This is a genomic window from Tychonema sp. LEGE 06208, from assembly GCF_015207505.1.
In the GTDB taxonomy this organism is placed as follows: domain Bacteria; phylum Cyanobacteriota; class Cyanobacteriia; order Cyanobacteriales; family Microcoleaceae; genus Microcoleus.
The window spans coordinates 1-40,565 of record NZ_JADEWT010000054.1; the positions used below are offsets into that span (position 1 = coordinate 1).

Here is a 40,565-nt window from a genome sequence, read left to right on the forward strand (position 1 = left end):
TTATAAGAGACAGGGGAAAATATTCCCTTGGACTTCTCCGTTACATCCGCTACATCCGCTACAGAATCCGTTGCCGAACTTCCTTCTGTCTTCGATAGAGTATAGAATCCGAGACAAGTAAGGGCGATCGCGCACAAAGCCGACGGCAGACGTACAGCCCACTCGTTAACTCCCAAAGTGCGGTAAGCCACCGCCATCAGCCAGTAAATCAGCGGCGGCTTGTCAAACCTGGTTTCGCCGTTGAAATAAGGAGTGATCCAATCCCCTGTCACCGTCATTTGACGGGCGGCTTCGGCAAACAGCGGTTCGGTTTCGTCAACTAAGCCAATGTTGCCAAGATTCCACAAAAAAGCTACGAAGCCGATCGCCCCCAGCCACAACAGCGACAGTAACAAAGGTGCTAACGGGCGGTGCTTGCGATATTCTGACAAATTTTTAATAACTTCCTTCACCCAAACTTCCTGCGATTTTAGATTTAAAATTTTAACTCGCATTAGAGAGTCTACCGAAAGATTTGCTTTCTCGAAACTCGAAACTCGATCGAATCCGGTTCAAATCAAATCTTGCACCACGCTCAGCAATACCGAAAAAACCGGCTTTCTCAACCAAAATATCGGGCCGCAGCTAAGTAAATCCACCTAATGAAATATCAAATATGGCTCGCCACAAAGCTGGCTGTGTATGTCTTCCTCCGATTTCCTTCCTCCTTCTGCCTTCTGCCTGATGACGTTGTACGGAAAGCTCGGAGGCGACAGCACTAATGACTAATGACTAATGACTGATGACTAATGACTAATGACTAATGACTAATGACTACTGACGTTGTACCGAAAGCTCGGAGGCGACAGCACTAATGACTAATGACTAATGACTGATGACTAATGACTAATGACTAATGACTACTGACGTTGTACCGAAAGCTCGGAGGCGACCGCACTACTGACTACTGACTACTGACTACTGACTACTGACTAATGACTACTGACTAGCCTTCAAGGCTGCAAAATTAATTGCCATTCCTCCGCTGTGCTGTTCCAAGCGGGCGAGGCTGTCTCCCCGGCAACGTAAGGCCCCCAGTAGCGGCGGGAACCATCTTGAGCAAAAACCACCACAATGTCTCCCCGTTTGACTTGTAACTTGCCATCCGGCAGCGATAGCATTAGTCCCTTGTCGCCTCCTTCCCCCGGCGCAAAATCCCAGTGTGCCGGTTTCCCGTAGGATTTCTCGGCTTTGCCTTTCGACAGCAGGGCTACTCGCACTGGGTGTTCGCTGCGGTTGCTGACGCGCAGAATGCCGGCGGCTTTAATATTTGCAGGGATTGAGGCAAGCAATTCCTCCTCTGACTCGCGGGGCGCTGCTATTGAGTCGGGTTTTGGCTCGTTTGCGGTATCTGCCGAGGCTGTGGTAACTGGAGAAACGGGGGGTATTGGGGGGAGTGCGGTGGCTGCGTTCGGTAGATCGCTGGGCTGATTTGCACCGTTGGAGATCGTGATTTCAAAGCGTCCCAGAAACATTCCTATCATTAGGACGATCGACAATCCAATAAAAATCTGGTAAATTTTAAGCTTCATAAGTTTTATTCTTAAACATATAGTTCGCACAGGTGCAATTAGTCATAACTACTTGGAATATAGAGCCTGGGGCTGCTTTGCCACAAGATACAGATACACTTAATTAGTTGACCGATCGCAAGCGAGCGTCTTTGCTAGCAAAGAGGAGGGCTTGACCTTCGATCGCCAAAGCTAATGCAGTCGTGGCGATCGCTCAATACCATCTTAAATGTTAAATTTTAAATTTTAGATGGGGGCCGACACACCCGGTAAACATTTGGAGTCGCTCTCGACCCGCATTTTTTAACTCATCAGTATAATTTTTAACGACTATGCAGAATACCCGAATTAACAGATTGCTTGACATTCTGGGCGAGCAATTCGCACGCTGGGCGAGCAATCCTTGGCGGCGGATTTCGCTTTTGCTCATTAGCTTGCTGTTCGGCACTTTTTTGGGAACTGCTCTTTCGACGATCGCCGGACAATCCTCTGATTGGGATATTATCGCCGCGGCGCTGTTGGTATTGTGGACGGAATTGGTGAGCCTGCTGCTTTATCGTTGGCAGCGGCAAGGAACTCGTTATTTATGGCTGGAAATGCTCCAAGCTCTGAAAATTGGTGTTACTTATAATTTATTTGTGGAAGCTTTCAAGCTTGGTTCTTAACAAGTATTGAGTTTTAGAGGCCTTGCTTTCGAGTGTCCGCCCCATATTTTTAAGCAGATGGATCGAAACTTAAATCCTGTAGAAATTTTAGAAGCATGGATAACTGGCGATCGCCCACTCAAAAAAATCGGCGCCCGCGAGTTAGAATTGCTGGCAGTTTGGGAACTTGCGGATGAGGCGCGATTGCGCGCTTTTAACATTACTCCCGACTCAGCAGCCGATGTTGTCCGTCACAAAAGCGATTTATTCTTTGCTCTGCTTGACGAATTGCATACTTTCCCGCTCAAGTCAACTATTTTTCTCGAAACTTTGTGGAATCTTTGGCTGCCGCTAGCAATCCAATTATCTACTGAAAAACAAAGTTTCAACCGTCCTCTAATTCAAGGCATTTTAGGCAGTCAAGGAACCGGGAAAACGACTTTATGTCAAGTTTTGAAGGTGATTCTGGGAAAAATGGGATATTCTACGGTCAGCATTTCTTTAGATGACCTTTACAAGACTTATGCCGATCGCCAACAACTCCAAAAAGCAGACCCCCGTTTAATTTGGCGCGGCCCCCCCGGAACTCACGATATTGACTTGGGAATCGCAGTTTTAGACAAGTTGCGCGGTTCACAAACTAGCGAATTAGCAGCAGTTGATAATCTAAAATCCGATTTCCCGAAAACAGATATAATTAAAAATATAGAAATTCCCCGGTTTGACAAATCTGCCTGGGGTGGTGCGGGAGACAGAACTCAACCCGAAATTATTTGCGGTGCGGATATTGTACTGTTTGAAGGTTGGTTTGTCGGCGTAAATCCAGTCGCTGATGCCACATTGAACGAGTTTTTAGCAACTGCGCCGTTTCCGATTTCTACAGAGGCTGACTGTCAGTTTGCGCGCGATATGAATGCGAAGCTCCACGACTATTTGCCGCTGTGGAACCGATTAGATCGGTTGATGCTTTTGTATCCCCGAGATTACCGCCTTTCTCAAGTGTGGCGCAATCAGGCGGAACGGGAAATGATGGCGCAGGGTAAGTCGGGAATGTCGGAAGCCGAAATTAATCGGTTTGTTGAATATTTCTGGAAAGCGCTGCATCCTGAGTTATTTATGCAGTCGATGCTGGAGGGCGATCGGGTAGACTTAGTAATTGAAATTTTGGACGATCGCACTGCGAGCAAGATTTGTCGGGCGATCGACTTAAAATCAATCAATTAGCGACACTTAAAACTTCATAGGTATAGCCTTTCAAGCGAAAAATGAGGTACTATCCGGCATGGGGCATAGGCCAAACCGGGCATAGGGCATACCTCAATTTTGTGAGAACCGCTATATAACATTTTTCTAAAGATGTGCTGATGAAGTCTTAGCCCCCCCAAAGTATGGGGGAGCTAATATCTAGCGCTACTTTATGAAATTGGTATTAGATGAAATCCTCTCTTCATCGGAAGAGTAAATTAACAGCTAACAGTTAACAGTTAACAGCTAACAGTTAACAGCTAACAGTTAACAGCTAACAGCTAACAGCTAACAGTTAACAGCTAACAGCTAACAGCTAACAGTTAACATCATGTCTGAGTGCAACCGGAATTGATATTATGTGTCGAGGATTGAGCATTTCTCAATTAACTGCCAGGAGTACCGAGATCGATCGCCTTCTCTACCAAATCGTCGGTAACATTTCCCGCTGCACCTGCCGGCTTAATTTCCTTAGCCATCGCCCGAAAATCATCGGGCTTGCTGCTTGAATTTGCCGATGTTGGGATATCTTTAGGAGCGGGAACATCAAATTTAGGCTTAGTTGCAGCCGCGGCAGCTTTGGCACCTGCACTTGTGCGATCGACTTCACTAACGCTGAATTCTTTGGAAGCTTCGTAGTCTGCCGATACATCAACATTCTGCAACTTTTGTTCTCCAGCTTCCACATTTTCAGTTATTTGCTGAGCGTCAAATGTTTGAGAGTTATTTGCTTCTTTACTGACTTCAGACATATCGGACTCCTTGCTAGTTTTATTTAAGAATTCAATATTTAAATAATAATTTAATTTCGCAGCCTTTTCATCTATCTGCAGATGTATCGGTGGCTTCTATCTTAAGGATGACTTTTGACTACTGGTGGCTAAACATTACGCCCGTATAAAAAACTCATCTAACCGCCAGCCCGTACCCCAAACCCTTATAAAATCAGTCATTTGCTAATCAAAAATCTCAAATCAAAAATCTCAAATCTTAAATCACATTACCTCTAGAGGATGGTGACTTGTACTTACAAATCTTGATATTTATATATTCTGGAAGCATTTTTAAGGAACTTATTTATGAACTCACCCGCCGAAACCAATTCTCACTCTCTCTCCAACGACACTCAAAAGATAGTTCAGAAAATCAACGGGTTGGGTACAGATGAAAAACTGGCGCTGCTCTATTTTATTTATGAAGAAATGGGAGATTCAATTACACCAGCAGCTCCCCAAGCCGCAGAGCCAGAATTAGCTCCCGTGCTGTTAGGTGATTTTTACAACCTTTCTGATGATGAACAACTGAATATAATGCGAGCTATTGTCAACCGCGATGACACCCCTTATTCTCGCGATTACGGAGCTTTAACTGCTAATAATCAGTTGGTGGTTTGGTATGCTTGGGCTATTGGTATGGGTGCTAAAATTGTCGATATCCCCGAAGGATATGAGGCAACTGAGGCTGTCAATGGCCTGTTGGGTGAAATTGAAGGTCTTGATTTTGAACAGCAAATTTCGGTGCTGCGCGATGTAGCTAATAATATGGGCCACACCGATGTTAAACCAATTGCTACTCAGGCTGAAGTTGGGAAAACTTCTAGTCTTTAGTCGGTTGTTAAAACCGCTTCGAGCTAAACGCAGAATCCTGTCCGAGCGATTAACCGCACAGATAGGTTAGTTTGCAGTGCGGAATGCGAGTACGCTCCTAGATTGCGGAATGCGAGTCCGCAATCTAGGAATGTTTTTGTTTTGGTAATCGATCGCACATAATACGATCGCCAATATCAAATTCGGTAGCATCAGAATTGTAGATTTGCATCCTTGAGAGTGCTGTCCCCGAAGAGCGACATCGATTTCGCTCTTCGGGGACAGCACTATATAATTTTGATGCTATCAAAAAGGATCTGACCCGACTTCCTTCTTCCTTTTGTTTCCTGCATTTTTTTAGAGTTGAGCATTAATTTTGCGCGGAATTTCGATCGTAAATGTCGAACCTTGTTCTAGTTGACTTTCTGCGGCAATTGTGCCGTCCATCATCTGAACTAAAGAAGTACAAATCGCTAATCCTAAACCGGTACCTGGATAAGCGCGGGCTGCGGTTTGGTCGGCTTGGCGGAATTTGTCAAAAATTTTGGGCAGATCGGTTTCACAGATGCCGATTCCTGTATCCCGAACTGTGATACTTAGCCGATCGCCATTTAATTCCCGCACCTCAATCGAAATGCAGCCCTGATGCGTGAATTTAATCGCGTTGGAAATCAGATTAACCAAAACTTGCCGCAGCCGCCACTTGTCATTAACTATCAACCGCTCCTGCAAGCAGACGCTGACAGACATTGCTACATTCTTTGCAGTGGCTTGAGTTCCAAATTCCCGGGCGGCATCCATTACTAAGTGCGCTAAATTAAATTCTTCTATTTCTAATTCTGTGCGGCAACTCTCAATTTTGGAGAGTTCGAGGATATCGTTAATCAGGGTTAGCAGGTTTTTGCCATTATTTAAAATCCGCGATACCATCTTTGTTTGCGCCTCTGTCAGCAGTTGTTTGTGCTGGCGCAGCAGCAATTGAGAAAAGCCGATAATCGCATTCATGGGAGTTAGCAATTCGTGGGACATGGTGCCCAAAAATTGGGATTTTAACTTCGCTGCTTCTAGCAGTTGCAATTTTTGCTGTTGAATGCGCCGGCCCTGATTTTCCAGTTCTTCCTGCTGGCGAATTAACAGCTCGTTTTGCAACTCTAAAAGCTGTTCTTGCTTTTTTAATTTTTCGATCGCCCGCGCGTTGTTAATCGCGATCGCAGCTTGTTTTCCCATTACCGCCAGCAGTTGCACAGATCCCTCAATTGCCGCGCACTCTTTGCCGGTGCCGATGGCCAACACGCCCAAACGCCCACTTTCTCCCGACTCGATCGCCGCAGCGATTGTCGCCGCCGGGAATCCCGAGTCGCAGTCAGAGTAGCACAGTTGCGACTCTCCCGTCGCAAACGCTTTCAACAGCAGGTTGTTTTGCACCTGCGGGGTTTTGCCTTTCTCAAAGCTTTGGGAGCCTCCGACAGCGGTGAGCTTGAGGCCGCTGCAATCGCAGTCGGGGAGCGCTACCAGGCAAAATTCAGCTCCGGCGATCGCCTCTAAAGTCGCGTCTGCGATTGCTTGTAACAATTCCGACAAGTTACCCGCGCGCTGGCTTAACAAATTTGTAAACCGATCGATCGCCTGCAAATCTTGCCCAGCCTGCGTTAGCGTCTTGTTTTCGCACAAATTTTCGGCTCGGAAGTTAGCTTGCGAGCACGCTTGGGGCCCCAAAAATTCTGGTTCTGCTTCTGTCCCGGCTTGAGTTTGTTCGATCGCGTCCATATCTGTGTAGGTTCCCACCCACTCTAAAATATCGTGACTTTGTGGGTTCGCGGGCGCTCCTCTGGCTAGGTTCCAGCGGTAAGTGCCGCAGCGCGCCAACAAACGAAATTTTATTTCGTAACTTGGCGGAGGGGTTTGAGGAGTGTGCGTTAGCGAAGCCCGCCCCTGCGGGGGCTGCGCCAACGAAGAGGATCGGGCCAACAGACGAGGACGGTCTTCTGGGTGAACGCGCGCTAAATAGCCGAAACCCAAGGCTGCTGCTGCTGGTACCCCCGTATACTCCTCCCAGCCATGACCTAAATAAGTCGCCCAGCCCTTCGCATTTACTTTCCAAACTATGTGAGGAATTGCCGATCGCAGGCGATCGTCCTGAGTTTTGCAGTCCCAAACTTGCCGTTGGGGGGAAGTTATTTCTGATACTTTGTGTAATACTTCCGTGTCGGAAAACTCGGAGCGAAAAGAGTTATTGCTGTGATAGTGAGTCATAACTGGTTTTTATAAATAAGCACTCAACTTGAACCCTAACATCGACTCAAGACTCGCGCTACTAGCTTTATTTATTTTGATTGCCCGAATGCATCAAAAGTTTTTATAGTTTAAATGTATCTGAGTAGTGTTATCTTTACCTCTATCAAGGGGCGGACAATGGCATAATTCAGTTAAACTGTTAAAAACATTGAGAGCTTACCAGCAAAAAAATGGGTTTAAAGCGTCCCTTTGGAGGGAGAAAGGAAAAATTAATTTCCCTCGCTGACAATCTCTTCGCGATCGAGTACGAGGTGACAGTCCCCGGTCAACTGTTGAACCGTCCCGCGATCGGGCGCAAGCTGGCGATCGCAGCAAAATAACTTAAAAATTAACTTGCATTCTTGGCGACTGCATGAGTATGCTTAAACAAGATGTGCGGCTTGTCAAACTCTAAATCAGCACACATTCTCAAATTTACTCAGTTTGGCTGAGTCAGTGGACGATATTTTAAAAGTTTAGGGGACTATTGGAAGAAACATGAGTAAAATTCGCGTTGCATTGATAGAAGACCACGACCTGACAAGAGTCGGCATCCGCACAGCTTTACAACAGCGTGACACGATAGAAGTTGTCGGCGATGCAGCTAACGCTACAGACGGATTGAAACTGCTTCAATCTTCAAAGCCTGATGTGGCAATTGTAGACATTGGTTTGCCAGATTTTGACGGTATTGAACTTACACAAAAGTTCAAGAAATCGGTAGCGGAGTCCGATCCCGATACCAAAATTTTGATTCTGACTTTTCAGGACAATGAAGAAGAAGTGCTGGCAGCTTTTGCCGCCGGAGCTGACTCTTACTGCATGAAAGATATCAGCTTCGATCAGTTGTTAGACGTGGTAAAAGTAACTCACGAAGGTAACTCTTGGATCGATCCGGCGATCGCCCGCATTGTTCTGAAACAAGCTCGCACGAAGGAGTCGGCCCCGGAAGAACCGAAGGTTGAGGGCAAAAGAGTCACAATTAAGGCGGCCGAACCCGAGTTCAGTCACATCATTGAAACTTACCCTTTAACCGAGCGGGAATTGGAAGTTTTGGAACTGATCGTGCAGGGTTACAGCAATGCTGCGATCGCCGAAAAGCTGTACATTACTGTCGGTACGGTCAAGACTCACGTCCGCAATATTTTAAACAAGTTGTGCGCTGACGATCGCACTCAGGCGGCCGTTCTCGCCCTCCGTTCTGGCTTGGTTGGATGAAGCGTTATCAAAAGGCTAAAAAGTAGTTAACATAGGGTGCGCGTTGCGCGCCTTACTCCGATCCAGTAGGGTGTGCAACGCGCACCTTACTGCCAGAAATATAGGCGGCAATCTCACCATCGCCACCGCGATATTTTTAAGTATTAAAAAGCTATATGCTGTTGTGCAAATAAACATTGTATATTTTGATGACAATCAAAAATCGTCAAATTCTCTCCCCCTCTCCCCTGATCCCCATCGGACCCTCAATCGCCATACACAATCTATATGAGCAACAGCTTATTTACCTCCGCATCTATCCCAGTGCAGATATTTTAAGTTATTATTTATCAGTAAATACACCTTAAGATAGATGTCAAACAATCATACCATTACTAATAGTTAAGATTGAACGATCGCAAATAAAACAAATGGCGATCGCACTTACGAATACTGGCGCGATTTCACTTCACAAAATGCAGAAGCCAGGGCAAAATACCCTGCTTTGAGGAATAGTTGAGCAGTTAAAAAAGTTATATCCGCAGACTGATGCCTGAGTTCGCTTACATTTGCGAAATTAAAAGTATCAACTCTTACTGAAATATTCTAAAAGAGGTACTATGGCGGCTCCAATTGAATTCAAATTATTTGCTCCTTACAACAAAGGAGCTGCCTTGATGGGGTGTTTTTCTAATTGGGAAGAAATCCCGATGGAAAAGGATGAAGAAGGTAATTTCAGCACCAAAGTAGATTTGGAGGATGGCGTTTATCAATACAAATTCCGCGTGCAGTCGAAAAGCTGGTTTCTGGAAGCAGATCAGTGGATAGATTTAGTAGATCCCTACGCGACTGACATTGACGATCCGAGTCAAAACGCCGTTGTTAGGATCAAAAATGGCGATCGCATCGTCGATAGCTACGTCTGGAAACACGACGACAAACCCCTCCCTGCCGATCGAGAATTAATTATTTACGAAATGCACGTTGCCGACTTTTCCGGCGGCGAAGCAGATCCCCTCGCCCGCGGCAAGTACAAGCACGTAGTCGAAAAACTCGATTACCTAGCAGATATCGGCATCAACGCGATCGAACTAATGCCCCTCAAAGAATACCCCGGCGACTACAGTTGGGGCTACAACCCCCGCTACTTCTTCGCAGCAGAGTCCAGCTACGGCACCACAGAAGAACTCAAAAACCTCATAGACGAGTGTCACGCCCGCGGCATTCGCGTCATCAGCGACGGGATTTACAACCACTCCGAATCATCCAGCCCCCTCACCCAAATCGATCACGATTATTGGTACCACCACGCCCCCCGCGATCCAGACAACAATTGGGGCCCGGAATTCAACTACGAATTTTACGACGAAAAGTTAGGAACTTACCCAGCGCGCAAATTTGCCGGCGATGCAGTCCGCTATTGGGTTCAAGAATACCATCTCGACGGCATTCGTTTCGACGCAGCGCGACAAATTGCCAACTACGATTTCATGCACTGGATCGTTCAAGAAGCCAAAAATGTCGCCGGCCCAAAACCGTTTTACACTATTGCCGAATACATTCCCGAAGATCCTAGCATCACCAATATAGACGGGCCGATGGACGGCTGCTGGCACGACAGTTTCTATCACTCGCTGATTCCACAACTGTGCGGCGATAATTTTGATTTAGAGCGGCTCAAAGAGATAATCGACTGCAAGCGCCAAGGTTTCTTGGGCGCTACAAATGTAGTCAATTATTTGAGCAATCACGACCACGATCGCCTATTCTCAGAATTGGGCGATCGCGGAATTTTGGATGAAGCAGCATTCAAGCGGGCGAAGTTGGGAGTTGCGCTGTTAATGACTGCAGTTGGCGTGCCGCTGATTTGGATGGGCGAAGAATTTGGCGAATACAAACCCAAAACAATCGAGCAATCTAAAATCGACTGGACTCTGCTAGGAAATGACATGAACAAAGGTTTGTGGGAATACTACAAAGGATTGATTCACCTACGCAAAAATAACCAAGCACTTTACACAGAAAACATTGAATTTTTCCACGAAGATTCAGACGCAAAAGTGTTTGCTTACACTCGCTGGAACGATGAAGGTTCGAGAGTTGTGGTAGTGGCGAATATGTCGGAAAATTATCTGGCAGATTACAGCGTTCCCCACTTCCCGGCCAACGGAACTTGGCACGAATGGACGGGAAATTATGATGTTGAATCCGGCGATGACCATATTATGATTGACTTGCCGGAATACGAAGCAAAAGTGTTTGTTTGGCAGTAATATCAATTCCGCTTGCACTCATACCGGAATTGTTGACTGTTGACTGTTGACTGTTAAGTTAAGAGGGCGGGCACTCTTGGCACCGCCCCTACTGACTGTTGATTGTTTTGCTCGTTACCAGGCTCTGCCTGGTAATGCAGATCCGGAGGCTCTGCCTCCTTCTTTCTTGCAACTTACAGGAGAGAGGAGTGTAGGAGGTGTTTAAGTTATTAAGTTTTCGATCCTAACCTATCTTAAGGACAATCAAATTTGTTTGTAGTGAGGACTAAAGTCCTCACTACAAACCGATGCCCTGAACCCAAGAAATACAGCATATTCCTGGTTTATGAAGTACAGCAGGAGGCAGGAGGTAATAATAGCAATGATTTGGGCACTCGAAAATGCCCGATCGCGCTGTGGCCGTTGCTGTACACCCTGCGAGTGCCTGCCTCTGGTAGTACGTGCTTTGAAAATACACGCCTTCGGGCCCGACTCCCATCCTACACAACAATCAAAATCATCCCGCAATTAGGCAGCGCCCTTTTTTGTTTTGATTCCGGGTTGTTAATTGAAACCACGTATTTTGCCCTGTTGATTTTCTAGGTACAATTGGGTGGCGGCGGCCACCGGTAATGGTTTGCTAAAGAAGTAACCTTGACCCATCTCGCATTGCAGCGACTGCAAAAATGCCAACTGTTCTCCTGTTTCCACTCCCTCTGCAATCACCTTTAAATTCAAACCCTGTCCCAGGGCGATCGCCAATTTGACGATCGTAGCACCGCTGCTGTCGTTCAGCAAATCTGCCACGAAGGATTTGTCTATTTTTAAATTATTGAGCGGAAAGTTTTTCAGAGACCACAGAGAAGAATAACCGGTACCAAAATCGTCCAGAGAAATGTGAATTCCCATTTGCTGCAACTGCAGCAATACCGACACCGTAAAATTCACATCGGTCATCGCAATGCTCTCGGTAATTTCTATTTCCAAATATTCGGGATTTAACTCGGTTTCTGACAAAATTTTAGCGATGATTTGTACCGTGTTAGGCTGCATAAACTGGCGTCCTGATAAATTCACAGCTATCCGCACCGGCGGCAATCCCATTAACTGCCACGCTCGATTTTGCAAGCAAGCAGTCCGCATCACCCATTCGTCTATTTGACAGATAAATCCTGTTTCCTCAGCTAAGGGAATAAATCGAGCGGGAGCAATCAAGCCGCGTTCGGGATGTTGCCAGCGGATCAGAGCTTCCAGTCCGACTATTTTGCCGGTATTTAAGTTGATTTGCGGTTGGTAGTGCAGCACAAATTCTGAGTTTTTCAGAGCTTTGTAAAGCTGATTTTCTAAGTTCAGTTCTTCGGAGACTTGATTGCCGATCGCCCGCGTGTAAAACTGATAATTATTCCGACCTTTCTGCTTAGCTCTGTACATCGCAGCATCAGCATTTTTTAGCAAAGTTTCTGCATCTTCTCCGTCGTAAGGAGCCAAAGCAATTCCCAAGCTAGCCTTAGTATAAAGCTCCAGCCCGTCAAAATCAAAAGGACTGCTCAAACTGTGGATAATTTCCTGGCAAACCTTAATTGCTTCTTCAGGGCTGTTGATATTGTGCAGCAGCACGGTAAATTCATCGCCGCCCCAACGAGCGAGCGAATCTCCTACGCGCAAACAGGTAGTCAAACGCCGAGATACACCTTGCAGCAACAAATCGCCCACGGGGTGTCCGAGAGTATCGTTAACATTTTTAAATCTGTCCAAATCTAGAAAGATTACCGCCAGCATTTCGGCGTTTTGGTGAGCGTTAGCTAAAGCTAAAGACAGCCTTTCATTAAACAGCAACCTGTTCGCTAAACCTGTTAGTTGGTCGTGAGAAGCTTGATGTCGGATCATCGCCTCGACGCGCCTCTGCATTGCAGCCATGTACAGGTGCGTCCCCAAAGATTTTGCTAGCTTCAGTTCTTCGGCGCTCCATTTTTGAGTTTCCCCGGTTTTGATTTCTTTCCAAGCTGCAAAGGACTGTCGGGGACGATCGTTCCGCGCGTCGGAAATGCAATTTCCAGCCCACCAAATTTCGGTTTCTACGGCGCTGCGAAAAACGGTGAGACAGCCGATGCACTGTTGGTGGTATTGCAGCGGTACTGCCAAAACTGACCGAATGTCAGCTTCGATAAAATTTGCAGATAAAGATTTGAGTTGAGGTTCTTGAGAAATATCGGAAATCGCGTACAAGTGAGGTACAATTAAATTGGAAATATTTGTGTCAGTTGAACTGTAATGCTCGGAATATAGGTTTTGAAAAACACCTAATTGGCTGGTATTACCTGCAGTTTTTTCTCCCTCGTCTTGGTTGGCAAACCCCATGATCTGCTGCCAAAACTCGCTGAGTTCAAGATCGGCATCCTGTGGCTGCTGGCCCCAGGTATAAAGTTTAGCTGGCCGATCGCCAAACTCGGCTGCAATGTACAGCCGCCCTCCCGAACCTTGCAAATGCTTGACAGTTTGTTCGAGAACTGCTTGCCGAATTTCGTGGAGTTCCAGAGGAGAGTGCAGCAGACTGCTAATTTGGTTGACAACGGCTTCGTCGCGCGCTTGCTGTCGGGCTTGACTCAGTAGAAAAGATTGGGCGATCGCAATTGAAAGCTGATCCACCAGCAACTGCACCATTTTCAATTCTCGCTCGTTAAACCGTTTCGGTTGGCTGTGGTGACAAGCCAACAGCCCCCAAAGCTGATTTTGATGCAAAATCGGCACAGTCAGAGAAGAAAGCGCCCCCATAGCCTTGAGATATTCAGCGTGACAGGAGTCTACAGGAGAATAGCGAATATCTTCAACTGCTAAAGTTTTGCCGGTTTCGGGACAGTCTAACCGATTAATTGTTTGATGCTGCAATTGGACATCTACAATCACTCGCTGCCGCGCTTTGACAAACATTTCGCGGGCGCTTTTGGGAATGTCGCCAGCAGGAAAGCGCAAACCAAGCAGGGATGGCAAGTTGTCGCCGTCGATCGACTCAGCAATCACCTCGCCGCTACCGTCTTCCTCAAAGCGATAAAGTTTTACCCGATCGCTCCCTAAAAAGCTGCGGATTTCTCGCGCCGTTGTCGTCAAAATCTCTTGCAATTCTAAAGAGTTGCGAATCCGATTAGTAATGCGATTGAGTAAAATTTCTTGTTCGAGAGTCGATCTTGACATTGCTCTAACTTTTGCGCGGGCCATCCCTTTTGATCTCCGGCTGTTGACAGCATTTTTGCGAGCCGCTGTGTTAACTCGCCCTGTATTACAGAATACAACACTTTCGCTGCGTCTGGGGGATTTATTCAACGCGGGAGCGAGAAACTCGGTTTCTGGGGCTCGTTTTGATTTCCCGACAAATTTCGGTGAGAAACCAGGTTTCTCAAAAGACTTTTATGAGGACTAAAGTCCTCACTGCCAACCTATTGGAGGGACTAAAGTCCTCACTGCAAACCTATTGGTGGGCATGGAGAAACCGGGTTTACGAGACCTGCTTCTGACTTATAGCACAGAATGCTGGTTCCTCAACCCGGTTTGTAAGTATTTATACTCGGAAATATCCTGTTAAGCCGACTGCCAAATTTCCCGAATTCTGTCCGGCAAAAAGCCCGCTATTTCCTGAATTCGTTCCTCGGACAACTCATCCTTCGTTGCCGAAAATACGGCGGCGATCGCAGTTTCCGGTTTTACCCCAGAAGGAAGTCCACCTTCTTGTTCCACCCGAAAAATAAACAAGTTGGAATCGATCACAAAAGGTGCAGGCCCTTGCCAAGGCGGACGCACCCGGCTCAGCAATCCCACCAGCGGATTCGTATCTTTCCAGAGCTCTGCTATTTCTTTTTGCAGGGTTTTGTCGTCCGTCGCCGGCAAAACTTCTGTGTGCAGTTCGGCTTCCACGCGATCGCTTGCTTCTGTTGTCATCAAGTCTCGCATTGTCCGGTACACCAATTCGGTAATGTCGCGGGCATCAAAAATATCCTCCATGTTACCGTTTAGCATCACTTTTTCCAAAAAGGGCATATCCTTAGTGGCGATCGGAACTGCTGACCCTTCTTGATGCAGGGACTTAGGAGGATTCGTCTCCATTTTTTGCAACATTTTGCGACCTTTTTCGGTTAAATCGGCTTTTTGAAATGCCACTAAAGGCGGCAATAACTCAGTCCCTCCGTAAGGCTCTCCGCTAAACTCTGCTTTGATAAATTCTTTTTGGTTGAGGTAGTCTAAGTGACCGAGCAATTCCGCTTCTGCTATTTCTCGACCGACATACTTTTCTGCTGCATTCCTAATTGCCGACTCTCCCTGGGCGTTGCCGCTGCCAATCTGTTTGAGCAAAAGGTAAGTCAGGTCATCTCTGATTGCAATTGTCATTAATATCTCCTAGATTAATATCCGGTAAACAACAAGTAAAAATTGATATCTTTATTTGCTAAATTTGCGATAATTACTACTTACAAACATTAAAATATAAATCTGCTCAACAAGTATCTCTCAACAGGGGGAAATTGTTAAACATTTGTATCTGTTATAATCTTGCTTTAGGTATATTTACTGATTTTAACCTCAGTCTGCTGTTGGTAGTCCTGCGCGGGGGCGAGGTCGAAAACCCGGTTTCTGCGTCAAGCATCTATCGGAATAGATCGACGATTTTTCCGAGAAATCTGGTTTTTTGCCTCCGGGACTGTGCAGGTAGTATTCAGCAAAGCCTCTGCCGCTGTTGAGAACAATGAAAGTAATTAAAATAAAAGGCTTTTCTGGCAATACTTTTGGTGGCGATCGCCTCTGCTTGCCAAGGCTGACGCACGGGCAAGGGCAGGTAGATAATTTGCGCTCTCGATCGGTAAAATTATGGAGATGCTATGGTATCGATAGACTGATACAGTCTTTGCCCCAACTAGCAGCGATATTGTACAATCGAGCTAGACCAAAGACCGATCGTCTGAGAGCTACAAATACGAGCCAATCTGTTTCGAGTGCCAGAGCGCCACTTGAGGAATGCCTCGCTGATAACTTTGACGATCGTTTTTCGATCTGCATTTATGAACTACCCTAATTGGAATCAGACTTTGGAATCCTCGTCATTAAATAACGGTCAATCGGCGATTGACAGCCGTCCTCTAGTTTTGGCGGTAGACGACAATCACGACAACTTAGAGCTGCTGACGCAAATACTGGATTTGTTCGGCTGCGAGTTCGTCGGAGCCGTTGACGGGTACAGCGCTCTGGCGACAGCGGCCGATCGACTTCCCGACCTCATCGTACTAGACATTTGCCTGCCGGATCTAGACGGTATAGAATTAATCAAGCGCATCAAACAAAACCCCGACCTGATCGATGTTCCGATTGTGGCTGTCACAGCACTGGCAAAAGCAGAAGACCGCGATCGGATTCTCGAAGCCGGCTGCACTGCATACCTTTCTAAACCTTTTAACATCAAGGACTTAGAAACTATTATCCGCGACCACCTCAACTATCATCCTTTTCAGATTTAGTTTTAGACTTAGAACTAGAATCGCGAACTTTAGGTGCAGACTCCAAAATTGCTATGGTTCCCGTGCGGCCAGTCTCCAAAGTCGCATCGCTGAGCAAATCAGTCACTCCCACACCTAAAATTTCTTTGATTAAGTCTTTCAGTTGCAATTCCAGAACCGACTCTAATTGCGATCGTACCTGCGAAGCCAAATCTTCCTGACCGTTCTGAGCCAGCAACTTTTCAGGCTGAGTAATCGCATTTTCGATCACAATTATTAATTTATTATCCAAAAGATTGCACAGCGCCTGACTCGTTTGGTTCCCGAGTAGAGAGCGGTACAAAGCTTGAATTCCCTGTGCAAGACTGCGTTCTAATTTGCCGCGAGTAGGCACTAAAATTTCCCCGGTCATATTTTTTAGCTACAGCGATATAATTCAAAAAAACTGTTATATAAGAAGTCAGTAGTCAGTAGTCAGTAGTCAGTAGTCAGTAGTCAGTAGTCATTAGTCATTAGTCAGTAGTCAGTAGTCAGTAGTCAGTAGTCATTAGTCATTCTAGCCGAAGAGCGAAGTCGAAGGCTAGTCATTAGGAAGAAGGCTGGAGGCTGGAGGCTGGAGGCATAACAATGAACTCTTGCCTCCGTTGCAGTCGGGAGCATCTGGTGTTTTGCATTTGAGCGTGCGAGCGTCGCCGAAGAGCGTATTGTACAACTGGCGAGCGGGGACGATCGCACTATAATAAAAATGCTTTTTGCAAAACTCCAGAGGCCTCCGTTGCAATCGACTGCATGGGGAAAGTGCAATTAAGAACACCTAACTATGATGGGCGATTGCTATAACTGTTAACTGTTAACTGTTAACTGTTATAAACAACCTTCGTGCTAGCCGACAGTAACTTGATTGGTTTCCACGCCAGTTGCACCCTTAACACCTTTAGCAATTGTCACTAACTTGTTGACAATTTCCTGACTGGGAACTGTACCTTTGAGAACCACCGTAGTGCCGAGTTGCGCCACATAAACAGTCTCAATATCCGCAACATCAGGATTTGCATCAAAGGCCTGAGCTACCCGTTTAGCTAAACCGCTTTGATCGTATTCTCCATTCAATCCCATGCGTTCCGGCGGGATTGTCTGAGGGCTCGCAGCAGCAGGTTGAGCAGGTGCTTGAGCTTGAGCTACAGGTGCTTGGTAAGCTGGAGCTTGCACATTTTCTTGATTTTCAAGTTTTTCTAAACCAAACAATCTTTTTAGCCAGCCCATAGAGTTTGTCCTCCGACAAAGTTTGTGTTAATTTTTGTGTTAATTGACAGTTGACCGATCGCAGTACATTTGTTATGCTCAATACCAGGAATTGCGATCGCACTCGCCAGACGCAGAAACCGAATTTTTATACAAAAAAACATAGTTTCCACCATCGCCCCGCTAGGAAAGCCCGGTTTTTTGAGCTGTTTGCGCCAGTCATAAATACCATTTAATGTTGCATGAGTTCGCAGATCATCTGTCTGGAGACATAAATTCTCCCACTCTCAAACAAATACCAGCGCTCACCGTGGCCGCCAATCAAACTTAAAGTCTTATGCCCCAACTTGTACAATTTTGTTGTACGCCCAATGTGCCAAGTCCCCGCAGCAGGAAATTTAGGAATGCTGTAACCCGATAGATAATTATCATAAAAATTGGTTAGTACAACTCGCTTTTTGTAAGCGTTTTAGCGGTAGCAAGCTAACAGTTTAGCTCCTTAATATCCTGGATAAAATATATATTTTTAGTTTAAAGTGCAGGCAAACTTAGCCGCACCAAAATCAGGTTTTTGTAACATTCCAGAAACTCATGATTAGGTCTATATTTTAATAAAAACCATTGCAGTTTGTTGGGCCGGTTGGGAGTTCGCCCTGTCGATCGTCCAAACTGTTCACCCATCCAGAGCCAATGTAGCTAAAGTTACTAAAAATTATTAATCGCTGTTTATGAAAAGTAATTGAACTTTTGATAACAATATAAATCGTGACAAAAATTTAATAATTGTAACTAAAGGAACATTTTTTAGCTTACAAAACTAATACTGTAGAAAGATGTAATTTTAGGCGGAAAGGGGGAGCATGAGCTTGTAATTACCAAGCAAGGGAAACCAGAAAAATTAATGCTTTATGCAACTGGATTTTCGCGCGATCGCCTTTAAGTCAAGTTTGAGCAGATAATAGCAATGATTATTTTTGCTTATGCCTTGACAGTATTAGTTCTCTAGTCTTGGAATGAGAAATTTTCGAGAACCCAAATCAACTTTGACGACTGCTGCTACCTCAGTAATTGGTAATCGGTGAAAATCTCATCCGTCCCTGTTACCTGTTAGATATTCCGAGCAGTATCTCTAGGGTTCTAAAAGTTTAATTTGGGATGTTGGCGAATTACCGTTACTGTAAAACTCTGGAGTGTTAAAAATGCTAAAACAAATGTGTTGGTTGCCCCGATTGGGAGGCAATGGAGAAAAGATATTGCACTTGCGTACCGAAGTACGTCAAGCATGGCGGCCTTATACAGCTTTTCCGCAGTTCGCGGCGTCCGACTACCTGGAAAAGGACGGTTCTAAGGGATGGGCAACTTTTCAGAAGCTGACAACTCAAGGGTGGAATTTAATATCGACTGAAGAAGGGCAGAATTCGTTTTTTGACCAACAGAAAAGTGCTTAAACAAGCAGAAACCGCAGCAATAAAAGAAGAGGTCAAATCCTCTTCTTTTTATTAGTGCCTTGGACGCAGAAACTTTTTTAAACCATGATATTTTCGCGATATTATGTCTGGCAAATTACCTGTAATATCAATTTCGGTTGCACTCCTCGGAATTGTTAACTGATAATTTTGGTCAGAGAAAGCACTGATGACGATACTGTTGTGGTGAGGTAAGGAAGTAATATTTATATTCGGTGCTAGGGATTGATGGAACAGTATAGTCTGGGGGATGAGGAACCGTTGGCGCGGGTTTATCTGAAGGAAATTGTGACTGTTTTGTGAGTGGCGGATTGCTACTTGGATCGGGTCGCAGTGCAGCCTAAAGTTAACAGTTAGTCAAGTGCGGATTGACTTAGGTAAGGTGTGCTGCGGCGCAGCCGGAGCGTTAAAAATTTGGTTTTACTCGCCACGACAATTTATAATTGTAGTAATGCCAGATTACCAATTACTAACACTATCATGTCTTTACAATTTATTAGCATTCCGCCAACAACCGATCGCCAACCTGTCGCTTTGATTGTCGCTTTACACGGGTGGGGTGCTAATGCTCGGGATTTGGCGGCCTTAGCACCGGCTTTCAATTTGCCGGATTATCAGTTTGTGTTTCCCGATGCCCCGTTTCCCCATCCCCAAGTAACGGGGGGCAAAGCGTGGTATGACCTTCAAAGCAAAGATGCTGGGGGATTGGTAGAAAGCCGGCAATTGCTGAGGGAATTTTTGCTTTCTTTGGAAAGCAGCACGGGCGTGCCTTTGTCTCGCACGATTTTAGGGGGCTTTTCTCAAGGCGGAGCGATGACTCTGGATGTGGGATTGACTTTGCCGGTAGGGGGTTTAATTTGTTTGAGCGGTTATTTGCATTCGTCGATTTCGCCCGCTGCGGGGAGTGCTTTGCCGCCTGTTTTAATCGCGCACGGTACTCAAGATACTATTGTGCCGATTAGTGCTGCGGTGCGATCGCGCGACAGTTTGACTGCTTGGGGATCTCAGGTGCAGTATCGAGAATTTAACATGGGACACGAGATTCTACCGGAAGTTGTAGATGTAATGCGAAGTTTTGTTGTAGAAACTGTGTCGAAATGTGATTAAAGGCTTAGTATATAGTATGGCGGAAGTCTAGGGCAGGGGTAAAAAACATGAAAACTTTAACCAAAGCATCGCGCGATATTGCTGTACTTACTTCTCAAGACGTGGCAGAATTGGCTGTCCGTTTGGAGGTTGACGATTATACTGATCCTTTTGAGGGATTGAATGATTGGCATTTGTTGCGATCGCTTGCCTTTCAGCGGCCGGAGCTGGTTGAACCTTATCTCCACCTTCTGGATATGGAAGCCTACGACGAAGCATAGGCTTAAAAATCTAGCTTAAAATTTTCGACGGAATTGAGGAAGAAGTTAGCAGCATTTTTTGTTGTGGATTGAACAGATGAGTTATGGATTGTTGTCTGTTTTAATCTCAACTTCTTTCTTGATTTTTTTTTATGATAGGTGAAGGAAGAAGTCATTAGTCATTAGTTATTAGTTATTAGTTATTAGTTATTAGTTATTAGTTATTAGTCATTAGTGCTGTCCCCGCCGAGCTTTCCGTCCAACGTCATCAGGAAGAAGGAAGAGGGAAGAGGGAAGAGGGAAGAAGGAATTAAGAGATGCGAGGGGCAATTATCGGGAATGGTTTCAGAAATTCATCAAGTTTTCATAACCTAGAAGGTTGCTATATTACAAAAAATCATGAAGGGCAGACGAATTTTAATCGGCGTTAGTGGCGGGATTGCGGCTTACAAAGTTTGCGAAGTCGTTTCAACTTTAGCAAAAGCTGGAGCTGAAGTTAAGGCGATTCTTACTGAGGCTGCGGGGGAGTTTGTAACGCCTTTAACTTTTGCTACTCTTTGCCGCCATCCTGCTTTTACGGACAAAGATTTTTGGCAAGCAAATCACGGTCGCCCGCTGCACATTCAACTGGGAGAATGGGCGGAAGTTTTTGTGATTGCTCCTTTGACAGCTAATACCTTGGCTAAGTTGGCTGGGGGTTTTGCTGATAATTTGCTGACTAATACTGTTTTGGCTTCTACTTGCCCGATTTTGCTGGCACCGGCGATGAATACGGATATGTGGGAACAGCCTGCGGTGCAGCGGAATTGGCGGGAGGTGCTGACTTATCGGCGCTATCACGCGGCGAATCCGGGGGCGGGAATGCTGGCGTGCGATCGCGCGGGTGTCGGCCGCATGGCAGAACCTTGTGAGATTTTGCCTCACATAGAGTCGCTGTTGTATGCGAAGGGCGATCGAGATTTAGCGGGTAAGCGGGTGTTAATTTCTGCGGGAGGAACGCGGGAACACCTCGATCCGGTGCGGTTTATCGGCAATCCTTCCACGGGCAAAATGGGCATAGCTTTGGCGCAAGCCGCACTGCACCGTGGCGCGACAGTGACGCTGGTACACAGTATAACTGGGGAATTGCGGCTGTCAGGTGTGCGGGCGAGATCAGTTACGAGTGCAGAAGAAATGCGGCAGGCGATGCTGCAATGCTTTCACGATGCGGATTTGACGGTGATGGCGGCGGCGGTAGCGGATGTGAGGCCGGCTGAGTACAGCAGTGAAAAATTGCCGAAGCGATCGCTCCCGAATTGTTTGCCTTTGGCACCGGTAGCGGATCTTGTGGCAGAGTTGGGAAAATTGAAACAGCCGCATCAAAAACTCGTCGGGTTTGCAGCACAAACTGGGGATATTGTCAAACCGGCTTTGGAGAAATTGCGATCGAAGAAACTGGATGTAATTGCCGCCAACCCGATCGACAAAATAGGTGCAGGTTTCGGCAGCAATACCAATCAAGCAATATTAATTAATGCCGCCGGCAAGCAAGTAGAAATTGCACCTTGCAGCAAACTAGAAATGGCTCATCGGTTGTTTGATTTTGTGCTGGAAAGGTGAGAGCGCGATTTACTTCTTAACTTGCATTAGCTGGTTCGGGCAATAATTCTGATTCCCCCATTTCCGTTGATATCGAATCAGCGGGCAACTCAATACCTGCGACAGTAATTTCTAGTTTAAATCCTAACGCTTCGAGCAATTCTACCAAACTGTAAATTTCCAAACCGCCGCTTTCAGTCAGCATTTTGTCAAGTTTTTCGTGATGTTCTTTTGCTGACTCCGAAAGAGCATTCATCCTGATTTTAGCCTCAACCACCTTTCTGATGGCATTTCTCAAAAGTGCGGGTTCAGGGTCTTTTTCTTCCAAGATAGCCCCGATAAAACCACCAGCGTGTTCGGCATCTTTGAGAGATTCAATTAGAGACTCGTAATAGCTATCGCTGGTAGGCATTTTCATTTCTTTCATAGTCGGCCGAATACTCCTTCGCTTTGAGAATATCTTGTTCTTGGGTACTTTTATCCCCACTACAGAGCAGAAGCACAATTGTCCCTCCTATTTGTCTAAAATAAATCCGGTAGCCAGGGCCGTAGTTAATCCTAAGTTCACAGACACCATCTCCAACTGACTTATAATCCCCCAGATTGCCGAGACTAACTCGCTCAAGCCTTGCATCAACCTTAACTTGGGCTTTGCCATCTCGTAGGGCGTAGTACCACTCTAAGAAAGGAATCCTGCCATCAGGTCGGATGTAACGTCGAATTTCACGCTTGTTGTACTTCCATAATTTTATCGTAATTGATTGACAATTCCTATCGTAAGTGCGATGACAGTGCATTAAGTGGGCAAATCATACTTAAGACAGAGGCATTCTACCGACAAAATAGTAAACCTTGTTTGAGGAAACAAAGTTTAAATCAAACAGGGGATTGTGAATGAATTTTAAATCGATCGCAAAAACCAATCTACTATTCGGCAGCCTGATAATTAGCCTCGGATTGCAAGCACTTCCAGCAGCAGCGCAATCAGTCACCGACGCGCAAGTTTCCGCCCTCGTAGAAGCGCTGCGACAAGCCGCCCCGCCACAAGCCGCAAATGACGGAATGTACAGTCAGTGGCAAGTTTTACCAAACAATATTTCCCGCTGGGCCAAATTCTGTACCAAACAAGATTTAACACCCCAACAATTTGAAGCCGACGCGACAAAAGCCAAATCAATTGTTACCTGTATCGTGGGCGATTTGCTGCGCGACGAATACAAAGCTAGCGGCAACAATGAATTAACCGCTGTACGCCGCGCCGCTTGCTGGTGGATGACTGGGGAATCCGCAGCTTGCAAAAGCGGCGCAACTGCTACTTTTGCGGAGAAAGTTGTCAAGGTTTACCAGCAGCAGCGCGCTAAAAAGTAAAGTTTGTGCTGGCGGAATTTAGATTTTTGAGGTTCGATCGTTCGGACTTCAGTCCTTCTTCCGAGTCAATCGGGACTAAAGTCCTGACTACAAACAAACCTGCCTCATTTTTTTGAAAAAGGCTATACAATTTATACCCAATCCTGGTTTTGGATATTCTTTATGAACCAGTCGGTTTTGGGGCCGACATCGTTTGTGCAGACGCGGTTTCAACCGCCGAATCATCTAAATTACCCCTTTTCTGCCTGATTTCTCATCAACTTTTGCACGCTACCCAAAGCCCGATTTAATTCGTAACTCTTTCTTTCTGAATTATGCAAAAAAGCCTGCTGTTCTTCTTCAATCATCAACACATCCTGCCGCACCAAACCATCTAATAACTTTTGAGCCGCACCGAAACAACTATCTTTAATAAACCTGCGAAACCAAACAGGCAATTTGTGCAGCCGCCAAAACGCATTTAATGAGGTAAAATGAATTAAATAAGCGCGAGTTTCTGTCTCGCTTACCGGGCCAACTAAGCAGTAAATTTTAAAGTCGCTTCCCAAGGTTGAAACCCAGTGCGGGTAAACGTAACTAACCTCTAGCGGTTCCGGGTGCAGCTTCCGCAGAGATTTAAAAAATAACTGGGAGATTGACCAGATTTTATCTATTTTGTAATAACTTTGCGCCTGATAGCGGGCGGTTACTTGATGCGCGTCTTCTGTTAAAGTATCTAATACTGGATTGGCCCAAGCTTGCAAGTCTTCATGCAAGTGTCCGTGGTACATATCCATCAAGTTTTCAATTAAAAATGAATAGTGGGCCTGACAGTCGATGACTGAAACTGTGGCAATATAATTGAGATGTTCCCACTCTGGTAAGTCTAATAAATCTATTTTTTGGGCTTGGGTTGCATCGCCGGGAAACAGCCAGATAAAACCGTTTTGTTCTTGGACTGGATAGGAGCGAATTTTGCAGTTAGGTAGCTTTTGATTTTCTGCTAAATAATCGACTTCGGCGCATTCTCCGCTTGTATTTAACCGCCATCCGTGGTAAGCGCATTCGATTAAATCGCCTTTGATTTTACCGTGGCTGAGTTTGACTTGTCGGTGCGGGCACCTGTCTTCTAAAGCGTTGATTTTGCCTGCACTGTCGCGGAAAAGCACGATCGCCCGATGCCACAATATCACGGGTAGTGGCTGACTCTGTACCTCTGTGCTGCGGGCGACTGCATACCATTGCTCCAAATTAATGCTCAACTCGCGGATGTGACTATTTTTTTCCCGCGCAGATACTGATTTTATCCCGTTGTTTTGCATTACAGATTTTCCCAAATCACGCCCATAAAACAATCCAATCTTACAAAATAACAGCCGGGAAAGCAACGACCGTACATTTTTTTAAATCTCCCTTCTGACAAATACCTGTCACTGGCTAAATGCTTCAACCAGCTTGGCGACAATCTAAATTTTAATAATCTTGAAGCATTGCGAAATCCGTATTTGGAACAGTCGGGCATAAAATCTCTCGCTGCACCTACTATGTAGCTGATTGTAGCAGGTGTTTCGACTTCCGAGACATTATCTAAAAAAACAATCTTTCCCTGCTCATTCAACAGTTTTTTAATTAATGATAGAGTGGCGGGGAGATTGGGGAAATGGTGAAAGGTGGAGTCACTAACTATTAAATCAAATTGGCTATCGACCTTTAAATGACTGGCATCCATTTGGATGTATTCGATATTGGGGGACGAGCGTTTCTGACGGGCGATATCCAGCATTTTTGCTGACAAATCTACCGCCACTACCCGATCGTAATACTTAGCTAATTCCCAAGCCAAAATTCCCGAACCGCAGCCAATATCTAATGCGGTACCTTTAGAGGACGATAGGTTTTTAATAAAGAAATCGTTCTGGCTTTGCAAGGTTGCAGCAAAATCGTATTCTGTTGCAAAAGCATCAAATATTACAGATTTAGTGCGATTTTTCCAGTTAGTTTTCAGCATCTATTATTGCTTTATACTCGTTCAATAGTTTAACCGCAGATGCACCCAGATAAATGCTGATGATTTTTTTTCAAGCTGTGTCTTTTGGGTGCAGCGAAACCGCGGCCACAAACCGTAACTCATCTGAATTCCTGCTAATATTACCAACTATCCTCAGCAAGGCGATCGCTCTTAATCCTCTAATCAAGGTGTTTGTAGTGAAAAATTTAATGCTCGCCTTAAAAATCAGAAGACTTGCATTCCTCACTACAAACCATTTTTAGCGGACATAATATAAAATCCGCCCCGCTGCACACCTTAGATTTTCAGTACGCCTTCGGGATTCACCGTCAACAGCGATCGCCTCTGCAAACCTTCCTCATATAATATCGCATTAGCTGCTAACAAACCGCTGCTCACAGCCCTTTCCATTAAACCGCAAGGAAACGGCATTTTCACCCAATCTCCGGCAAACAAAAGATTAGGTACAGCGCAGCTAGTGTCTGGCCGTTCCGCATAACTACCGGGTGGATAACCGGAGAAATTCTTTTGATTTACCAATTCCCGGTGCAGCAGAGTCGCCGCTTTTAATTCCGGTACAATTTCATACAATTCTTCCTCGAAAGTAGCGAGCAAAACTTCCTGGTTGGGAAATTCTTTCTCCTTGTAACAGTAAGCGTGCAGTTCCACTACGCTACCGCCAGTTTTCTGATGCCACTCGATGAATTGATCTTGAATTTTGTGGTAAAGTGTGATGCTGTCAGTCAGTTTGTAGCCGGAAAGCGAACTAAAATTGCTGTGTTCCCAGGGAAAATCGCGATCGAACCAAAAACGGCCCACCGCAAACGGATCGGCTATTTTCAAGCCCTCGATTCGGCTCTGCACCTGTTGATTTACTTCACCGCTAGCTAAACTAAACAAATGCTGCATCCCAGGAACATCGGCAGCAAAAACATAGTAATCAGCCTGCAATATTTCTCCCAATTTTTGCGGTTGTGATTTGTTTACTGCTGCTGCCAACTGTACCTCATCTGCTTTTTTATCGACTACCTTAAATCTGGGTAAATCCCGCTGAGCAGGCCCGCTCACAACTCGTCCCTCAGCATCAAAAACTGCTCCGTGACAGGGACAGTGAAATTGACCGTCGTTTTGTTTCTGAACTGTGCAGCCTTGGTGAGTGCAACTTAGAGAAATTGCTTCTTTTCCTCCAGGGGCGCTGGCAAATACGCTGTCTCCCGCGCCGAAATATTCTGTAGAGTTGCTGTCAGTTAACAGCGCGTTTCGTTTGACCCAAAAAGGCACTTTACTTTGCACGTCTCCCGACTGATAACTCAGAGAATCAATCCTGCCGTTTTCCCAGTGAATATTGCTAACTGCGACATCTGTTAATACTTTGCCACCTTTGCTTTCAATGGCTCTGGCAATAGGCTGCACCAAACTTGTACCCATATCTTGCCGCGTGCCGTTGAAGGCCAAACCTTCGGGATTTCCGAAAAAGTAAAAGTGGAAAAATTGCATTAATTCTCCGACGCTCAATTTGTCGGGAGCGTTAAGGCTGGATTTGGCAAAAGGCAAAAAATACAAGTCGTAAAGTCCGCGCGGAAATTCACCTTTTACCCAGTCAGCAACTGATATATTGTCGAGACGAGCGAAAGTTTTTTGCGTTTGAAAGCCGCCAATTTCTCGAAACACTTCCCAATGAGCGGGTTTTGTCAGGTTGATTCCCCACTTGAGACGGTTGGGAGAAGATATCGCCAGGTCAACTATATTCCAGGGGAAGGCTGAATGGTTGGGACGGAAAACTTCGGGTTTGTATTTGCCGTCTCTAAACAGGACGGCGTAGGATTCCAAAGATACAAAATTATCGGTAATTTCTAATTCTTCAACTACACTTTTGAGGTTGTAATATTGCGGAAAAAAACCGTGGAAACCGTGTTCCATCATAAAAGTTTCGTTCCCGACTTGTATCGGCCAACTAGCTATTTTGCCTCCGAGTTGGGGCGATTTTTCTAGTAGCGTCACCGCGAAACCTCGCTGACACAGTTCGTAAGCGCAGGCGAGCCCGGCTAAGCCGCCTCCGACAACTGCTACGGTTTTGCGGTTATTCAGCATTCGCGGTAAGTCAAGAGAATCTTGACCAAAAACGGCGGGTTCTGGCTTGGAAAATCGAGAGTAGCCCAGCAGCCCGCCGGCGGTACCGACTCCGAGGATTTTGAGGGCGGTTCTTCGAGAAATTGGTTGGGATTGTGGTGGATTGGTTGATTGACTCATCAGCGATACGCGATAACGGGCTTTAAACACAAGGACGCCATAAGGCATAATCATAGACCGAAATCAGGCTATGTGAAGAAATACTAAGATATATCCCCCGGATCGCCTTTGACACGCCCAAAAACCCATACCCTGCCACGTACTCCTGCTGTGGTTCCAAATTTTAGACGGAAGTTCAAGCTTCCAGATTTAATGCTGCAAGTAAATCTCTGATGCTTCAATTGACTGTTATTTGTTATTTGTTATTTGTTATTTGTTGTTTGTTGTTTGTTGTTTGTTATTTCTTATTTGTTGATTGCGATCTGTTATCTGTTGAGTTAGAAGGGTTAAAAATTCCAAATTTCGCCCTAATTATTTCGTTGATTCGAGAGTCCGACAGGGGTTGTTCACCTTGGTTTCATAGCGAAATCCCTCTTTTATAGGACTAAAATTACTCGCAGTTTCTGTCAGATTTTACAGTCGGTTTCAACTGAAATGTTGCACCATTCTCAATTACTTGTTTGGGAACAGGCTCTCCGGCCTGTTCCGCAAGAAAATTCATCTTTTGTGGAACGGGCCGGAGAACCCGTTATTAACTCTTGTGCAAAATGTGATTTTTAACCGATTATTGCTATAATACGGTGGTTGCAAACCCTGTCGGACTGTCGGTATAACGCGCGATCTAGTTGACAGCAATATCCTATAAAACAAGCCTTGTCCGCATAAAAATTTCTCAAAAACCAGAATCAATGAATATACAAAAGTATAAAAATTGGTTGATATTAGCAGAAATAACAGCATTTTTATGCTGCTTGCAAGTGCCTGTTTCTGCTAGGATAGCAGGTGCGATCGCCCCTAAAACCAACAGCCAACTAATCGCCGCCCAAAATCTCCAATCAGCCGGACTTTACCGCCAAGCTTGCAATAGTTTGCTCCCTGTTTTAGAAATTGGTAATTTCAACTGCCAAAGCTTAATCGACAATCAACTATCTCCGACAGAAAAGGCGACAGTTGAAAACTTGGCAGACACGGAACTCAGCGCATCGGGATTGAGAACTTTAGGCGATGTACTGCGCGTCACGGGTGCTTTGAAAACTTCCGCAATCATGTTAAACCGCAGTTTAGAAATTGCCCAAAATTTGCAGTTAAATGAAGCTATCAGCGCCGCTTATCTCAGTTTGGGAAATCTCCAGCGATCGATCGCCAAACGGCAAGAAGATATCCGCAAGGATGCTAAGGTTCATTATGCCCAAGCTTTGGAATTTTACGAAAGGGCGATCGCCCTTGCTGCCCAAACCGAACAATTGCAAGCTAAATTAAGTAAACTGAGCCTGCTTGTGGAAACTCAACCATACTCAGATATCAGCAATTTGTGGCAAGAAATCCAGTCAAAAGTTGACAATTTGCCCGTCACCACTGAATCCATCTATGCCCGCATCGACTTTGCCGAAAGCCTGACTTGTTTGAAAGTGCAAACAATGGAGCGATCGCACATCGAGAAAATCTTACTACCTTTGTCGCCTGCAGTCCAACACTGTGCTGTCGCAGCCAAAAGTCAAACCCTAGGAAACCCAGAATTAATTTATGTTGCGAAACTATTGGCATCCGCAGCCAAAGATGCTACAAAATTAGGCGATTTGCGAGCAGAATCCTACGCCAAAGGCAGTCTCGGCGAATTGTACGAAATCACCGGACAATTATCCGATGCCAAACAATTAACCGCAGAAGCTTTAGGTATTGCACAGTCAATTCAGGCGGCGGATATTGCCTATCGGTGGCAGTGGCAATTAGGCAGATTGACGGTGAAAAGTAAGGGAGACAAAAAAAATGCGATCGCAGCTTATCAAGCATCAGTTCAAACCCTCCAATCTTTACGCAAAGATTTAATTGCCGTCAATCCCGACGTGCAGTTTTCCTTCCGAGACAATGCCGAACCAGTTTACCGCCAACTCGTAGATTTACTCGTGACAACTGAGGGAAACACTCAACCAAATCAAGCAAATTTAGAACAAGCAATCCAACAGATTGACGCACTTCAACTAGCCGAAATCGAAAACTTTTTGCGGTGCAGTTTATCTCCTACCGTTGCCATCAATCAAATACCCGATCCTGAAGCTACACTAATTTATCCAATTATCTTAGAAGACAAAATAGCACTGATTTTTCAAGTAGCAGGAAAACCCCTAACATATCGCGAAACTCCCGTACCTCGAAAAACAGTAGAAACTACCCTGCAACAACTCCGAAAAAATTTGCAAACACCGGGAAATAATCCTGAAGTAATAGCGGATGCCAAAAAAGTGTACCAATGGTTGCTCGCACCGCTGAAACCCGAACTCGACAAAAATCCTCAAATTGAAACATTAGTATTTGTCCTCGATGGCGATTTGCGGAACATCCCGATGGCGGTGCTTTACGATGAAAAAACCGAGCAATATTTAGTACAAGATAAATATGCGATCGCCATTTCCCCGCAACTCACACTTTTTGCACCTCAACCGCTACAACAAAAACTAAAAGTCTTCGTCGGCGGCATCGGTCAATCGCAAAACATTGACGGTAAACAGTTTGAAACCATCCAAAAATTAAAGGAAGAATTAGAAGGAATTAGCCAAAAAGTTCCCGCCAGTCAACCCCTGCTTGAGGCCAATTTCACCAAAGCCAATATTCAAAATAAGCTTCAAACAGGCAACTTTTCAGCAATACACCTAAAAACTCATGGCGAATTCAGTTCAGACCCAGATGAAACCTATATTGTGGCTTACCAAAAACTCCTGAAAGGTCAAGATATCGCTAATTTAATTGAAACCGAAACTCCGCAGCAGCAAACTAATATTGAATTGCTTGTTTTGAGTGCTTGTCAAACTGCATCGGGAGATAACAGAGCAGTTTTAGGACTTGCGGGAATAGCGGTGCGTGCGGGGGCGCGCAGCACTTTATCAACTTTGTGGGAAGCGCAGGATGCACCAAATACGGAACTGATGTTACGGTTTTATGAGGAACTGTCGAAACCCGGAATGACTAGGGCAAAAGCGCTGCATTTTGCACAAAAGTCTCTGTTGGAAAGATATGAGCCGGCGAATATTTGGGCGACATATATTTTAGTTGGCAATTGGTTGTAAATTAACAGGTTTGTAGTGCGGACGGTCGTCCGCACTACAAACCGTTTTTGTTACAGTAATCGACTAGACATCATATTAGTCGATCGCGCGTTAGCCTAAGCCTCGCGCAATTTGCGATCGTCCCGCGCTCCATTGCGAAGTTTTGGAGTTGCCATCCGCAACACAAAATCCAGCAACCAAGGAGCAATTCGGTGACACAAAACTGCTAGATGACTTTGGTATCCCACCAAGATTTCCGGCGCATCTTTGTGCAATCCCGCCACAAGCGCTAGGGCAACTTTTTCGGGAGTTGTGGGCACTACCCACCGGAATTGTTCCAAGTCTCGCACCATATCGGTATCTGTTAGAGATGGCAATAAAGCTGTGACTCGAACATTGTACTGAGTTAACTCGCTACGCAAGGCTTGGGTGAATCCCAAAATTGCAAATTTTGTAGCAGAATACGTCGCCATTGTCGGAGCCGCAATTTTGCCCATCAAGCTCGAAACATTGACAATTGTTCCCTCTTTTTGCGCCGCCATTCGCTTCGCTATTAAGCGGGTAATTGTGTAGGTTCCGAGCAAATTTAAGGCGATTTCTTCCTCGATTAACGGTAGCGGGGCACGCAAGAATGATGCTTGGTGTGCTACACCCGCACAGTTGACTAGCAGGTGAATTGGGCCGCAATCGCGCCAAGCTTGGGCGATCGCAATATTCACCGCTACTGACTGAGTTAAATCCAAAGCTAAGGGTACTATTTCTGTACCAAAAACATCGATTTCCTCTGCCAGTTCAATTAATTGCCGGCGGTTGCGCGCTACTATCACCAAGCGTTTGATTCCTTGTCGCGCTAATTCCAGGGCGATCGATCGCCCAATTCCGCGCGAAGCTCCTGTCACTAGAGCTGTTTTTCCTTGAAGTTGCATACATTAAACCCTCTGGATTTGAAGTGATCGCCGCGCGCGGAGTTATAAGTTGCGAGTTATGAATTTTGTGGAGTTAATTCAAAACTTTTGAATCGCCAACGCGCGCGGGATTTAAACTCAACTAAACCGTGACTTATGCAAAAAATCCTTCGATGTGGTATTGCTGTAAGGTGCTTGTGGGCGAACCGTACAAACAGAGTTTGTGCATAAGTCCTCTAAACTTTTGGTTTGGCAGAAATTTGCTAGAAATTTGCCAGAAATTTGCCAGAAATTTGCCAGAAATTTGCCAGAAATCTGGCTGCTATACCTTACTCAAGCAGACAAACTTGAGATTGTAAAACAAGGTAAGAAATCTTACCGAATTTGGTTGGCTTAATTCCCCTGTTTGGTTAGTCAGCGCAGGCGGACTTTGTTTGTGCAGCCGCGAATTATATTCGCCGGGGATTTTTGAGCAATATAGAGCATCAATCACATACCTCCTAGATATGAGTTTTTCGCTTCTACACACACCTTAACAACTTGACAGAAAAGTGGCAACAATTTTTAATAAATCTTCCGCAACACTTCTTGACAATTTTCTCATCAGGCGGATTTCCAAGTACCGTGAAAGCTCAAAGGTATGACACCGGGCAATTCTAGCTGACAAATAGGAGCGCTGTTTAGTCTGTCGCTGTCAAATATCCAGACTTCGCTGCTATCAGAATTCCCATCATAAACAACTGTCAAAATCCAACCTTTCTCCGAGGAAATATCTGGAACGTAGACGGGTTCTGTGGGATAGCGATTTTCGCCGCAATCGGCAATTGTGAGATTTCGGGTTTGTGTGTCCAAACGGGCGATCGCCCCGTAACGTTCCGCTACAATATCAACATCAGACCGATACATTGCCAGATAAATATACCGCGAGTCTTGACCAATCTCGGAAGCAGGTACAACCGGAAACTCGCAAGCTTTATCCAACAATTGTTCGGCTGCTATCACCTCGGCAGTTTCAGGATTTAAACATACCCGCCACAGAGAACCTTCCGCGTCAGTGCGAGTTTCACCTGTCGGTACTTCTTTCAGTCGCTGATTAGTTTGAAAGTCAGCGAAACGCACAAAATCTACCGCCACCGAACCATCTTCTTTGACAAAACCGTTAGCAAAGTGCCACTGAAACCAAGCATCAGTTTCGCCACAACTAACTAAAGACAGAGTTTCCGAATCAATAACTAATATCTGCGTTTTTAACTCCGGTTTCCAGTCAAACGAGTCGCCATAACTGCTAATTCCAGCTAACACTGGCAAAACATTGAGTCGCACCGGCGGCACAAAAAATATTAGATAGTTTCCCGCCAAAACAAAATCGTGTACGAGAGAAATTCCCTTTAAAGGAATAGTTGCTTTTTGCACGATTTTGCCCGTACAATCGCTTTTATACAAATTCAACTTAGGACTCGCACTGCTGGTAATTCCAAAGTTAAAAATATTGCCAGTAATCGGGTCGCGCTTGCAGTGAGCTGAATAAGAAAATTTACTATCTAAATTGCCTAAATTGTCGATTCCTTTAGTTTGCAGAGTTTGCAAATCTAGGCTGTGAGGTGGCCCGCCTTCCCATAATGCCAAAAGGCGATCGGGCAAAGCAAAAACTGAAGTATTGGCAGCATTTTTAACAGATTTAGTCCACCGCAACCACGCAGGCCCCGGTGCTGTCATGCCATAATTAGTGTAGATAAATCTATTAGCTTTTTCTTCAGCTAAATATCCCGCTGTTTGCACGTAGCGATAAACAGCAGCAGCACCGACATCGGTAAAATGAACTGCCAAAATTGCACCGTCGCCATCAAACCAGTGTCCCGCAGTCATGCCGCCGCGTTCCAAACGTCCGGGCCCGTTGCGATAGAGACTGCCGCGCAATCCGTCGGGAATTTTACCGCTTTTAACCGATAGCTGAGTCAACGGAAACTCCGCAGCCGGAGTGGCTAAAGCTTTAGCCCAGGATTTTTTAGCTGAGATGTTAGTGTCTGTTTTCATGTTAAACTGGCAATTTTTAACTGGGCTGGCAGCAATTTCAATATACAATTATATAGCCTTTCTGTGCTCTCATAGGAGGTACTATGCGACCTAGGGCATAGGTGTCCGTGGGCACAGGGCATAGGGCATAGGGCGATCGAACCGCTATAGCAGAAGTTATCTATAGCCGTTCTCAAGCGAGTCAAGTATTCACCAATTAATTAATAATTCCTCAAATATAAAATTTAAAACTCGTACGCTCGCGAAACCGAAGTATCTAAAATTTCACTTAATAGAAAAATGGTATAACATTTATGACTCTCCCCCGCCGCTATGTGCTCAGAACTTTTGGGTTGACTGCTATGGGCACGATATTTTTGCCGTTGGCGAAGCCCTTGAAGAGGATCGCCCAAAACAACATTTTCCCCCAAACAATTATTAAGCCTCCCCGCCTGCAAGTCGGTGATACAGTTGCTTTAATCAATCCTGCCGCTTTCAGTTACGAAAAAGAAATCCAAGATTTTTTTAAAGTATTGGATAACTTGGGTTTAAAAGTTAAACTGGGAAAGCATTTTTACGATCGCTACGGCTATTTAGCAGGGAAGGATGCCGATCGCGCCGCCGATGTCAACAGCGCCTTTGCCGATAACTCAGTGCAAGCTATTTTTACCGGGATGGGCGGCTGGGGCTGCAACCGAATTTTGCCGCTCCTAGATTACAACATTATCCGCAACAATCCCAAAATAATTATGGGATTCAGCGATATTACAGCACTTTTATTAGCGATTCATGCTAAAACTAATATAGTTACTTTTCACGGCCCTTTAGGTGTCTCAAGTTGGAGTCCCTTTACAGTAAATTACGTCAAAAAAGTTTTGTTTGACGGAGGTGCTGTCACCATGCAAAACTCCCAAAGCGTGCAAGTTCAAGTTATCCGGCGCGGCACAGCTAGGGGAAAACTAATCGGCGGCAATTTATCAGTAATTGCAGCAATGGTAGGCTCTACTTATTTGCCGGAATGGGAAAATAGTATTTTGTTTGTCGAGGAAGTGGGCGAAGAAGTTTATCGAATCGATCGAATGTTAACGCAGCTTAAATTAGCGGGCATTCTAGATAAAATATCCGGTTTTATTTTCGGACAGTGTACCAAGTGCGAAGCTGAAAAACCGCAAGAGTCCTTAACCTTAGATCAAGTGTTGACGGATCTGATTCGCCCCTTGAATATTCCCGCGTGGTACGGTTCCATGACAGGACACATTCGGGATAAGTTCACTTTGCCGATCGGCAAAGAAGTCGAAATCGATGCAAATTCTGGTACAATCAAATTATTAGAATCCGCTGTCAATTAAATAGTGAAATATTTTCGCTCTTGCCGAGGCAGAGCCTCTGGATCTGCGTTCCCAGGCAGAGCCAGGGAACGAGAAACAACGAGCCAATATTCAAACACAAAATCCGAAATATCGTCGTGAAAAAAGCCGCACAGTTGATTAAACCATTAACAGTAATAATCCTGACAATTATTTGCCTGTTCTCCCAGACTGCTTGCACCGCAGCACAAGCAAATAAAATTGTCGGCAGCGACACCATTTATCAGCAGCGAACCGTCCACAATCCCGACGGTATAGGCAAATTTTACATGGGTCGAGAAATTGCCCAAGTCATGGGATATGAAGGCGCTGGTTGGCTGGAAAGACCATCTCGCGGCATGGAAGAAAAATCCGCTCGATTAGTCAACAATCTCGATTTAAAACCAACTGATATTGTAGCAGACATTGGAGCCGGAACCGGGTATTTTAGCTTTCGCATCGCTGCCCTAGTTCCCGAAGGAAAGGTTTTCGCCGTTGACGTGCAGCCGGAAATGATTAATTTTCTTGAGTTGAACAAAAAAGAAAAAAATATTACTAATGTTGAGCCAGTTTTGGGCAGTCTTGACAATCCGAATTTGCCGGAAAATAGCGTGGATTTAGTTGTGATGGTGGATGCTTATCACGAGTTTGCATATCCCAGAGAAATGATGGAAGGAATTGTCAAAGCACTCAAGCCGGGAGGGCGCGCGGTATCGATCGAGTATCGGGGCGAAAATCCAATGATTCCCATTAAAGGCTTGCACAAAATGACCCAAAAACAGGTAAAAAAAGAAATGGCCGCCGTCGGTTTAGTATGGAAAGAGACAAAAGATATGTTACCCCAGCAGCATTTAATGGTGTTTGAGAAACAATCTCAAGTTTAGTAACAAAAAATACCAATTGTTTACCATATTTTCTAAGTTTTGTCAAGGGACATAAACCGTATTAATTTGAACGAGCGATCGCCAAAAAAAACTCATCTCAGTTTCACAAAAAAATGTTACCGCTCCTCTTAGCTCCAAACCCTTAGAGCATAAGTCATTCCCCATCAAAAATATCAAATCAGCAATCAAAAATGGTATAAGCCTTAAGTAAGCATTAAGATAGGGATTGCACTCAAAATGTCAATTTACAATTAAAAATTGACAACCCAGAGTTGCTTCCCTAATTGTTCAAGCGAAGAAGTGTCGCTACTACTAAGGTATCAGCGTGAACATTCCAAGTTCCATCATCACCATGCTCGCCGGTATCGGAGTGACTCTGATCAGTCTCTGGTACGGGCAGAATCATGGTTTAATGCCGATCGCCGCTTCTGAGGAGGCCTCCCAGGTAGACGGACTCTTCAACACAATGATGACCATTTCCACCGGACTATTTATCATGGTTCAGGGACTGCTGATCGTTGCTGCAATTAAATACCGCCGCCGTAAAGGAGACAACACAGACGGCCCGCCTTGGCATGATAACTTTCCTTTAGAAATTCTATGGACAGCCTTGCCAGCGGTGATAATTTTAGGAATCGGAGTCTACAGTTTTGAGATTTACAACTCAATGGGAGGCCTCGATCCGATGGGCAATCATGACCACGGCACCATGCAATCGCAATCTCAAATGCGCGGAAGTGCGATCGCGGCCACACTGTCAGATACACCCCAAAACGCCCCTAAAATTCCCTCTCAAAAGCTCGTTGCTCTTGGCGTTGGCGCATCCCCAAAAAATGAAAATAAAGCACCAGACTTAATTGTAAACGTCATGGGTTTGCAGTATGCCTGGATTTTTAGCTATCCAGAAAGCGGTGTCAGTTCCGGCGAACTGCATATGCCAGCCAACCGCGACGTGCAGCTAAATATTGCAGCTCAAGACGTGCTGCACGCATTTTGGATGCCGGAATTTCGCCTCAAACAAGATGCAATTCCCGGCAGGCCGAGCGAACTGAGATTTACAGCAAATAAAGTCGGCGAATACCGGATTGTTTGTGCAGAATTGTGCGGCGCTTATCACGGAGCGATGAAAGCTTTAGCATTCGTTCACACCCCCGAAGACTTCGATAATTGGGTCAAGGAACAGCAAATTGCTAGCACTCAAAACTTAGAGGAAGCAATAGCAATTAATCCTGGGGAAATGTCAGACGGAGAATTTTTAGCTCCCTACGTCAGGGAAATAAAAATTAATCCAGAAACCCTAGAAAAACTTCACCCAAACCATCACTAAAAATAGTCATTAGTTCCTGGCAATTGGTCTTCGATCCAAAGCTAATAACTAATGACAAATAACTAATGACGAATAACTATGACACAAGCACAGTTCCAAGAAACTGCCAACCTTGAGGCTCGCGGCACAGCGCCGGCCGACAGACATTGGCGAGATTACTTCGGTTTTAGTACCGACCACAAAGTAATCGGTATTCAATACCTAGTTACAACATTTTGTTTCTATCTAATCGGCGGCGTGATGGCGACAATAGTGCGAACCGAACTCGCCACCCCCGATAGCGATTTTGTCACCCCCGAACTCTACAACAGTTTATTTACCGTTCACGCCACGGTGATGATCTTCCTGTGGATCGTACCAGCCGGAGCTGGATTTGCTAACTTTTTGATCCCCTTAATGATTGGGGCAAAAGACATGGCATTTCCTAGGCTGAATGCGGTTGCCTTTTGGTTAATTCCAGTAGGCGGCGTATTGCTGCTGAGCAGTTTTTTGGTGGGAGCTCCGCAGGCTGGTTGGACTTCCTATCCGCCTTTGAGCTTAGTTACTGCTCAAGCCGGAGAAGAAATTTGGATTCTCAGCGTCTTGATTCTCGGAACTTCTTCGATTTTGGGAGCGGTGAATTTTGCCGTTACCATCTTCACGATGCGGGTTCCGAGCATGAGTCTCAATGAAATGCCTTTGTTTTGCTGGGCAATGATTGCGACGGCAGCGCTGACTTTAATTGCTACTCCAGTGTTAGCTTCAGCTTTGATTTTGCTGTCGTTTGACTTGTTAGCGGGGACGGCATTTTTTAACCCGACAGGTAACGGCGATCCCATCGTCTACCAGCATTTATTCTGGTTTTATTCGCACCCGGCAGTTTACATTATGATTATGCCCTTTTTTGGGGTGATTTCAGAAGTTTTGCCGGTGCATTCGCGCAAGCCAATTTTTGGTTATTTGGCGATCGCCTATTCCAGTCTCGCGATCAGCTTTTTGGGCTTAATCGTGTGGGCGCACCATATGTTCACCAGCGGCACTCCTGGCTGGCTGCGGATGTTTTTCATGATCACAACTATGATCATCGCCGTGCCCACTGGGATTAAAATATTTAGCTGGTTGGCCACTATTTGGGGAGGAAAACTCCGCCTAGTTAGCGCCATGCTATTTGGGATGGGTTTTATCTCAACATTCGTCCTCGGCGGCATCACCGGGATCATGGTAGCTTCCGTACCTTTTGACATTCACGTTCACGATACTTATTTTATCGTCGCTCACTTACACTACGTGCTGTTTGGCGGCTCAGTGTTTGGAATTTACGCTGCTTTTTACCACTGGTTCCCCAAAATGACTGGGCGGATGCTTAACGAATTTTGGGGTAGAGTTCACTTTGTTTTAACCTATGTGGGCTTTACTGTAACTTTCTTGCCAATGCACGCTTTGGGGATGCAAGGAATGCCCCGGCGGGTGGCAATGTACGACCCGAAATTTACCACGATTAATGTCATTTGTACGATCGGCGCTTATATGCTGGCAGTCTCGACAATCCCGTTTATTGTTAACGTGATTTGGAGCTGGAGATACGGCCCGAAAGCAGGCGATAATCCTTGGGAAGCTTTGAGTTTGGAATGGATGACGACTTCGCCACCGCCGATCGAAAATTTTGAAGGAGTGCCGGTATTAGCAACCGGGCCTTACGATTACGGCATGGAAAAAATTCAGCATACTGGGGAACGTCTCAGGCTGAAGTTGAGGGAAAATGCCACCCGCAACGCCAAGAAAGAAGGTATTCCGATTGCAGAGGCTCAAGCTTCAACTTTCTTTGGCGGTACTGCAACTTTAGTCGCTCCTGAATCGGAAATAAAAGCTGATTCTCCTGCAGATGAAAGTCAAGATGACAATTAGTCATCACTTATGAGTCATCAGTCATTAGTCATTAGTCATTAGTTATTGCTCGTTGCAATAGTAGAACTTTGAACTAATGACTTTTGACCGCACAGCAGCGATGTACAGATAATTTTTTTCTGTCTCTTCCCTCTTCCTTCTTTCTTCTTGCTGATGACGTTGTACGGAAAGCTCGGAAGCAACAGCAAAACATGACTAATGACTAATGACTAATGACTTCTTCCTTCTTCCTGATGACGTTGTACGGAAAGCTCGGAAGCAACAGCACTGATGACTGATGACTAATGACTGATGACTGATGACTAATGACTAATGACTAATGACTAATGACTTCTTCCTTCAAAATCCCATTACCAACTAGCAATTTATCATGCAACAAATTCCAACGATAGATCCAGAAAAAACAGCTCTCAATTACCACCACAGCGCCGAAATAGAAGGGCACGAAGAGCATCCCGACCACCGAATTTTAGGGGTGATTGTGTTCTTGGGCGCTGAAGGCATGATATTTTTCGGTATGTTTGCGGCCTATTTGATTTATCGAGCGATGGCCCCGGCGTGGCCGCCTGAAGGTACGCCCGATCGCGAGTTATTGCTGCCGGGAATTAATACCATAATTTTGATTGCTAGCAGTTTTGTGATTCATAATGCGGATACTGCAATCAAAAAGAATGATGTGGCGGGTATGAGGAATTGGTTGCTTGCAACTATCCTCATGGGCGTAGTGTTTTTGTGCGGTCAGGTTTACGAATATACTCATTTAGAGTTTGGCCTGACAACTAATTTGTACGCTAGTTGCTTTTACGTTTTGACTGCTTTTCACGGCTTGCACGTTACGTTTGGAGTGCTGCTGATGGCCGGGGTAGTTTGGCGATCGCGCGTGGAAGGTCATTATTCTAGCGAACACCACTTTGGCATCGAAGCGACCGAGATTTACTGGCACTTTGTCGATGTGATTTGGATTGTTTTGTTTGTACTGCTGTACGTGATTTGAACCTGTAGGTTTTTCTACTTAGGGAGCAGGCAAGAAGGCTGCCCCACCAGAAATTAATATGACCCCCCGTTGGGGGTTTTTTATTGTTTGCAAAGTGCGATCGACCTTTATATCGTTTCCGGTTGCATCGGAATGATTTAACCTTACTAGAACACAGAGAACACAGAGAGATTAGAGAGAAATGAATACAGGACGATGAAGAGAGGAATTGATATTACTCACTTTCTGAAAGCCGATCGCCCTAAACTACGCTAAATTAAAAGAAGCAATTGCCTATCAAACAGCATTGAAAAAATTATGCAGTGCGAATTGTGCGATCGACAAATGGCAGCATTAACCGCCCATCACCTCATCCCCAAACAAAACACCAAGCGGAAAAACGAAGATCCCAGCCCGACGATCGACATTTGCTCAGCTTGTCACCGCCAGATTCACTCTCTATTTGAGAACAAACACCTCGCCCAAGAGCTCAACACCCCAGAAAAGCTCAAAAATGACCCCCAATTCCAGAAATTTCTCTCTTGGGTGAAGAAACAAAAAACCGACAAACGCATTCAAGTACACGGCAAAAAAGCTTGACAATGCAAAACTAGCACTCAGATATAGCCTTTTTCAGAAAGATGAGGTACTATGCGGCATGGGGCATGGGGCATGGGGCATAGGGCATGGG

37 protein-coding genes are annotated in these 40,565 nt (G+C 45.3%); 21 read left to right on the top strand and 16 right to left on the bottom strand.

All coding sequences use genetic code 11. From position 1 onward, the window contains the following. The coding region (locus IQ263_RS15450) for an ArnT family glycosyltransferase (protein WP_228050085.1) at positions 1-494 on the bottom strand (494 nt) is incomplete at its 3' end. 498 nt (positions 495-992) lie between these two features. Next, positions 993-1,571 carry a hypothetical protein gene (locus IQ263_RS15455; protein WP_194068199.1) on the bottom strand — a complete coding sequence of 193 codons (579 nt, stop codon included), beginning with the start codon at positions 1,569-1,571 and terminating at the stop codon, positions 993-995. A gap of 311 nt (positions 1,572-1,882) precedes the next feature. On the opposite strand from IQ263_RS15455, the gene IQ263_RS15460 reads away from it, so the two are divergent. Next, a complete protein-coding gene (locus IQ263_RS15460) occupies positions 1,883-2,215 on the top strand; it encodes a DUF565 domain-containing protein (RefSeq protein ID WP_194068200.1) in 333 nt (110 codons plus the stop codon). A 57-nt stretch (positions 2,216-2,272) separates the two neighbouring features. Continuing rightward, the gene (locus IQ263_RS15465) at positions 2,273-3,418 is read left to right on the top strand and encodes a glycerate kinase (protein ID WP_194068201.1); all 1,146 of its coding nucleotides are present in this window, start codon (positions 2,273-2,275) and stop codon (positions 3,416-3,418) included. 407 nt (positions 3,419-3,825) lie between these two features. On the opposite strand, the gene IQ263_RS15470 is transcribed toward IQ263_RS15465, so the two are convergent. Beyond that, positions 3,826-4,191 carry a hypothetical protein gene (locus tag IQ263_RS15470; protein ID WP_194068202.1) on the bottom strand — a complete coding sequence of 122 codons (366 nt, stop codon included), beginning with the start codon at positions 4,189-4,191 and terminating at the stop codon, positions 3,826-3,828. A gap of 327 nt (positions 4,192-4,518) precedes the next feature. Here IQ263_RS15470 and IQ263_RS15475 point away from each other — a divergent pair, with 327 nt between their 5' ends. Beyond that, positions 4,519-5,046 carry an orange carotenoid protein N-terminal domain-containing protein gene (locus IQ263_RS15475; protein WP_194068203.1) on the top strand — a complete coding sequence of 176 codons (528 nt, stop codon included), beginning with the start codon at positions 4,519-4,521 and terminating at the stop codon, positions 5,044-5,046. 336 nt (positions 5,047-5,382) lie between these two features. On the opposite strand, the gene IQ263_RS15480 is transcribed toward IQ263_RS15475, so the two are convergent. After that, entirely contained in the window at positions 5,383-7,278 is a 1,896-nt protein-coding gene (locus tag IQ263_RS15480) for a sensor histidine kinase (RefSeq protein WP_194068204.1), read from the bottom strand. A gap of 212 nt (positions 7,279-7,490) precedes the next feature. On the opposite strand from IQ263_RS15480, the gene IQ263_RS15485 reads away from it, so the two are divergent. The 3 genes from IQ263_RS15485 to IQ263_RS15495 all read left to right on the top strand — a co-directional run bounded on the left by IQ263_RS15485 (position 7,491) and on the right by IQ263_RS15495 (position 10,769). Beyond that, positions 7,491-7,640: a hypothetical protein gene (locus IQ263_RS15485; protein WP_194068205.1), complete on the top strand. Its 150-nt coding sequence runs from the start codon at positions 7,491-7,493 to the stop codon at positions 7,638-7,640. A gap of 157 nt (positions 7,641-7,797) precedes the next feature. Continuing rightward, on the top strand, positions 7,798-8,517 hold the full coding sequence (locus IQ263_RS15490; RefSeq protein WP_194068206.1) for a response regulator: 720 nt from the start codon (positions 7,798-7,800) through the stop codon (positions 8,515-8,517). Between the two features lie 599 nt (positions 8,518-9,116). Next, entirely contained in the window at positions 9,117-10,769 is a 1,653-nt protein-coding gene (locus IQ263_RS15495; protein ID WP_194068207.1) for an alpha-amylase family glycosyl hydrolase, read from the top strand. 543 nt (positions 10,770-11,312) lie between these two features. On the opposite strand, the gene IQ263_RS15500 is transcribed toward IQ263_RS15495, so the two are convergent. Next, positions 11,313-13,961 (bottom strand): EAL domain-containing protein, encoded by a 2,649-nt coding sequence (locus IQ263_RS15500; protein WP_194068208.1) that lies wholly within the window; start codon positions 13,959-13,961, stop codon positions 11,313-11,315. Between the two features lie 360 nt (positions 13,962-14,321). Then, positions 14,322-15,125 (bottom strand): DUF2267 domain-containing protein, encoded by an 804-nt coding sequence (locus IQ263_RS15505; RefSeq protein ID WP_194068209.1) that lies wholly within the window; start codon positions 15,123-15,125, stop codon positions 14,322-14,324. 355 nt (positions 15,126-15,480) lie between these two features. On the opposite strand from IQ263_RS15505, the gene IQ263_RS15510 reads away from it, so the two are divergent. Beyond that, on the top strand, positions 15,481-15,807 hold the full coding sequence (locus IQ263_RS15510; RefSeq protein WP_194068210.1) for a hypothetical protein: 327 nt from the start codon (positions 15,481-15,483) through the stop codon (positions 15,805-15,807). Continuing rightward, positions 15,794-16,246: a response regulator gene (locus IQ263_RS15515; RefSeq protein WP_194068211.1), complete on the top strand. Its 453-nt coding sequence runs from the start codon at positions 15,794-15,796 to the stop codon at positions 16,244-16,246. Before IQ263_RS15510 ends, IQ263_RS15515 begins: the two co-directional genes overlap by 14 nt. On the opposite strand, the gene IQ263_RS15520 is transcribed toward IQ263_RS15515, so the two are convergent. The 3 genes from IQ263_RS15520 to IQ263_RS15530 all read right to left on the bottom strand — a co-directional run bounded on the left by IQ263_RS15520 (position 16,221) and on the right by IQ263_RS15530 (position 17,631). Continuing rightward, on the bottom strand, positions 16,221-16,637 hold the full coding sequence (locus IQ263_RS15520) for a Na-translocating system protein MpsC family protein (RefSeq protein WP_194068212.1): 417 nt from the start codon (positions 16,635-16,637) through the stop codon (positions 16,221-16,223). The two genes, IQ263_RS15515 and IQ263_RS15520, sit on opposite strands and share 26 nt — an antisense overlap. Positions 16,638-17,107: 470 nt before the next feature. After that, entirely contained in the window at positions 17,108-17,488 is a 381-nt protein-coding gene (locus IQ263_RS15525) for a BON domain-containing protein (RefSeq protein WP_194068213.1), read from the bottom strand. Beyond that, positions 17,476-17,631: a hypothetical protein gene (locus tag IQ263_RS15530; protein WP_194068214.1), complete on the bottom strand. Its 156-nt coding sequence runs from the start codon at positions 17,629-17,631 to the stop codon at positions 17,476-17,478. The genes IQ263_RS15525 and IQ263_RS15530 overlap by 13 nt, the downstream gene beginning before the upstream one ends. Before the next feature lie 1,035 nt (positions 17,632-18,666). Between IQ263_RS15530 and IQ263_RS15535 the strand changes: the two genes are divergently transcribed. From IQ263_RS15535 to coaBC, 4 genes are all read left to right on the top strand, one after another. Continuing rightward, entirely contained in the window at positions 18,667-18,915 is a 249-nt protein-coding gene (locus IQ263_RS15535; RefSeq protein ID WP_194068215.1) for a hypothetical protein, read from the top strand. Positions 18,916-19,413: 498 nt separating this feature from the next. Next, a complete protein-coding gene (locus IQ263_RS15540; RefSeq protein ID WP_194068216.1) occupies positions 19,414-20,040 on the top strand; it encodes an alpha/beta hydrolase in 627 nt (208 codons plus the stop codon). Between the two features lie 47 nt (positions 20,041-20,087). Next, positions 20,088-20,300 carry a protein IsiD gene (isiD, locus tag IQ263_RS15545; protein ID WP_006632739.1) on the top strand — a complete coding sequence of 71 codons (213 nt, stop codon included), beginning with the start codon at positions 20,088-20,090 and terminating at the stop codon, positions 20,298-20,300. 378 nt (positions 20,301-20,678) lie between these two features. Then, a complete protein-coding gene (gene coaBC / locus IQ263_RS15550) occupies positions 20,679-21,878 on the top strand; it encodes a bifunctional phosphopantothenoylcysteine decarboxylase/phosphopantothenate--cysteine ligase CoaBC (protein WP_194068217.1) in 1,200 nt (399 codons plus the stop codon). A 16-nt stretch (positions 21,879-21,894) separates the two neighbouring features. Here the strand turns inward: coaBC and IQ263_RS15555 are convergent, their stop codons facing one another. After that, positions 21,895-22,284, bottom strand: a complete 390-nt coding sequence (locus IQ263_RS15555) for a helix-turn-helix domain-containing transcriptional regulator (protein WP_194068218.1) — start codon at positions 22,282-22,284, stop codon at positions 21,895-21,897. Next, positions 22,253-22,609 (bottom strand): type II toxin-antitoxin system RelE/ParE family toxin, encoded by a 357-nt coding sequence (locus IQ263_RS15560; protein WP_333195225.1) that lies wholly within the window; start codon positions 22,607-22,609, stop codon positions 22,253-22,255. The genes IQ263_RS15555 and IQ263_RS15560 overlap by 32 nt, the downstream gene beginning before the upstream one ends. Positions 22,610-22,751: 142 nt before the next feature. Here IQ263_RS15560 and IQ263_RS15565 point away from each other — a divergent pair, with 142 nt between their 5' ends. Further along, positions 22,752-23,225 (top strand): hypothetical protein, encoded by a 474-nt coding sequence (locus IQ263_RS15565; protein WP_194068219.1) that lies wholly within the window; start codon positions 22,752-22,754, stop codon positions 23,223-23,225. Between the two features lie 230 nt (positions 23,226-23,455). On the opposite strand, the gene IQ263_RS15570 is transcribed toward IQ263_RS15565, so the two are convergent. The 3 genes from IQ263_RS15570 to IQ263_RS15580 all read right to left on the bottom strand — a co-directional run bounded on the left by IQ263_RS15570 (position 23,456) and on the right by IQ263_RS15580 (position 27,462). Further along, the gene (locus IQ263_RS15570) at positions 23,456-24,526 is read right to left on the bottom strand and encodes an aromatic ring-hydroxylating dioxygenase subunit alpha (RefSeq protein WP_194068220.1); all 1,071 of its coding nucleotides are present in this window, start codon (positions 24,524-24,526) and stop codon (positions 23,456-23,458) included. After that, complete coding sequence (locus tag IQ263_RS15575) at positions 24,526-25,212, bottom strand: class I SAM-dependent methyltransferase (RefSeq protein ID WP_194068221.1); 687 nt, start codon at positions 25,210-25,212, stop codon at positions 24,526-24,528. Before IQ263_RS15575 ends, IQ263_RS15570 begins: the two co-directional genes overlap by 1 nt. Positions 25,213-25,509: 297 nt before the next feature. Beyond that, the gene (locus tag IQ263_RS15580; protein WP_194068222.1) at positions 25,510-27,462 is read right to left on the bottom strand and encodes an FAD-dependent oxidoreductase; all 1,953 of its coding nucleotides are present in this window, start codon (positions 27,460-27,462) and stop codon (positions 25,510-25,512) included. A 728-nt stretch (positions 27,463-28,190) separates the two neighbouring features. On the opposite strand from IQ263_RS15580, the gene IQ263_RS15585 reads away from it, so the two are divergent. Beyond that, positions 28,191-30,563 carry a CHAT domain-containing protein gene (locus IQ263_RS15585; RefSeq protein WP_194068223.1) on the top strand — a complete coding sequence of 791 codons (2,373 nt, stop codon included), beginning with the start codon at positions 28,191-28,193 and terminating at the stop codon, positions 30,561-30,563. A 95-nt stretch (positions 30,564-30,658) separates the two neighbouring features. On the opposite strand, the gene IQ263_RS15590 is transcribed toward IQ263_RS15585, so the two are convergent. Further along, positions 30,659-31,468, bottom strand: a complete 810-nt coding sequence (locus IQ263_RS15590) for an SDR family NAD(P)-dependent oxidoreductase (protein WP_194068224.1) — start codon at positions 31,466-31,468, stop codon at positions 30,659-30,661. 202 nt (positions 31,469-31,670) lie between these two features. Between IQ263_RS15590 and IQ263_RS15595 the strand changes: the two genes are divergently transcribed. Beyond that, positions 31,671-31,844 (top strand): hypothetical protein, encoded by a 174-nt coding sequence (locus IQ263_RS15595; protein ID WP_194068225.1) that lies wholly within the window; start codon positions 31,671-31,673, stop codon positions 31,842-31,844. A gap of 206 nt (positions 31,845-32,050) precedes the next feature. Here IQ263_RS15595 and IQ263_RS15600 read toward each other — a convergent pair whose 3' ends face one another. Continuing rightward, the gene (locus tag IQ263_RS15600) at positions 32,051-33,481 is read right to left on the bottom strand and encodes a carotenoid oxygenase family protein (protein ID WP_194068226.1); all 1,431 of its coding nucleotides are present in this window, start codon (positions 33,479-33,481) and stop codon (positions 32,051-32,053) included. Positions 33,482-33,774: 293 nt separating this feature from the next. Here IQ263_RS15600 and IQ263_RS15605 point away from each other — a divergent pair, with 293 nt between their 5' ends. From IQ263_RS15605 to IQ263_RS15630, 6 genes are all read left to right on the top strand, one after another. Further along, positions 33,775-34,809, top strand: a complete 1,035-nt coding sequence (locus IQ263_RS15605; RefSeq protein ID WP_194068227.1) for a S66 peptidase family protein — start codon at positions 33,775-33,777, stop codon at positions 34,807-34,809. A gap of 116 nt (positions 34,810-34,925) precedes the next feature. Further along, positions 34,926-35,690: a class I SAM-dependent methyltransferase gene (locus IQ263_RS15610; protein WP_194068228.1), complete on the top strand. Its 765-nt coding sequence runs from the start codon at positions 34,926-34,928 to the stop codon at positions 35,688-35,690. Positions 35,691-36,015: 325 nt separating this feature from the next. Further along, positions 36,016-37,017, top strand: a complete 1,002-nt coding sequence (locus IQ263_RS15615; protein ID WP_194068229.1) for a cytochrome c oxidase subunit II — start codon at positions 36,016-36,018, stop codon at positions 37,015-37,017. Positions 37,018-37,095: 78 nt separating this feature from the next. Further along, positions 37,096-38,901: a cytochrome c oxidase subunit I gene (gene ctaD / locus IQ263_RS15620; RefSeq protein WP_194068230.1), complete on the top strand. Its 1,806-nt coding sequence runs from the start codon at positions 37,096-37,098 to the stop codon at positions 38,899-38,901. A gap of 370 nt (positions 38,902-39,271) precedes the next feature. Beyond that, positions 39,272-39,895: a cytochrome c oxidase subunit 3 gene (locus IQ263_RS15625; protein WP_194068231.1), complete on the top strand. Its 624-nt coding sequence runs from the start codon at positions 39,272-39,274 to the stop codon at positions 39,893-39,895. A 297-nt stretch (positions 39,896-40,192) separates the two neighbouring features. Further along, positions 40,193-40,474: an HNH endonuclease gene (locus IQ263_RS15630; RefSeq protein ID WP_194068232.1), complete on the top strand. Its 282-nt coding sequence runs from the start codon at positions 40,193-40,195 to the stop codon at positions 40,472-40,474. Positions 40,475-40,565 lie beyond the last annotated feature (91 nt).

Bases quoted from the DNA above. Each gene is read 5' to 3' on its own strand.
- IQ263_RS15540 (WP_194068216.1), top strand. From the start codon at position 19,414: ATGTCTTTACAATTTATTAGCATTCCGCCAACAACCGATCGCCAACCT.
- IQ263_RS15625 (WP_194068231.1), top strand. From the start codon at position 39,272: ATGCAACAAATTCCAACGATAGATCCAGAAAAAACAGCTCTCAATTAC.
- IQ263_RS15590 (WP_194068224.1), bottom strand. From the start codon at position 31,468: ATGCAACTTCAAGGAAAAACAGCTCTAGTGACAGGAGCTTCGCGCGGA.
- isiD (WP_006632739.1), top strand. From the start codon at position 20,088: ATGAAAACTTTAACCAAAGCATCGCGCGATATTGCTGTACTTACTTCT.
- coaBC (WP_194068217.1), top strand. From the start codon at position 20,679: ATGAAGGGCAGACGAATTTTAATCGGCGTTAGTGGCGGGATTGCGGCT.
- IQ263_RS15485 (WP_194068205.1), top strand. From the start codon at position 7,491: ATGGGTTTAAAGCGTCCCTTTGGAGGGAGAAAGGAAAAATTAATTTCC.
- IQ263_RS15525 (WP_194068213.1), bottom strand. From the start codon at position 17,488: ATGGGCTGGCTAAAAAGATTGTTTGGTTTAGAAAAACTTGAAAATCAA.
- IQ263_RS15600 (WP_194068226.1), bottom strand. From the start codon at position 33,481: ATGAAAACAGACACTAACATCTCAGCTAAAAAATCCTGGGCTAAAGCT.
- IQ263_RS15585 (WP_194068223.1), top strand. From the start codon at position 28,191: ATGAATATACAAAAGTATAAAAATTGGTTGATATTAGCAGAAATAACA.
- IQ263_RS15455 (WP_194068199.1), bottom strand. From the start codon at position 1,571: ATGAAGCTTAAAATTTACCAGATTTTTATTGGATTGTCGATCGTCCTA.
- IQ263_RS15495 (WP_194068207.1), top strand. From the start codon at position 9,117: ATGGCGGCTCCAATTGAATTCAAATTATTTGCTCCTTACAACAAAGGA.
- IQ263_RS15520 (WP_194068212.1), bottom strand. From the start codon at position 16,637: ATGACCGGGGAAATTTTAGTGCCTACTCGCGGCAAATTAGAACGCAGT.
- IQ263_RS15575 (WP_194068221.1), bottom strand. From the start codon at position 25,212: ATGCTGAAAACTAACTGGAAAAATCGCACTAAATCTGTAATATTTGAT.
- IQ263_RS15460 (WP_194068200.1), top strand. From the start codon at position 1,883: ATGCAGAATACCCGAATTAACAGATTGCTTGACATTCTGGGCGAGCAA.
- IQ263_RS15555 (WP_194068218.1), bottom strand. From the start codon at position 22,284: ATGAAAGAAATGAAAATGCCTACCAGCGATAGCTATTACGAGTCTCTA.
- IQ263_RS15515 (WP_194068211.1), top strand. From the start codon at position 15,794: ATGAACTACCCTAATTGGAATCAGACTTTGGAATCCTCGTCATTAAAT.
- IQ263_RS15500 (WP_194068208.1), bottom strand. From the start codon at position 13,961: ATGGCCCGCGCAAAAGTTAGAGCAATGTCAAGATCGACTCTCGAACAA.
- ctaD (WP_194068230.1), top strand. From the start codon at position 37,096: ATGACACAAGCACAGTTCCAAGAAACTGCCAACCTTGAGGCTCGCGGC.
- IQ263_RS15530 (WP_194068214.1), bottom strand. From the start codon at position 17,631: ATGTTTTTTTGTATAAAAATTCGGTTTCTGCGTCTGGCGAGTGCGATC.
- IQ263_RS15580 (WP_194068222.1), bottom strand. From the start codon at position 27,462: ATGAGTCAATCAACCAATCCACCACAATCCCAACCAATTTCTCGAAGA.
- IQ263_RS15480 (WP_194068204.1), bottom strand. From the start codon at position 7,278: ATGACTCACTATCACAGCAATAACTCTTTTCGCTCCGAGTTTTCCGAC.
- IQ263_RS15605 (WP_194068227.1), top strand. From the start codon at position 33,775: ATGACTCTCCCCCGCCGCTATGTGCTCAGAACTTTTGGGTTGACTGCT.
- IQ263_RS15490 (WP_194068206.1), top strand. From the start codon at position 7,798: ATGAGTAAAATTCGCGTTGCATTGATAGAAGACCACGACCTGACAAGA.
- IQ263_RS15510 (WP_194068210.1), top strand. From the start codon at position 15,481: ATGAAAGTAATTAAAATAAAAGGCTTTTCTGGCAATACTTTTGGTGGC.
- IQ263_RS15505 (WP_194068209.1), bottom strand. From the start codon at position 15,125: ATGACAATTGCAATCAGAGATGACCTGACTTACCTTTTGCTCAAACAG.
- IQ263_RS15470 (WP_194068202.1), bottom strand. From the start codon at position 4,191: ATGTCTGAAGTCAGTAAAGAAGCAAATAACTCTCAAACATTTGACGCT.
- IQ263_RS15630 (WP_194068232.1), top strand. From the start codon at position 40,193: ATGCAGTGCGAATTGTGCGATCGACAAATGGCAGCATTAACCGCCCAT.
- IQ263_RS15570 (WP_194068220.1), bottom strand. From the start codon at position 24,526: ATGCAAAACAACGGGATAAAATCAGTATCTGCGCGGGAAAAAAATAGT.
- IQ263_RS15535 (WP_194068215.1), top strand. From the start codon at position 18,667: ATGCTAAAACAAATGTGTTGGTTGCCCCGATTGGGAGGCAATGGAGAA.
- IQ263_RS15475 (WP_194068203.1), top strand. From the start codon at position 4,519: ATGAACTCACCCGCCGAAACCAATTCTCACTCTCTCTCCAACGACACT.
- IQ263_RS15465 (WP_194068201.1), top strand. From the start codon at position 2,273: ATGGATCGAAACTTAAATCCTGTAGAAATTTTAGAAGCATGGATAACT.
- IQ263_RS15565 (WP_194068219.1), top strand. From the start codon at position 22,752: ATGAATTTTAAATCGATCGCAAAAACCAATCTACTATTCGGCAGCCTG.